Source organism: Streptomyces cavernae, from assembly GCF_004023625.1.
GTDB classification, from domain to species: Bacteria; Actinomycetota; Actinomycetes; order Streptomycetales; family Streptomycetaceae; genus Streptomyces; species Streptomyces cavernae.
In genome coordinates this window covers 56,388-111,903 of sequence record NZ_ML137710.1, presented here as the reverse complement: position 1 = coordinate 111,903, position 55,516 = coordinate 56,388, and the positions used below count along the sequence as shown (strand labels likewise).

At 70.9% G+C, this 55,516-nt stretch carries 48 protein-coding genes and 1 pseudogene (1 of these 49 running past the window's edge); 16 read left to right on the top strand and 33 right to left on the bottom strand.

Translation table 11 applies throughout. The features are described from left to right. Positions 1-181: 181 nt before the first annotated feature. Positions 182-619, bottom strand: coding sequence for a winged helix-turn-helix transcriptional regulator (locus tag EF387_RS04080; protein WP_202918144.1), 438 nt, complete (start codon positions 617-619; stop codon positions 182-184). Positions 620-760: 141 nt separating this feature from the next. On the opposite strand from EF387_RS04080, the gene EF387_RS04075 reads away from it, so the two are divergent. After that, positions 761-1,633, top strand: coding sequence for an aldo/keto reductase family oxidoreductase (locus EF387_RS04075; RefSeq protein WP_128375083.1), 873 nt, complete (start codon positions 761-763; stop codon positions 1,631-1,633). Beyond that, complete coding sequence (locus EF387_RS04070) at positions 1,634-1,858, top strand: hypothetical protein (protein ID WP_128375082.1); 225 nt, start codon at positions 1,634-1,636, stop codon at positions 1,856-1,858. Positions 1,859-1,891: 33 nt separating this feature from the next. Here the strand turns inward: EF387_RS04070 and EF387_RS04065 are convergent, their stop codons facing one another. Both EF387_RS04065 and EF387_RS49930 read right to left on the bottom strand, forming a co-directional pair. Beyond that, entirely contained in the window at positions 1,892-2,086 is a 195-nt protein-coding gene (locus tag EF387_RS04065; protein WP_128375081.1) for a DUF397 domain-containing protein, read from the bottom strand. 87 nt (positions 2,087-2,173) lie between these two features. Beyond that, a pseudogene (locus EF387_RS49930) lies at positions 2,174-2,311 on the bottom strand (DUF6183 family protein); the annotation flags it as partial. Between the two features lie 399 nt (positions 2,312-2,710). Between EF387_RS49930 and EF387_RS04060 the strand changes: the two are divergent. The 3 genes from EF387_RS04060 to EF387_RS04050 all read left to right on the top strand — a co-directional run bounded on the left by EF387_RS04060 (position 2,711) and on the right by EF387_RS04050 (position 6,595). Beyond that, positions 2,711-4,936 carry an acetate--CoA ligase family protein gene (locus tag EF387_RS04060; protein ID WP_128375080.1) on the top strand — a complete coding sequence of 742 codons (2,226 nt, stop codon included), beginning with the start codon at positions 2,711-2,713 and terminating at the stop codon, positions 4,934-4,936. 72 nt (positions 4,937-5,008) lie between these two features. After that, on the top strand, positions 5,009-5,833 hold the full coding sequence (locus EF387_RS04055) for an enoyl-CoA hydratase/isomerase family protein (protein ID WP_128375079.1): 825 nt from the start codon (positions 5,009-5,011) through the stop codon (positions 5,831-5,833). Positions 5,834-5,989: 156 nt separating this feature from the next. After that, positions 5,990-6,595, top strand: a complete 606-nt coding sequence (locus EF387_RS04050) for a flavin reductase family protein (RefSeq protein WP_128375078.1) — start codon at positions 5,990-5,992, stop codon at positions 6,593-6,595. Between the two features lie 19 nt (positions 6,596-6,614). On the opposite strand, the gene EF387_RS04045 is transcribed toward EF387_RS04050, so the two are convergent. Continuing rightward, positions 6,615-7,964: an MFS transporter gene (locus EF387_RS04045; RefSeq protein ID WP_128375077.1), complete on the bottom strand. Its 1,350-nt coding sequence runs from the start codon at positions 7,962-7,964 to the stop codon at positions 6,615-6,617. Between the two features lie 71 nt (positions 7,965-8,035). Here EF387_RS04045 and EF387_RS04040 point away from each other — a divergent pair, with 71 nt between their 5' ends. Further along, the gene (locus EF387_RS04040) at positions 8,036-9,076 is read left to right on the top strand and encodes a GlxA family transcriptional regulator (RefSeq protein WP_128375076.1); all 1,041 of its coding nucleotides are present in this window, start codon (positions 8,036-8,038) and stop codon (positions 9,074-9,076) included. A gap of 36 nt (positions 9,077-9,112) precedes the next feature. Here the strand turns inward: EF387_RS04040 and EF387_RS04035 are convergent, their stop codons facing one another. From EF387_RS04035 to EF387_RS04025, 3 genes are read right to left on the bottom strand one after another with little or no spacing between them, the layout of a single operon-like run. Further along, positions 9,113-10,162 carry a Zn-dependent alcohol dehydrogenase gene (locus EF387_RS04035; protein ID WP_128375075.1) on the bottom strand — a complete coding sequence of 350 codons (1,050 nt, stop codon included), beginning with the start codon at positions 10,160-10,162 and terminating at the stop codon, positions 9,113-9,115. A 33-nt stretch (positions 10,163-10,195) separates the two neighbouring features. Then, on the bottom strand, positions 10,196-11,479 hold the full coding sequence (locus EF387_RS04030; protein ID WP_128375074.1) for an acyl-CoA dehydrogenase family protein: 1,284 nt from the start codon (positions 11,477-11,479) through the stop codon (positions 10,196-10,198). A gap of 16 nt (positions 11,480-11,495) precedes the next feature. After that, entirely contained in the window at positions 11,496-12,401 is a 906-nt protein-coding gene (locus EF387_RS04025) for an SDR family oxidoreductase (RefSeq protein WP_128375073.1), read from the bottom strand. Between the two features lie 122 nt (positions 12,402-12,523). Between EF387_RS04025 and EF387_RS04020 the strand changes: the two genes are divergently transcribed. Further along, on the top strand, positions 12,524-13,459 hold the full coding sequence (locus tag EF387_RS04020; protein ID WP_128375072.1) for a cyclase family protein: 936 nt from the start codon (positions 12,524-12,526) through the stop codon (positions 13,457-13,459). Between the two features lie 585 nt (positions 13,460-14,044). Here EF387_RS04020 and EF387_RS04015 read toward each other — a convergent pair. The 4 genes from EF387_RS04015 to EF387_RS03995 form a co-directional block, all read right to left on the bottom strand. Next, positions 14,045-14,587, bottom strand: coding sequence for an ATP-binding protein (locus tag EF387_RS04015; protein WP_128375071.1), 543 nt, complete (start codon positions 14,585-14,587; stop codon positions 14,045-14,047). Positions 14,588-15,024: 437 nt separating this feature from the next. Further along, positions 15,025-15,972, bottom strand: a complete 948-nt coding sequence (locus EF387_RS04005) for an acyl-CoA dehydrogenase family protein (RefSeq protein ID WP_128375070.1) — start codon at positions 15,970-15,972, stop codon at positions 15,025-15,027. Positions 15,973-15,974: 2 nt separating this feature from the next. After that, the gene (locus tag EF387_RS04000) at positions 15,975-17,129 is read right to left on the bottom strand and encodes an acyl-CoA dehydrogenase (RefSeq protein WP_128375069.1); all 1,155 of its coding nucleotides are present in this window, start codon (positions 17,127-17,129) and stop codon (positions 15,975-15,977) included. After that, positions 17,129-18,328, bottom strand: a complete 1,200-nt coding sequence (locus EF387_RS03995) for an amidohydrolase family protein (RefSeq protein WP_128375068.1) — start codon at positions 18,326-18,328, stop codon at positions 17,129-17,131. Before EF387_RS03995 ends, EF387_RS04000 begins: the two co-directional genes overlap by 1 nt. 185 nt (positions 18,329-18,513) lie before the next feature. Between EF387_RS03995 and EF387_RS03990 the strand changes: the two genes are divergently transcribed. Beyond that, positions 18,514-20,049 (top strand): class I adenylate-forming enzyme family protein, encoded by a 1,536-nt coding sequence (locus EF387_RS03990; protein WP_128375067.1) that lies wholly within the window; start codon positions 18,514-18,516, stop codon positions 20,047-20,049. A gap of 293 nt (positions 20,050-20,342) precedes the next feature. Here the strand turns inward: EF387_RS03990 and EF387_RS03985 are convergent, their stop codons facing one another. Both EF387_RS03985 and EF387_RS03980 read right to left on the bottom strand, forming a co-directional pair. Beyond that, positions 20,343-20,855, bottom strand: a complete 513-nt coding sequence (locus tag EF387_RS03985) for an EF-hand domain-containing protein (RefSeq protein WP_128375066.1) — start codon at positions 20,853-20,855, stop codon at positions 20,343-20,345. Between the two features lie 160 nt (positions 20,856-21,015). Continuing rightward, positions 21,016-21,381, bottom strand: coding sequence for an STAS domain-containing protein (locus tag EF387_RS03980; protein WP_202918143.1), 366 nt, complete (start codon positions 21,379-21,381; stop codon positions 21,016-21,018). Between the two features lie 556 nt (positions 21,382-21,937). Here EF387_RS03980 and EF387_RS03975 point away from each other — a divergent pair. Together EF387_RS03975 and EF387_RS03970 are read left to right on the top strand one after the other, a co-directional pair. After that, positions 21,938-22,510, top strand: coding sequence for a sigma-70 family RNA polymerase sigma factor (locus EF387_RS03975; RefSeq protein WP_128375064.1), 573 nt, complete (start codon positions 21,938-21,940; stop codon positions 22,508-22,510). Then, entirely contained in the window at positions 22,507-23,913 is a 1,407-nt protein-coding gene (locus tag EF387_RS03970; protein ID WP_202918138.1) for a zf-HC2 domain-containing protein, read from the top strand. The genes EF387_RS03975 and EF387_RS03970 overlap by 4 nt, the downstream gene beginning before the upstream one ends. A 323-nt stretch (positions 23,914-24,236) precedes the next feature. Here EF387_RS03970 and purU read toward each other — a convergent pair whose 3' ends face one another. Both purU and EF387_RS03960 read right to left on the bottom strand, forming a co-directional pair. Further along, a complete protein-coding gene (gene purU, locus EF387_RS03965) occupies positions 24,237-25,115 on the bottom strand; it encodes a formyltetrahydrofolate deformylase (protein WP_128375062.1) in 879 nt (292 codons plus the stop codon). A gap of 121 nt (positions 25,116-25,236) precedes the next feature. Further along, positions 25,237-25,737, bottom strand: coding sequence for an SCO4402 family protein (locus tag EF387_RS03960; protein WP_128375061.1), 501 nt, complete (start codon positions 25,735-25,737; stop codon positions 25,237-25,239). Positions 25,738-25,854: 117 nt separating this feature from the next. On the opposite strand from EF387_RS03960, the gene EF387_RS03955 reads away from it, so the two are divergent. Beyond that, positions 25,855-27,153 (top strand): ABC transporter substrate-binding protein, encoded by a 1,299-nt coding sequence (locus EF387_RS03955; RefSeq protein WP_128375060.1) that lies wholly within the window; start codon positions 25,855-25,857, stop codon positions 27,151-27,153. Between the two features lie 187 nt (positions 27,154-27,340). Here EF387_RS03955 and EF387_RS03950 read toward each other — a convergent pair whose 3' ends face one another. Next, positions 27,341-29,101: a hypothetical protein gene (locus EF387_RS03950; protein WP_128375059.1), complete on the bottom strand. Its 1,761-nt coding sequence runs from the start codon at positions 29,099-29,101 to the stop codon at positions 27,341-27,343. 310 nt (positions 29,102-29,411) lie between these two features. Further along, on the bottom strand, positions 29,412-30,797 hold the full coding sequence (locus EF387_RS03945; protein ID WP_128375058.1) for an NsdA family TPR-like regulatory protein: 1,386 nt from the start codon (positions 30,795-30,797) through the stop codon (positions 29,412-29,414). 352 nt (positions 30,798-31,149) lie between these two features. Here EF387_RS03945 and EF387_RS03940 point away from each other — a divergent pair, with 352 nt between their 5' ends. From EF387_RS03940 to EF387_RS03930, 3 genes are all read left to right on the top strand, one after another. Then, a complete protein-coding gene (locus tag EF387_RS03940) occupies positions 31,150-31,809 on the top strand; it encodes a bifunctional DNA primase/polymerase (RefSeq protein WP_128375057.1) in 660 nt (219 codons plus the stop codon). 288 nt (positions 31,810-32,097) lie between these two features. Further along, entirely contained in the window at positions 32,098-32,871 is a 774-nt protein-coding gene (locus EF387_RS03935) for an ABC transporter ATP-binding protein (RefSeq protein WP_128375056.1), read from the top strand. Then, positions 32,868-34,490, top strand: a complete 1,623-nt coding sequence (locus tag EF387_RS03930; protein WP_128375055.1) for a transporter — start codon at positions 32,868-32,870, stop codon at positions 34,488-34,490. Before EF387_RS03935 ends, EF387_RS03930 begins: the two co-directional genes overlap by 4 nt. Before the next feature lie 429 nt (positions 34,491-34,919). On the opposite strand, the gene EF387_RS03925 is transcribed toward EF387_RS03930, so the two are convergent. From EF387_RS03925 to EF387_RS47370, 3 genes are all read right to left on the bottom strand, one after another. Beyond that, complete coding sequence (locus EF387_RS03925) at positions 34,920-35,936, bottom strand: alpha/beta fold hydrolase (protein ID WP_128375054.1); 1,017 nt, start codon at positions 35,934-35,936, stop codon at positions 34,920-34,922. Between the two features lie 542 nt (positions 35,937-36,478). Then, a complete protein-coding gene (locus EF387_RS03920) occupies positions 36,479-37,171 on the bottom strand; it encodes an iron-dependent transcriptional repressor DtxR (protein WP_128375053.1) in 693 nt (230 codons plus the stop codon). Between the two features lie 519 nt (positions 37,172-37,690). Continuing rightward, positions 37,691-37,870, bottom strand: coding sequence for a hypothetical protein (locus EF387_RS47370; RefSeq protein ID WP_202918137.1), 180 nt, complete (start codon positions 37,868-37,870; stop codon positions 37,691-37,693). 507 nt (positions 37,871-38,377) lie between these two features. On the opposite strand from EF387_RS47370, the gene EF387_RS03905 reads away from it, so the two are divergent. Then, on the top strand, positions 38,378-39,802 hold the full coding sequence (locus tag EF387_RS03905) for a PAS domain-containing protein (protein ID WP_128375052.1): 1,425 nt from the start codon (positions 38,378-38,380) through the stop codon (positions 39,800-39,802). A 118-nt stretch (positions 39,803-39,920) separates the two neighbouring features. On the opposite strand, the gene EF387_RS03900 is transcribed toward EF387_RS03905, so the two are convergent. Together EF387_RS03900 and EF387_RS03895 are read right to left on the bottom strand one after the other, a co-directional pair. After that, entirely contained in the window at positions 39,921-40,676 is a 756-nt protein-coding gene (locus EF387_RS03900; RefSeq protein WP_128375051.1) for an SIS domain-containing protein, read from the bottom strand. A 134-nt stretch (positions 40,677-40,810) separates the two neighbouring features. Further along, positions 40,811-41,911 (bottom strand): citrate synthase 2, encoded by a 1,101-nt coding sequence (locus EF387_RS03895; RefSeq protein WP_128375050.1) that lies wholly within the window; start codon positions 41,909-41,911, stop codon positions 40,811-40,813. A 429-nt stretch (positions 41,912-42,340) separates the two neighbouring features. Here EF387_RS03895 and pdxH point away from each other — a divergent pair, with 429 nt between their 5' ends. Further along, positions 42,341-42,979: a pyridoxamine 5'-phosphate oxidase gene (pdxH, locus tag EF387_RS03890; protein WP_128375244.1), complete on the top strand. Its 639-nt coding sequence runs from the start codon at positions 42,341-42,343 to the stop codon at positions 42,977-42,979. A 152-nt stretch (positions 42,980-43,131) separates the two neighbouring features. Here pdxH and EF387_RS03885 read toward each other — a convergent pair whose 3' ends face one another. From EF387_RS03885 to EF387_RS03830, 11 genes are all read right to left on the bottom strand, one after another. Then, positions 43,132-43,704 (bottom strand): TetR/AcrR family transcriptional regulator, encoded by a 573-nt coding sequence (locus EF387_RS03885; protein WP_128375049.1) that lies wholly within the window; start codon positions 43,702-43,704, stop codon positions 43,132-43,134. 362 nt (positions 43,705-44,066) lie between these two features. Next, positions 44,067-44,801: an enoyl-CoA hydratase family protein gene (locus tag EF387_RS03875; RefSeq protein WP_128375048.1), complete on the bottom strand. Its 735-nt coding sequence runs from the start codon at positions 44,799-44,801 to the stop codon at positions 44,067-44,069. Continuing rightward, on the bottom strand, positions 44,798-46,387 hold the full coding sequence (locus tag EF387_RS03870) for a 4-coumarate--CoA ligase family protein (protein WP_128375047.1): 1,590 nt from the start codon (positions 46,385-46,387) through the stop codon (positions 44,798-44,800). The genes EF387_RS03875 and EF387_RS03870 overlap by 4 nt, the downstream gene beginning before the upstream one ends. An 80-nt stretch (positions 46,388-46,467) precedes the next feature. Then, the gene (locus EF387_RS03865) at positions 46,468-47,628 is read right to left on the bottom strand and encodes an acyl-CoA dehydrogenase family protein (RefSeq protein ID WP_128375046.1); all 1,161 of its coding nucleotides are present in this window, start codon (positions 47,626-47,628) and stop codon (positions 46,468-46,470) included. Continuing rightward, positions 47,625-49,487 (bottom strand): acetyl/propionyl/methylcrotonyl-CoA carboxylase subunit alpha, encoded by a 1,863-nt coding sequence (locus EF387_RS03860; protein ID WP_128375045.1) that lies wholly within the window; start codon positions 49,485-49,487, stop codon positions 47,625-47,627. Before EF387_RS03860 ends, EF387_RS03865 begins: the two co-directional genes overlap by 4 nt. A gap of 10 nt (positions 49,488-49,497) precedes the next feature. Then, complete coding sequence (locus EF387_RS03855) at positions 49,498-51,096, bottom strand: acyl-CoA carboxylase subunit beta (protein ID WP_128375044.1); 1,599 nt, start codon at positions 51,094-51,096, stop codon at positions 49,498-49,500. A gap of 31 nt (positions 51,097-51,127) precedes the next feature. Then, on the bottom strand, positions 51,128-52,837 hold the full coding sequence (locus tag EF387_RS03850) for an acyclic terpene utilization AtuA family protein (protein ID WP_420802522.1): 1,710 nt from the start codon (positions 52,835-52,837) through the stop codon (positions 51,128-51,130). A gap of 40 nt (positions 52,838-52,877) precedes the next feature. Continuing rightward, positions 52,878-53,675 carry a TIGR03084 family metal-binding protein gene (locus tag EF387_RS03845; protein WP_128375042.1) on the bottom strand — a complete coding sequence of 266 codons (798 nt, stop codon included), beginning with the start codon at positions 53,673-53,675 and terminating at the stop codon, positions 52,878-52,880. Positions 53,676-53,954: 279 nt separating this feature from the next. Continuing rightward, positions 53,955-54,500, bottom strand: a complete 546-nt coding sequence (locus EF387_RS03840) for a TetR/AcrR family transcriptional regulator (protein ID WP_128375041.1) — start codon at positions 54,498-54,500, stop codon at positions 53,955-53,957. A gap of 126 nt (positions 54,501-54,626) precedes the next feature. Further along, positions 54,627-55,100, bottom strand: a complete 474-nt coding sequence (locus tag EF387_RS03835) for a nuclear transport factor 2 family protein (RefSeq protein WP_128375040.1) — start codon at positions 55,098-55,100, stop codon at positions 54,627-54,629. 309 nt (positions 55,101-55,409) lie between these two features. Next, positions 55,410-55,516, bottom strand: the end of a protein-coding gene (locus EF387_RS03830; RefSeq protein WP_128375039.1) for a LysR family transcriptional regulator. 790 nt of this gene lie beyond the right edge of the window; 107 of the gene's 897 nt are visible here — the last part of the coding sequence; its start codon lies off the right edge, out of view; the stop codon is at positions 55,410-55,412.

Here is a 55,516-nt window from a genome sequence, read left to right as displayed (position 1 = left end):
GAGCTCTTCGGCCACTCCGGCGGGGGCCGGGTTGGGCGGCGAACCGCCCTCCCGCGCCCCACTCGGAGCGGCGGAAGGCGAGTCGGGCGCGGGCGGGGTTCTTGGGACGTGGACGGTTCAATGCGTCTCAAGGCTGCTCATGTGTGGCCCTCTCTGCCGGCCCAGACGACGATGTGAGTCGTCAGGAGGTGCGAGCGTCGTAGTTCTCGCGGTTTGCGAGGACCTCGGCCATGTGCGTCTGCGCCCAGCTTCTGAGCCCGCGTGTCATGTCGTGGAGCGAGAGACCGAGGTCGGTCAGCTCGTAGGAGACGGTGACAGGGACGGTTGGCGTCACGGTACGGGTGAGCAGACCATCGCGCTCCAGCGACCGTAGCGTCTGGGTCAGCATCTTCTGGCTGACCCCAGCCAGAAGACGAGCAATCTCGGAGTAACGCATCGCCGTCGGAGCGTCCGCGTGTGCTGCACCCGGCCGGCGAGGGCTGGTGTCGCCGCCCAGCGCACACAGGATCAGGACGACCCACTTGTCCGAGATTCGGTCCAGCAACTGCCGGCTGGGACATGCTGCCAGGAACGCGTTGTACTCCACCTTGGTCTGAGCTCTCTGCTGGGCCGCCTTCATCGTCGTCACTGATCGCACCTCTCACCGATGGGTGGGTTACGCACTCCAAAGTGCCTACTTCCCGACAGGAAGTTCCTCTCCAATGCTGATGCACGGACGCAGCAGGAGCCACCCCTCAAGTGCACGACGAAAGGCAACAAGATGAGCACACCCCCCTCCTCTCTACCCGGCGGCACCTGGACTCTGGGTGACCTGACCGTCACCCGGTTCGGCTACGGCGCCATGCAACTGGCCGGCCCGTGGGTCATGGGGCCGCCTGCTGATCGCGAGGGTGCTCTGGCCGTTCTGCGTGAAGCGGTCGACCTCGGTATCACCCACATCGACACCAGCGACGCCTACGGGCCGCGCGTCACCAACGAGCTGATCCGCGAGGCACTGCACCCCTATGCCGAGTCACTGCACATCGTGACCAAGGTGGGCGCGATCCGCGACGAACAGGGTGGCTGGCCTCCGGCCCGACGACCCGAAGATCTGCGCCGCCAGGTTTACGACAACCTCAAGTCCCTCCAGCTCGACGTACTCGACCTGGTCAACCTCCGACTCGGCAACGCCGAAGGTCCCCAGCCCGGTTCGCTCGCCGAGGCGTTCGAGACGCTCGTCGAACTCCAGCAGCAGGGCCTGATCCGCCACCTAGGGGTCAGCAACGCCACCGCGGAGCAGGTCAACGAGGCACAGAGCATCGCGCCGATCGTGTGCGTGCAGAACATGTACAACCTCGCCCACCGCCACGACGACAAGCTCATCGACCGGCTCGCCACCGACGGCGTCGCGTACGTGCCCTTCTTCCCCCTCGGGGGCTTTACCCCGCTTCAGTCCTCGGCGCTCTCGGCGGTCGCCGCTCGACGGGAGGCGACACCGATGTCCGTCGCACTGGCCTGGCTGCTGCAGCGATCACCGAACACCCTGCTCATCCCCGGCACATCATCGACGGCACACCTGCGCGAGAACATCGCCGGCGCGGGACTCATCCTCTCTCATGAGGACTTGACCGAGCTGGACGACATCAGCCGCTGAATGCCCGGCGCGCCTGCCCTGAACCCGCCGGATCAGGCCCTCGGACTGATCGTGCTGCCGCTGGGTGTACGGGCCCGCACGCGCCCAGCGGCAGCACACGACGTCGCACAGGCCCTGGTTCTGTCATCCGGGAGGGAGCGGGCAGGCAAGGTTCGATCACAGCGGCGTATCGGCCTCGCCCAGCCCGGCTCCTACTGGACCCAGGACTTCGGCACGGCCCGTTAGGACCTCCGCGACACCTTGACGAACCGGAGCGGGTCAGCGTCCGGCGGCGTACCGCACGAACGCGACCCACTCCGCGCGCCGGAAGGCGAGTCGGGCGCCGGCGGGGTTCTTGGAGTCGCGGACATGGACGGTGTCGGGGGTTGCGGCCAGCTCGAGGCATTCGCCGCCTTCGTTGCCGCTGTAGCTGCTTTTGAACCAGCTGAGCGGTGTGGGTTCCGCTGTGCTCATCGTTCCCCCAGCAAGTCCTCGATCAAGGCCAGGGACTCCCGCATGGTGAGCGGCTGCCGGGCGGGAGCCACGTGCCGTGGACTCGTCCTCCGGCCAAGGAGTCAGCGGCAGCCGCTCGAAGACAGCCGGGAAGTCGTCCGGCGTGACCGGATCCGGCGACCAGAACTCCTGTGCCGCTACCACCCCATTGGACTCGGAGCACCAGTGCTGCACCGCGGCCCCCATGACACTACGGGGCCTTGCGGCGGCGCTGGAGCAGGTCGTCATTCAAGTCTGCGCGGACCTTGGCTGCCGGCTGCCCCTGCGCGCCGGCAAGGCCTGCTCCGTGAAGATCAACGAGAGCGTCCACGCCGCGTTTCACCGCGCTCGGAGAACGGTTCGGCTACCCCGTTCCTCCGCTGGTGAGGGTTTTGGACATTCAGAGTGACCTGCGCTCTGCCGACCGATCCCGTGTCACCACACCACCAACTCCCCCACCGAGGGTTCCGGTGATGCCCTCTGCGGGTACCAACCTCGCACTCGCCGCTCTTCCTTTGCCTGCAGACCGGTTCCTGACACAGCGTCAGTTCAGTAATCTGACACTGTGTCAGTTACTTGTCCGTAAACTCAGGAGCGGGCGGACCGATGCTTGGATCAACCCACGGCACCCTCACCACCGACTCCCGCCGGGCCCGGGTCATCGCCTGCGGTGAGCAGCCATCGCCCGTCGTGCACGGCAGGCCTGCCGCCACCGACGACCTGGACGTCAGCGGGCGTCCGCTGTACGCCGACGTACCCGATCTCGACCGCTTCTTCCGTCCCGAGTCCGTGGCCGTCATCGGCGCCTCGGACACCGAGGGCCGGCCGAACACCGGAATCACGCGGCAGTTGATCGGCTGGGCCGAACGCGTCGGCGCCCGGCTGCACCCGGTGCACCCCACCCGTCAGTCCGTCTTCGGCATTCCCTGCTCCGCTTCCGTCGCGGACCTGCCGGAACAGGTCGACCTGGCCGTGCTGTTGGTCGGCGACCCCCTTCCCCTGATCGCGGAACTCTCCGAAGGGAAGGTGAAGTTCGCCGTTGCCTTCGCATCCGGGTTCGCCGAGACCGGGGCCGAGGGCGCCGCCGCGCAGGAGCGGCTGGCCGCCGCCGTCGAGCGTTCCGGGGTCCGGCTGCTCGGCCCGAACACCAACCTCAACGCCTTCGAGCGCTTCCGTGACGACCTCGACGGCCCGGCCATAGCCCTGATCACCCAGTCCGGCCACCAGGGCCGGCCCGTCTTCACCCTCCAGGAGCTCGGCGTACGGCTCTCGCACTGGGCGCCCACCGGCAACGAGGCCGACCTCGAGACCGCCGACTTCATCTCCTACTTCGCCGAACAGCCCGAGGTAGGGGCGATCGCCGCCTACGTCGAGGGGCTCAAGGACGGGCGCTCCTTCCTGCTCGCCGCCGACCGGGCCGCCCGGCGGGGGGTGCCGGTCGTCGCCGTCAAGGTCGGGCGGACCGAGACCGGCGCCCGTACCGCCGCCTCACACACCGGCAAGCTGACCGGAGCGGACACGGTGGTGGACGCGGCCATGCGGCAGTTCGGCGTGATCCGCGTCGACGGCCTCGACGAGCTCCAGGACACCGCCACTCTGCTGGCGCGCGCCCGGCCCCCGCGTGCCGACGGTGTGGTCGTCTATTCGATCTCGGGCGGCACGGGCGCGCACTTCGCGGACCTGGCGACGGAGGCCGGGTTGCGTCTGCCCACGCTGTCCGCCGCCAAGCAGGCCGAGCTGCACGAGTGGATACCCGAGTACCTCAACGTCTCCAATCCCGTCGACAACGGCGGGCATCCCGTGGGCGACTGGCGTGGCCGGAAGATCATCGACGCGATCCTCGACGATCCTTCCGTGGGCGTGCTGATCTGCCCCATCACCGGCCCGTTCCCGCCCATGAGCGACAAGCTCGCGCAGGACCTCGTGGACGCGGCGGAGCAGACGGACAAGCTGGTGTGCGTGGTGTGGGGTTCTCCGGTCGGCACCGAGGCCGCCTACCGCGAGACGCTGCTCGGCTCCTCCCGGGTGGCCACCTTCCGCACCTTCGCCAACTGCATCACGGCCGTACGCGCCTACCTCGACCACCACCACTTCGTCAGCGGCTACCGCTCCCCCTTCGACGAGGCACCGCGCATCCCGTCCCCCTCCTACCGCAAGGCGCAGGCGCTGATGATGCCCGGGCGGCAGCTGAGCGAGCACGCGGCGAAGCAACTGCTGCGGGCGTACGGCATCCGCGTACCGCGCGAGCAGCTGGTGACCAGCGCGGCGGCGGCCGTGCGCGCGGCGAGCCTGGTCGGCTACCCGGTGGTGATGAAGGCGTCCGGGGCGCAGATCGCGCACAAGACCGAGCTGGGTCTGGTGAAGGTGGGGCTGACCTCCGCCAGCCAGGTCCGCGACGCCTACCGGGAGTTGACCGACATCGCACGCTACGAGGACATCTCGCTGGACGGCGTGCTGGTGTGCCAGATGGTCGAGCGGGGCGTCGAGATGGTCGTCGGGGTCACGCACGACCAGCTGTTCGGGCCGACGGTCACCGTGGGTCTCGGCGGTGTGCTGGTCGAGGTGCTGCGGGACGCGGCGGTGCGCGTGCCGCCCTTCGGCGAGGACCAGGCGCTGGCGATGCTCTCGGAGTTGCGCGGCAGGGCGCTGCTCGACGGTGTGCGCGGGGGCCCGCCGGTGGACGTCGACGCCCTGATCGAGGTCGTCATGCGGGTGCAGCGCATGGCGCTTGAGCTCGGGGACCAGATCGCCGAACTGGACATCAACCCGCTGATGGTGCTGCCCCGGGGGCAGGGGGCCGTGGCGCTGGACGCGATGGCCGTGTGCCGCTGATGCCGCTGACGGCACTGACGGCGACACCACCGCAAAAGCGACACGACAGCCTGCATGAAAGGGAATGCCCCCATGTCAGAATCCCCCCGCGAATCACCGGAAAAGTCCCTGGACTCATTGGTACTGCACACCACTGACAACGCGGTCTCGTGGATCACCCTCAACCGGCCCGAAACCCTCAACGCCATCACCCCTGACCAGCGGGAACGCCTCATCCAGCTTTTTTCCGAGGCCTCCGCCGACCCCGCCGTCCGGGCCGTCGTCCTCACCGCGACCGGGCGGGGCTTCTGCGCGGGCGCCGATCTGCGTGGCACGGCCGTCCAGGCGGAACGCGTCGCCGGCGACGTGGCCCGCACCATCCGCCTCGGCGCCCAGCGGCTCGTGGCCGCCGTGCTCGACTGCGAGAAACCGGTCGTCGCCGCGGTGAACGGCACCGCCGCCGGTATCGGCGCGCACCTCGCCCTCGCCTGCGATCTCGTCATCGCCGCGGAAGAGGCCAGGTTCATCGAGGTGTTCGTGCGCCGCGGCCTGGTCCCGGACGGCGGCGGCGCCTACCTCCTGCCCCGGCTGGTCGGCCCGCAGCGGGCGAAAGAGCTGATGTTCTTCGGGGACGCTCTGAGCGCGGCCGACGCGGAGCGGCTCGGACTGGTCAACCGGGTCGTGCCCGCAGGGGAGCTGGAAAAGACGGCCCGCGCCTGGGCGGAGCGTCTCGCGGCCGGCCCGACGCGCACCCTCGCCCTCACCAAGCAGTTGGTGAACGCGTCCCTGGACGGGGACCGCACCGCCGCGTTCGCCGCCGAGGCCGCCGCGCAGGAGATCAACATGACGACGGCGGACGCCAGGGAGGGCGTGACGAGTTTCGTGGAGCGGCGGAGTCCCGAATACAAGGGGAAGTGAACCGACAAGCAAGCCGACATGAGGGCCAACACGTAAGCCGACATGAGGGCCGACAAGCAAGCCGACGCGAGGGCCGACACGTAAGCCGGAATGTGGGCCGTCAAGTAGGTCGTGAGGCTTCTAATCTGACGAGCCGTCAGCTTCAATGGAGGTGTGATGGGACACGCAGGAATGGCGGCCACCGCCGTCCGCTACCTCAGGTCGGTCGGCGCCCCGACCGCCGCGGAACCGGTCGAGGTGCTGCCTCGCCCCGACCTCCGCGCGGTGGCCGAGGACGAACGCGCACCCGTCGACGCGGCCGAGTTCCGCCGCGTCCTGGGCAACTTCGCGTCCGGTGTGACCGTGGTGACCGCACCGGCGGCCGACCCCGCCGACGGCCCCGCCGGCTTCGCCTGCCAGTCCTTCTCCTCGCTCTCCCTCGACCCCCCGCTGGTCGTGTTCATGGTCGCCCGTACGTCCACCACCTGGCCCCGGATCGCCCGCGCGGGCGTCTTCTGCGTCAACGTCCTGGGCGCCGGGCAGGGCAAGCTCTGCCGGGCCTTCGCGGTGAGCGGCGCGGACAAGTTCTCGGGAGTCTCCTACGGCGAGGCCCCGTACAGCTCCGCCCCGCGCCTGGCCGGCGCCACCGCGTGGATCGACTGCTCGATCCACGCGGTGCACACGGGCGGGGACCATCTGATCGTGGTGGGGCGGGTGCACGCCCTGGGCACTTCCGACGGCGACGACACCCCGTTGCTCTTCCACAAGGGCCGGTTCATCTGACCACCCGAGGTCGGCGCTCTCACACGGCCACGGCGGGTGCCACCGGACGCCTGCGGATCACCAGCGCCATCAGCGCGGCCGCCGCGCACAGTGCCCCCGAGGCGTACCACATGACGTCGTACGACCCGAAGGTGTCCCGGGCCACTCCGCCGAGGAAGGCCACCACCGCGGCGCCCACCTGGTGGGACGCCAATACCCAGCCGAAGACGATCGCGCTGTCGTCACCGTACTGCTCACGGCACAGGGCGAGGGTGGGCGGCACGGTGGCGACCCAGTCGAGGCCGTAGAACACGATGAAGAACAGCATCGAGGGGCGCACGGACGGATACAGGAGCAGCGGCAGGAAGAGCAGCGAGACGCCACGCAGCGCGTAGTACACCGCGAGCAGCCGGCGCGCGTCGAAGCGGTCCGTGAACCAGCCGGAGGCGATGGTTCCGACCACGTCGAAGACCCCGATGACGGCCAGCAGCGAGGCCGCCGCGGTGATCGGCATCCGCTCGTCGTGCGCCGCGGGCACGAAGTGGGTCTGGATCAGCCCGTTGGTGGAGGCGCCGCAGATCGCGAAGGTACCCGCGAGCAGCCAGAAGGGGCCGGTGCGGACCGCGGAGAGGAGGACCCTGACCGCGCGGGTCGCGGCGCCCGGCGTCGGTGCGGGCTTCTCGACGAACTCCTCAGCCCCGTACGGCTTGAGCCCGACGTCCGCCGGATGGTCCCGCAGCAGCAGCCATACGAAGGGGACGACCGCGAGCGCCGCGAGGGCCACCGTCACCGCGGCGGGGCGCCAGTCGTGGTTCTGCACGATCCAGGACAGCAGTGGCAGGAAGATCAACTGGCCGGAGGCAGACGCCGCGGTCAGGATGCCGGTGACCAGGCCCCGCCGCTCGACGAACCAGCGGTTGGTGACCGTCGCCGCGAACGCCAGCGCCATGGAGCCGGACCCCAGACCGACCAACAGCCCCCAACACAGCAGCAGTTGCCACGCCGCGGTCATCCACACCGTCGCACCCGAGCCGACCGCGATCACGGTCAGCGCCGCCGCGACCACCCGCCGGATCCCGAACCGGTCCATCAGCGCGGCGGCGAAGGGGGCCGTGAGTCCGTAGAGCACGAGGTTGACGGAGACCGCGAGCCCGATCGTTCCCCGCGTCCAGTGGAACTCCTCGTGCAGGGGGTCGATGAGCAGCCCCGGGAGGGAACGGAAGGCGGCGGCTCCGGTGATCGTCACGAAGGTGACGGCGGCGACGAACCAGGCCCAGTGGGGACGGCGGGCGCGGAACCGGGAGCGGCGGGTTCGGAGGGGTCGTGGCCCGTCGGCACCGGACTTTTCGGCGGCGGGCCCAGGCATGGTCGCATCGGTTGGCTGGGTCACGCCGTAGAGCTTCTGTCCTGAGAGATCCCCGATCGAGTGGCCCGAGGGACAGCATTCATTAGGATCGGGCCATGAGCCAGGCCCCCGAACCAGTCACGGACCGACGGCACCGCGTCGTCGTCCTCGCCCTCGACGGTCTCCTCCCCTTCGAACTCGGCATCCCCCAGCGCGTCTTCGGCCGCGCCAGGTCGCAGGTCGACGGCCGTGCGCTGTACGACGTGGTGACCTGCTCCATCCGCCCACCCGGTCCCGTCGAGGCGGAAGCCGACTTCTCGATCCTCGTCGAGAACGGTCCGGAGGCGCTGGCCACCGCCGACACCGTCGTCGTCCCCGCCTCGCACGAGCTCGGTCCGGTGTACGAGGAGGGCGTGCTCACCGGCGAGCTGGCCGCCGCGCTCGCGCACATCCGGCCCGGCACCCGGCTCGTCGCCATCTGCACCGGCGGCTACGTCCTCGCCGCCGCCGGGCACCTCGACGGCCGCCCGGCCGCCACGCACTGGGCCCACGCCGAGCACTTCCAGCGGCTGTTCCCCAGGATCAAGGTCGACGCGGACGTCCTGTTCGTCGACGACGGGGACGTCCTGACCTCGGCCGGTGTCGCCGCCGGCATCGACCTGTGCATCCACATCGTGCGCCGCGACCACGGCACCGCCGTCGCCAACGACGTGGCCCGCCGCACCGTCGTACCGCCCCACCGGGACGGCGGTCAGGCGCAGTACATCCAGCGGCCGGTGCCCGAGCCGCAGCAGGCGACCACGACCGCCGCCCGCGCGTGGGCCCTCGGCCGGCTGCACGAGTCGATCCAGCTGCGGGACATGGCCGAGGTGGAGGCCATGTCCGTACGCACCTTCACGCGCCGGTTCCGCGAGGAGGTCGGCGTCAGCCCCGGCCAGTGGCTCACCCAGCAGCGCGTGGAACGCGCCCGGCACCTACTGGAGTCCAGCGACCTGTCGATCGACCAGGTGGCGCGGGACGCCGGGTTCGGCACCGCCCAGTCGATGCGGCAACACCTGCAGACGGCGCTCGGCGTCACCCCGACCGCGTACCGGCGCACGTTCCGGACCGGCACCACAGCCGCCCAGCCGAACGGGACCGCCCTGAACCGCGACTGACCGGGATCTCACCCGGCCATCCCGCACCGCACCGCCCTAGAACGTCAGCACCCCCCGCGCCACCCGCCCCTCCCGGGCGTCCTCCGCCGCCTTGGTGAAGTCCTCCACCGCATACGTCTGCGTCACCAGTTCGTCGAGCAGCAGTCGTCCGGACCGGTACAGCTCCGCGTACAGCGCGATGTCCCGCTGCGGGCGCGCGGAGCCGTAGCGGCAGCCGAGGATCGACTTGTCCAGGTACATCGAGGAGACGCGGAAGGACGCCTCCGCCGTCGCGGGCGGTACGCCGAGGAGGATCGCCTGGCCGTGGCGGTCGAGCAGATCGATGGCCTGGCGGATCAGTTCGACCCGGCCCACGCACTCGAAGGCGTGGTCGGCGCCGGTCGGCAGGATGTCCTTCACTCCGTCGGTGGAGGTGAGGAAGTGCGTCGCACCGAACTGCCGGGCCACGCTCTCCTTCGCCGGATTGGCGTCCACGGCGACGATCGTCGACGCGCCGGCGATCCGCGCGCCCTGAAGAACGTTGAGGCCGATCCCGCCGGTGCCGATCACCAGGACACTCTCGCCTCGGTCCACCCGGGCCCGGTTGAGCACCGCGCCGACGCCGGTCAGGACACCGCAGCCGATCAGCGCGGCGGATTCCGGCGGGACGTCGTCGGGGATCCGTACCGCCTGTACGGCCTTCACCACGGTCCGTTCCGCGAAGGCCGAGTTGGACGCGAACTGGAACAGCGGCTCGCCGCCCCGCGAGAACGGCCGCTGCGGCATCCCGATCGCCTTGCGGCACATCGTCGGCCGCCCCCGGTCGCAGTCCGCGCAGGCCCCGCAGTTGGCGAGCGTGGACAGCGAGACGTGGTCGCCGGGCGCGACATGGGTGACGCCCGCCCCCACCGCCTCCACCACGCCCGCGCCCTCGTGGCCCAGCACCACCGGCACGGGAAAGGGGATCGTCCCGTCGACCACGGAGAGGTCGCTGTGGCAGAGCCCGGCCGCGGTGACCGCGACCCGTACCTCGCCCGGCCCCGGGTCCCGTACCTCCAGGTCGTCCACGACCCGGGTCTGCGTACCGTCGAAGATCACACCGCGCATCGGGGCTCCTTCACCTCGGGCATCTCGGGTCCCTCATCTGGGCCCCCTGGGCAGACCGAGCACCCGCTCGGCGATGATGGTGCGCTGGATCTCGTCCGAGCCGCCGTAGATGGTGTCGGCCCGGCTGAAGAGGAACAGGCGTTGCAGCGCGTCCAGTTCGTACGGCGCGTCCGGCGACCAGTCCGCCGCGCCGACCGCGCCGGCCGCGCCCCGCACCCGTATGGCCAGCTCGCCCAGCCGCTGGTGCCAGCGCCCCCACAGCAGCTTGGCGACGCTGGGGGCGCCCGGGTCGCCGCCCGCGTGCGGGTCGGCGCCCGAACCACCCAGCGTGCGCAGGGCGTTGAAACGCATGGTGCGCAACTCGGCCCACTGGCGTACGAGCAGCTCGCGGACGACGGGGTCGTCGACCGCCCCGGAGGAGACGGCCAAGTCCACCACGCGCCCCAGTTCCTCGGCGAACCCGATCTGCTGGGCCAGCGTGGACACCCCCCGCTCGAAGCCGAGCAGTGCCATCGCGACCCGCCAGCCGTTGCCCTCGCCGCCCACCACCTCGGGGGCGACGGCGCCGTCGAAGAACACCTCGTTGAACTCGCTGGTCCCGGTCAGCTGCCGGATGGGGCGCACCTCGATACGGCCGGGCTGGTCCATCGGCACGAGGAGGAAGGACAGTCCGCGGTGGCGGTGGGAGCCGGGTTCCGTGCGGGCGAGCACGAAGCACCAGTCGGCCTCGTGCGCCAGGGAGGTCCAGATCTTCTGTCCGGTGACGCGGTGCGATGCGCCGTCGCGTCCGGCGGTGGTGCGCACTCCCGCGAGGTCGGAGCCCGCGTCGGGTTCGCTGTAGCCCTGGCACCACAGTTCCTCGCCGCGGGCGATGGCCGGCAGGAAGCGCGCCCGCTGTTCGTCCGAGCCGTGGGCGATGAGGGTGGGGGCGAGGAGGTTCTCGCCGATGTGGCCGCAGCGCCCGGGGGCACGGGCGCGGGCGTACTCCTCGGCCCAGACGACCTGTTGGGTGAGCGTGGCCCGCCGGTTGCCGTAGCCGGGCGTGTTCCCGCTGTTCCCGGTGCTCGCGGTGCTCCCGGTACTCCCGGTACTCCCGGTACTCCCGCTGTTCCCGGCGGCCGCCGTGTCCCAGCCGATGCCGATCCAGCCGCCGCGTCCGAGTTCCCGCTCCCAGCCCCGGCGGACGGCCGCGGCTTGGTGCTCACTGCCGGGGCCGCCGCTGCCCACGGCCTCCTGGTAGGAGGCGAGGTGCGTGGCGAGCCACTCCCGCGCCTCGCTGCGGAACGCCTCGTCCTCCGGTCCGAACCCGAACTCCACGGTGTCCTCCCGGACGTCAGGCGTTGGGCCGCTCTTTCGCCTTCGCCGCCCGTGCCATGGCCTGAAGCTGGGCGAGCATGGGCATGGGGTCGACGCCGACCGTCCCGGGCAGGAAGTCCGCGATCTTCTCCGGGGTCCAGGAGCCGTCGGCGTACGCGGCGCGCAGTTCGCGGGGCTGGGCCCAGACCGCGATCTTCGGACCGGCGATGGTGTACACCTGCCCGGTGATCTCCCGGGCCCGGTCGCTCAGCAGGTAGACCACCAGGGCCGCCACGTCCTCGGGTTCGCCGATCTCCTTCAGTTCCATGGGCACGTTCGCCGACATCCGGGTGCGCGCCACGGGGGCGACCGCGTTGGCCGTCACCCCGTACTTGTGCAGTCCGAGGGCCGCGCTGCGCACCAGCGAGATGATGCCGCCCTTGGCCGCGCTGTAGTTGGCCTGGGCGACGGAGCCCTGGTGGTTGCCGCTGGTGAAGCCGAGGAGGGTGCCGGAGCCCTGCTTCCGCATCACCGCGGAGGCGGCGCGGAAGACGGTGAAGGTGCCCTTGAGATGGGTGGCGAGGACCGGGTCCCACTCCTCCTCGGACATGTTGAACAGCATCCGCTCGCGCAGGATCCCGGCGACGCACACCACCCCGTCCAGGCGTCCGTACTCGCCTAGCGCCGTGTCCACGACCCGCTGTCCGCCGGACATGGTGGAGATGTCGTCGGCGACGGCGACCGCCGAGCCACCGGCCTCGGTGATCTCCTTGACCACGCCGAGCGCCACGTCGCTCGTGGGCTCCGCGCCCTCGATCGAGACCCCGTAGTCGTTGACGACGACACTCGCGCCCTCGGCCGCCGCCGCCAGCGCCACCGCCCGCCCGATCCCGCGGCCCGCTCCGGTCACCGCGATCACCTTGTCTGCCAAGAAGTTCCCCACACCGGCCCCTTCCGACCCGAGTGCTCTCCGCCTCTTCCCGCGGTTTCTGACGGACCGTTAGATTTGCGATGGGTTGATTTTATGACCCGTCAGCTGCGTGAAGACAAGCCCCGGGAGGACTCATGTCGCCGCCGGCACTCCATCCTGCGTTCCACGACATCGCCAGGCGCGTGAACAACTGGGGCCGTTGGGGCGCCGACGACGAGATCGGGACGCTCAACCTGATCACCGACGACGTCGTGCGCGAGGCCGCCGCGACCGTCCGCACCGGGCGCCGGATCCCGCTGGCGCTTCCCCTGAAGCAGGACGGCGTCCAGACGGGGATGATCCCCGGCCGGGTCAACCCCCTGCACACGATGGTGCAGATCAATCAGGAGATCTTCGGCGCGGGCACCGTAGCGACCAGCGACGACGCGGTGACCATGGGCCTGCAGGCGGCCACCCACTGGGACGCGCTCACCCATGTCTCGCACTCGGGGAAGCTCTACAACGGGCGCCCGGCCGACTCCATCACCGCGCACGGCGGTGCCGAGTTCAGCGGTATCGACAAACCCCGCCACCTCGTCTCACGCGGTGTCCTGCTGGACGTGGCCCGCGCTCGGGGCCGGGACAGCCTGGACGGCGGCCACGCGGTGACACCGGAGGACCTGGACGCAGCGGAGGAGTTGGCGGGCACGCGGGTGCGCTCCGGTGACATCGTCCTGGTGCGCACCGGGCAGATGCGGGTCTACCTCGCGGGCGACAAGCACGCGTACGCGTACCCGTCGCCGGGCCTGTCCCTGCGCACCCCCGAGTGGTTCCACGCGCGCGATGTGGCGGCCGTCGCCAATGACACCCTGACCTTCGAGATCTTCCCGCCGGAGATCGAGGACCTGTGGCTGCCGGTGCACGCGCTGGATCTGGTCGAGATGGGCATGCTCCAGGGCCAGAACTGGAATCTCGAAGAGTTGTCCACAACCTGTGGAGAAACCGGCCGCTACGCCTTCCTGCTGTCGGCGACCCCGGAGCCCTTCATCGGCGGTACGGGCAGTCCGGTCGCACCGGTCGCGATCCTCTGACCGCGACACCGGAAGGGAGAGAGGGGCCGGACACGGGGCACCCGGACATCGAGGAGAGAGACCGCCGGCTGGCGACGCGCACTGCCCGCCCCGAGCACGGCATGCGCGCCACCATCCGGCTCCGGCGTTCCCGCCCTGCTCCTCGCGGCCCAAGGGACCGATCCCCGGTCCCGAGTGGCCGTCCCGACCCTGAAGGAGCCGACGCCGAACGCGACCCACACTCGCCGAGGGCTCCCGTCACCGAAACCCTCGTCGTCCCCTCACGGCGAATCGCTGCCCACAAGCGTGATCAAACGGACACCTCGCGTCAACACCCGATCGGTGATTTATCGCATACACCCCATTTGTGAGGGCGCGTGCGGGAGCATCTTCCGGCGCGTTCGGCTGCGCGTACCGCTCAGCGCCGACCGGGTCCTTCACGGTCGGCGCGCGCACGGCATGACCGAAGGCGCGATCCCTCCCCCGTGCCATTCGCAATTCCGCGTGCCGTCCGCGCTTCCGCGGGTCATCCGCAATTCCCGCAGACCACCACGCGGGCATCCGTGGACATCCGCAGGTGTCCGCGGACGCGCCTGAGCCGGGCGGCTAGACGGCCGCGCGGGCGAAATCGTCGTACTCCCGTGCGCCCACCTCGTACGCGTTCGCACCGTTCTGGTACGCCGCGGGGCCCGCCGACGCCTCGTACGTGGCGGTCGCCACCGTGGACGCGGGCCGACAGCGGTCCAGTTCGCACCAGATGCGCTTGCCGGTGCCGTCCGGGTCCCAGCCCCAGCGGTCGGCGAGGCCGTCGACCAACTCCAGGCCCCGGCCGCCCGTGTCGTCACCCTCGGCATGCCGGGGAGCGGGGGGCTTGGCGCTGGCGTCGGCGACCTCCAGCCGCACCGTGCCGGACACCGCGCCCGCCGCCGCGCCGGAGACACCCGGCAGCAGCAGCCGCAGGACGGCCGGACAGCCGGTGTGCACCACGGCGTTGGTGACCAGCTCCGAGACGAGCAGGATCAGCGTCTCGGCGAGTGGTTCGTCGTCTCCTATCCCGGATCCCGCGAGCCGCGAACGGGCCCATCTCCGGGCCCGCCCCACCTCCGCGGGGTCGGGCCGGATCTCCAGCTGCACTTGAAGCACCTGCACCGCTCACACCATCCGAACCGGCGGACACATCGCCTCGCGCCTCACCAAGGCCACGATCGTGGCCATGACCAACATGGCCAGAACTGGGGTCACGGAACGTGACTCCCCTGCGAGACAGCATGGTTGACGTACAGTCACCCCAACAAGCGCTTCGGGCATATTCCAGCGCGAAGGAGTACGCGTACGGCATACTGTGCGACGCTTGCGGCGGGGAGTCGAACAGGCGGCTACGCAGGGGTGTGCCGCCCGGCCAGCTGTGGGCGTCGCCCGTTCCGGAGCCGCCTCATGGGCAACACCGTGACGGCTCGACCTCGGAACCACTCGCACCCCACACAAGGTACCGGTTCGTGGCGCCGACTCCACACCGTGACGACCCCTCGAGCGACACGACCCGATATCAACGCTCCGTAATTTCGGTATGCCACGATCTGTGACATTCACAGCATGTGACCGCCGGAGGTGCCCCGGGCGGTGAGCAGATCGGCCGCCAGGGCCTCCTCCGCCCCGGCCGCGGACCCCCCTCTGCGCGACCGCACCCACGCACGCTTCAGATGCAGATGCACGTCTGCTTCCCAGGTGAAGCCCATTCCGCCGTGCACCTGAAGGCAGTCACGGGCCCCCTGCAGGGCCGCCTCGTCGGCGAGCAGCCGGGCCGCCGCGATGTCGAGCGGATCGGCGGTCACCGCCGCCGCGTACACCGCGGCGCGGGCCAGTTCCGTCCGCACGAGCATCTCCGCGCACAGGTGTTTCACCGCCTGGAAGGCCCCGATCGGCTGCCCGAACTGCTCACGCGCCCGGGCGTGTTGCACGGCCAGTTCGCAGGTGCGGGCGGCGGTGCCGAGCTGCTCGGCGGCGGTGAGCAGGGCGGCCGCCGCGACCACGTCGTGTGCGCCGTCGCGTGCGCCGTGGAGGGCGCTGTCGGGCGCCGTCCGGTGCAACGGCGTCAGCGGATCCAGCGACCGCAGGGGTACGGCGGCCAGGGCGTCCTTCTCCACGGTGCGGGCATCACCCACGCGTACGACATCGGCCGCGTCCAGCCACTCCACCAGCGAGCCGTCCACAGACGTGACCACGGTCTCCCCGGTAGCCGCCCCCTCCACCACCCCGGCGGCCAGGTGGGTGGCGACCAGGGGCCCGGGCAGCAGCACCCGCCCGGCCTCCTCGAACAGCAACACCGCCTCCGGCAGCCCGAGTCCGACGCCTCCCTCGTCCTCCGGCAGCCGCAGCGCGAAGAACCCGGCCGCCCCCAGGGCACGCCACAGCGCACGGTCCAGCCCGGGGGTGTCCACCGCGGCCCGCAGCGCTTCCCGGTCGAAGCGCGCCGCCAGTAGCTCTCGTACGCCCGCGCGCAAGGCCCGCTGGTCCTCAGTGAGTTGGAAACGCATACTCACCGCCCCTTGGGGAGGCCGAGGAGGCGCTCGGCCACGATGTTCCGCTGGATCTGCGATGTCCCGGCCGCGATGGTGTAGGAGAGCGACGACAGCCGGTCGATGACCCACTCCCGGCCAAGGTCGAGCGCCTCGGGACCGAGCACCTCGGCCGCCGTGTCGTAGAGGTCCTGCCGGGCCTGCGAATACCTCAGCTTGAAGACCGAACCCCCGGTCCCGGGGACCCCGCCGGTGCCCTCAGCCTCGCTCACGTTCCACTGGGTGAGCCGCCACAGCGCCCGGAACTCGGCGCTCAGCCGGCCGAGGCGGCGGCGCAGGACGGGATCGTCCCAGCGGCCGTTTCGCCGGGCCTCCCCTGCCACCTCGGCGAGCACCCGGCGGCAGGCGACGACCTCGCCGACGAAGGCCGTGCCGCGCTCGAAGGACAGCGTCACCATGGTCACGCGCCAGCCGTCGTTCTCGGCGCCCACCCGGTTCGCGACCGGCACCCGCACCTCGTCGAGGAAGACCTCGGCGAACTCGGTGGAGCCGGCGAGGGTCCGCAGCGGCCGTACGGTGACGCCCGGGGCGTCCATGGGCATCGCCAGCCAGGAGATCCCCCGGTGCTTGGGAGCCGTCGGGTCGGTGCGGACCAACAGTTCGCACCAGTCGGCGGCTTCCGCGTGGGAGGTCCAGATCTTGGACCCGCTCACCACGTAGTCGTCGCCGTCGCGCCACGCGCGCGTTCGCAGCGCCGCGAGGTCCGAGCCGGCGTCCGGTTCGCTGAAGCCCTGGCACCAGACCTCCTCGCCGCGCAGGATGGGCGGCAGCCAGCGGGCCCGCTGCGCGGCCGTCCCCTCGGCGGCGATCGTGGGCCCCGCGTGCAGCAGCCCGACGAAGCCGGCCCCCACGTAGGGCGCGCCGGCGTTCTCGGTCTCCTCCAGGAAGATGAGGTGCTGGGTGGGGGTCGCGCCCTGGCCGCCGGCGTCGACCGGCCAGTGCAGTCCGGCGTACCCGGCGTCGTACAGCATCCGCTGCCAGCCGAGGTCGTACGCGCGTCGGCCCGGCCAGTCGTCCGGTGACGGCTTCGGCGGCAGCGTCGGCAGCACCTTGGCCAGCCACTCCTTCAGCCGTGCCCGGAACTCCTCCTCTTCGGGGGTGTACGAGAGGTCCACTAGCGGTCCCGGTCGAAGTCCAGGTCCAGCATGCGGATGGCGTTGCCGCGCATCAGCTTGTAGACGGTCTCGTCGTCGAGTCCCTTCACATGGTCGAGGGCGACCTCCTTGGTGTGCGGGAAGGTCGAGTCGACGTGCGGGTAGTCGGTCTCGAAGGTCGCGTTGTCGCGGCCGACCACGTCCAGCGAGGCGACGCCGTGCTTGTCGCGGAAGAAGCAGCAGAAGATCTGCCGGTAGTAGTACGACGACGGCGGTTCGGGGATCAGGTCCCTGACCCCGCCCCACGCCCGGTGCTCCTCCCAGACGTCGTCGGCGCGCTCCAGGGCGTACGGGATCCAGCCCATCTGGCCCTCGGAGTAGGCGAGTTTGAGCCGGGGGAACTTCACCAGGACCCCGCTGAACAGGAAGTCCATCATCGAGGCCATGGCGTTGTTGAAGGACAGCGAGGCCTGCACGGCAGGCGGGGCGTCCGGGGAGGCGGCCGGCATCTGGGAGCTGCTGCCGATGTGCATGTTCACGACCGTGCCGGTCTCCTGGCACACCGCGAAGAACGGGTCCCAGTAGCCGGAGTGGATGGACGGCAGCCCCAGGTAGGTGGGGATCTCGGAGAAGGTCACCGCCTTCACCCCGCGGGCGGCGTTGCGCCGGATCTCGGCGACGGCCAGCTCGATGTCCCACAGCGGGATCAGACACAGCGGGATCAGCCGGCCGCCGCTGTCGCCGCACCACTCCTCGACCATCCAGTCGTTGTAGGCGCGGACGCAGGCCAGGGCCACCTCCTTGTCGTGCGCCTCGGCGAAGGTCTGGCCGCAGAAGCGCGGGAAGGTGGGGAAGCAGAGGCTGGCCTCGACGTGGTTGAGGTCCATGTCCTTCAGCCGCTCGACCGGGTCCCAGCAGCCGCGCCGCATCTCCTGGCGGGTGATGCCCTCCAGGGTCATCTCGTCCCGGTCGAAGCCGACGGCGGCGATATTGCGTTTGTAGGGGAACTTCAGGTCCTCGTAGATCCACCAGTCGGTGGGCGGGCCGTCGGGGTCCATGGTGATCTGGTACTTCCCGCCGACGTAGGCGAGTTCCCCGATTCCCGCGGTGAGCGGCCTGGGGCCCCGGTCCTGGTACTTCTTCGGCAGCCAGGTCTCGAAGAGGTGCGCGGGTTCGATGACGTGGTCGTCGACGCTGATGATGCGGGGCAGTTCGCTCATGGGTCCCCTCCGCCTGGCGGGCGCCGTTCGGGCCCCGCCTGGCGGGCGCCGCTCCCGGCCCGTTTCTGATGATCCGTCAGATACTCCTCGACAAGCAGGCTAGCCCCGCACCCCTGGACCGACAAGGCGCCTGGCCCTACGCTCTGGGCACGATCTGACATACCGTCAGCTAGAGGGGGTCAGCCTTGAACGACACCGCTCACGCGTTGGGGGCCTCGCGGACGCTCTGGGAACTGGTGACGCGCCGCGCCGGCCTCACCCCCGACCGTCCCGTCCTCCTCCAGGACGACCGCACCCTGACCTTCGGCGAGCTCGGCGAACGCGCCGAGCGGGTGGCGGCCGGGCTGTACGGGATGGGTGTACGCCCGGGCACGGTGGTCGCCTGGCAGCTGCCCACCCGGATCGAGACCGCGCTGCTCTCCTTCGCGCTGGCCCGCCTCGGTGCCGTGCAGTCCCCGGTGATCCCCTTCTACCGCGACCGCGAGGTCGGCTTCGCACTGCGCGAGTCGAAGGCCGAGTTCTTCGGGGTACCGGGCACATGGCGCGGCTTCGACCACACCGCGATGGCGCGGCGGCTGGGCGCGCGGGGGATCTTCGAGGCGTACGACGCCCTGCCCGACGGCGACCCGTCCGTCCTTCCTCCGCCGCCCGCCGACGGCACCGCGGTCCGCTGGATCTACTGGACCTCGGGCACCACCTCCGACCCCAAGGGCGTGCTGCACACGGACCGTTCGCTGATCGCGGGCGGCTCCTGCCTCGCCCACGCGCTCAGGCTGTCGGCGGACGACGTGGGCTCGATGGCCTTCCCCTACGCGCACATCGCCGGGCCCGACTACACGGTGATGCTGCTGCTGTACGGGTTCCCGGCGGTGATGTTCGAGCAGTTCGCCCTGCCGGACGCGCTGGAGGGCTACCGCAAGCACGGTGTGACGGTGGCGGGCGGTTCGACGGCCTTCTACTCGATGTTCCTCGCGGAGCAGCGCAAACAGCCGGACCAGAAGCTGATCCCCAGTCTGCGGCTGCTCGCGGGCGGCGGGGCCCCGAAGCCGCCCGAGCTGTACCACTCCGTCGTGCGGGAGATGGGGGTGCAGCTCACCCACGGCTACGGCATGACCGAGGTGCCGATGATCACCATGGGGGCGCCGGACGACACGGCGGAGAACCTGGCGACGACGGAGGGGAAGCCGCCGGAGGGCATGGAGATACGGATCACGGGTCCGGACGGGAGGCAGGTGCCGGCCGGGGTCGACGGGGAGGTGCGGCTGCGCGGGGAGGCCGTGTGCCAGGGGTATCTGGACCCCGCCCAGACCGCCGAGGCCTTCGACGCCGACGGGTTCCTCATCACCGGCGACCTCGGACACGTCCTGGACAGCGGCCATCTCGTCCTCACCGGACGACTCAAGGACGTCATCATCCGCAAGGGCGAGAACATCTCCGCGAAGGAGATCGAGGACTTGCTGCACCGGCATCCGGCGGTCGGGGACGTCGCCGTGATCGGGCTGCCGGACGCGGACCGCGGTGAGCGGGTGTGCGCCGTGGTGGAAGCGCGGCCCGGGGCTCCGGCGTTGACGCTGGACGCCGTCGTCGCCCATCTGCGCGCGGAAGGGCTGTCGGTCCACAAGCTGCCGGAACAGCTGGAGGTGGTGGACGCCCTTCCACGCAACGAGACCCTGCGCAAGGTGCTCAAGTACAAGCTGCGGGAACGCTACTCGGACACCTGAGGCGGTGAGTGCCACTCGGGCCTGCGGGTGCGCTACTCGGGCCCGGTGACGTGCGGGTGCGCTACTCGGGCCCGGTGACGTGCGGGTGCGCTACTCGGGCCCGGTGACGTGCGGGTGCGCTACTCGGGCCCGGTGACGTGCGGGTGCGCTACTCGGGCCCGGTGACGTGCGGGTGCGCTACTCGGGCCCGGTGACGTGCGGGTGCGCTACTCGGGCCCGGTGACGTGCGGGTGCGCTACTCGGGCCCGGTGACGTGCGGGTGCGCTACTCGGGCCCGGTGACGTGCGGGTGCGCTACTCGGGCACGGTGAAGTAGCGGGCGAAGGAGTCGACGATGTCCGGTTCGGCGATCCGGCCGTCCTGGTCCGCGTCGAGCGCGCCGACCGCCAGCCGTGCGATGTCCTCGGGCACCCGGAACGCCCTCAGGACCCGGACGGTCTCCTCGGCGGTCGCCGCGCCGTCCCCGTCGCCGTCCGCCGCGGCCAGTACGGCGTGCAGGAAGGGACGAGCGATCTCGGCGAACCGGTCGGGGTTGTCGCGCAGCCGCTTGACGGCGCCGCCCACGAACTCGTCCCGGGAGATGCGCTGGTCACCGTCCCGGTCCGCTATCCCGGCCATACCCTGCCAGAAGGCCTCCGCGCCCGCGTACAGTGCCTGCCCCTTGTCGCAGCGGGCGGCCAGGCCGAACTCGGCGAGCACGGCCTTGGCCGCGGCGCTGAAGTCCTCCCGGTCGATATAGCCGTTGCCGTCCTGGTCGAAAGTGGCGAACCGGGCGGCGATCCGGCGCTCGTAATCACTGCTGGCCATCTGTATCTCGGACCGCCTCACTTCTCGGAGCTCGTGGAGTCGAACTGCGTGTGCACCTGCCCCGGGAGCGTACGACGCCGGACCCCCACCGTGAGCAGGAAAACGACGCTTGTGCCAAGAACGGAGAAATTCCGCGACAACGGCGTGGCCTCGGGCCGTCTCAAGCGGACAGCGGACTGGCCCCTTCGTCCAGAGCCGCGGCGGCGTCGGGATACACGTCGAACAGACGACGGACGCCGAGCGCGGCCATCACGCGGTTGACGTGGGACCCCTCCTCGGCTCCGTGGGCCGGCAGGACCAGCCGCAGCCGGCCCTGGCAGGACCGGATCAGCCGGCGCGTGGCGATCAGCACACCGACGCCGCTGGAGTCGCAGAACCGCACCTGTGAGAGGTCGAGTATCAGGCTGCGGTGGCCGTCGGCGACCGCGTCGTGCACCCGCTGGCGCAACTCGGGCGATGTCACCAGGTCCATCTCGCCCGACACCTCGAGCACGGTCCAGTCGCCGCGCTCGACGCCGGTCACCATGAGTCCCACCGACAATGCCCCTTGTCCGCCGATCCGTCCGCCCTGAAGCTCCGGGGATTCCCCCTGGAACCCCATAAAAAACGGAAGCCTTCCTTACGCTTCCAGTGCTGCTGCCCAAGCCTTGTTCCATGAAACACCGGCCAGCGGTCGGTGATGCACCTCATATCGGACTCGTTCAGGCAGATTTGGTCGACTTCACGCAACACGTCGATCAACTTTGCTCAACAAGCCGGGCGGCGTCATGGGGGTCCGCCCTGCTCATGGGGGTCCCCCCTGCTCATGGGGGTCTCCCCGCTCGAGCGCAGCCGAGAGTGGGGGAGAAGTCGAGAGCTTGGGGAAGCGTGCTCTGGGGGTACCCCCTGCTCGAAGAGCTTGGGGGAGCGTGCCGGGCGTCGCGACGGGGCGAACGTTGCCTGTTGGGGCACTAGCATCCACGCCTCGGCGACGGGCGCACATTGCCGCAAAGGGGCGTGCGTCTTCATCGGTGCCGACTACATTCGTGGTGACGGTGGCAACAGGAACCGGCGCCGGCACGACCAGGTGTGAGGGGGGCAGCATGGCGACGAAGGACGCACCGCCCCGCTGGGACCGCAGGATGCAGCAGCGGCTGGCCCGTGGGGAGGCCGCCGCGCTCGGCGAACTGTACGACCGCTTCGCCTCCTTGGTGCACGGCCTGGCACACCGCGTCCTCTGCGACGAGGAGGCCGCCGACGGCATCACCCGTGAAGTCTTCGTCCACGTCTGGGAGAACCCGGACGCCTACGACCCCAAGCAGGGCCCGCTGCGCTCCTGGGTGGCCACCCTCACCCACCGGCTAGCCGTGCAGCGGCTGCGCGCGACCGAGACGGAGGCGCTCGAGCGCGCCGGACAGGGCTCCAGCGAGGAGTTGGAGCGCAGGGTGCACCGCGCCTCTGTGGCAGCCCGCGCCGACTACATCGTCACCTCCATGCCGACCCCGCTGCGACTCGCCCTGGAGCGGGCCTACTTCCAGCGCCGCGACTACCGCCAGACCGCCGCCGACCTCGGCATCACCGAGGACGAGGCCCGCCGCCGACTCCGCCTCGGCCTGCAACTGCTGTCCACCGCCCACGAGCCCGGCCCGCCGCCCGAATACGGAGGCACCCGATGAGCAGGCCGGAGCGCTTCGACGCGTACGACGGTTCGCACGGCCCGGGCGGTCCACACGGCCCGGGCGGTCCACACGGTTCGGGTGGCGCGCACGGTTCCGGTGGCCGGCACGGTTCGGGCGGTCCATACGGTTCCGCTGGCTCGCACGGTCCTGGTGGCGCGCACGGTTCCGGTGGCTCACACGGTTCGGGCGGTCCCCACGGTTCGGGCGCCGCTCACGAGCCGCGCATACCGATGCCTCGCACCTCCGTGGAGGACGGCGGGCGCCCTCTGCCCGAGCCCGGACTCGTGCTGGAGCACCGCGTCCTGAAGTCACTGCTCGGCGCCTGGGCACTCACGGCCTGCTCGCCGGAGGAGACCGCAGCCGTCGAGGAGCACCTCGGCTCCTGCGGCCCCTGTGCGGACGAGGCCCGCAGGCTGCGCGAGGCCGTCGGGCTGCTGCACACGGAGGAGACGCTCGACCTGGACCCCGCCCTGCGCACCCGCGTCCTGGAGGGCTGCCTCGACCGCCGCCCGCCGCGTATCCCCGTCCCCGAGTGGGCGAGGCCGTACGACGCGGAGACCGCCCGCCTCGACGCCCTGCTGCAGGACTTCGGCGAGGCGGAGTGGCACGCGCCGGTGCGGCTGCGCTGGTTCGAGGCCGACGTCCCGGCGAGCCGGCGCACCACCGTCGCCGGTGTCATCGCTCATCTGCTCACGGTGGACGGCCTGGTGGGAGTCGCCCTCGGCCTGGAGGACCCGCTGGGCGACATCCCGTCCGACGCCCCCACCCCGGCGGGCCGCACCGAGTCGTACTGGCGTGCCGCCCACTTCCCGCCCACCCGCTCCATCCGCCGGCCCTGGCGCGAGCAGAGCCACAACCTCATCCGCACGGCGTCGTTCGCGGGCGGGACGTCCGGGGACCTGACCGTGCGGTACGGCGGCTTCGAACTGCCCCTGCGGGACTCCATGCTGGACCGCGCCTTCGAGTGCTGGGTGCACGCCGACGACATCGCGGAGGCGGTGGACTACCCGTACGAGCCGCCCGCCCCGCGCCATCTCCACCAGATGCTCGACCTGGCGGCCCGCATGCTGCCCACCGTGCTGGCCGCCCGCCGCCGGGCCGGCCTGTCAGGCCTGTCGGCACCCCCGCGCCGCCACCTCGTACCCGCCGGTGCCCCCGGCCGCAGCATCCGCCTGGAGATCGAGGGATCCGGCGGCGGCGAGTGGTTCGTCCCCCTGGACTCCCCCGGCGCGCTGGGCTCCGCCGACCACGAGGTCGCCCACGTGGCCCTGGACGGCGTCGAGTTCTGCCGCCTGGCCGCGGGCCATGTCTCCCCGGAGGACGCGGCCGCGGGCCAGGTCGGCGACCGGGAAGCAATCCGCGAGGTGCTGCTCGCGGCGGCGTCGCTGAGCCGTATGTAGGGAGCGGGCCCGGCGGCATAGGGGACGGGGCCGGCCGTAGGGAGATACGGGACGGGATCCGGCTGTAGGGCCCCGTCCGCGGATCGGGCCCGTCGGCCGGGACCCCGGAGGCCCGGAGGCCCGGAGGCCCGGGGGCCCGGGGGCTCGGGGTGCGACCGTAGGCGCCGCACTCCGGGATCGGGGCCGGAAGGCCGGGACGCCGGGACGCCGGAAGGCAGGAATCGGGGCCGGAAGGCCGGGACGCCGGAATCGGGGCCGCGGTGCGCGCCGTAAGGGCCGGGGCCGGGGTGCAGTCCGGAGGCGCCGGGGTGCGGCCGTGCGGTCTAGGCGAAGACCACCGTCCGCCGCCCGTTCAGCAGGATCCGCCGCTCCGCATGCCACTTCACGGCCCGCGCCAGCGCCTGGCACTCCACGTCACGACCGATCGCCACCAACTGCTCGGGCGTGACCTCGTGCCCCACCCGCTCGACCTCCTGCTCGATGATCGGTCCCTCGTCGAGATCGGCGGTGACGTAGTGCGCGGTGGCACCGATCAGCTTCACGCCCCGAGCGTGCGCCTGGTGATACGGCTTCGCGCCCTTGAAGCTCGGCAGGAACGAGTGGTGGATGTTGATGATCCGCCCACTGAGCTGCTTGCACAGATCGTCGGAGAGGACCTGCATGTAACGCGCCAGCACCACCAGCTCCACGCCCTCCTCCCGCACGATCTGCAGCAGCTGCGCCTCGGCGTCCCCCTTGTTCTCCCTGGAGACCGGGATGTGGTGGAAGGGGATGTCGTACGAGGCCACCAGCTCCGCGAAGTCCGTGTGGTTGGACACCACGGCCGCGATCTCCACCGGCAGCGCCCCGATCCGCGTACGGAAGAGCAGGTCGTTCAGGCAGTGCCCGAACTTGCTCACCATGAGCACGACCCGCATCTTGTCCTCGGCCCGGTGGATCTGCCAGTCCATCTGGAAGGAGTCCCCGACCGCGGCGAAGCTGGCGCGCAGCTTCTCCACAGTCACCGGAGGGTCGGCGGAGAAGTGCACACGCATGAAGAACAGGCCCGTGTCGTGGTCGCCGAACTGCTGGCTGTCCTCGATGTTGCACCCGGTCATGAAGAGATAGCTGGACACGGCGTGCACGATGCCCCGCTTGTCGGGGCAGGACAGGATGAGCACGTACTGATCGGCGCCGGTCGGGCGGGCGGGCTGTTCACTCATGCAGGTCAGGGTCCCACACAGACCTCACGGACGTAGCACCGTCCCGCGCACCGGACCGTGCCACCACCTGCTCGCCCACCACCATCCGACACCCGCCCCCTCAATCGGCGGCGGCGACCGGTCAAGCCGAGCGGGTCAGGATGCGCAGCACCTCGAGCGTCCGCGGCGGGGCGTCGGGGTCCTCGCCGTCCCCCACCGCCAGGCACACGTGCGCGTCACGGGCCGCCCGCAGCGCATCCGGCCACCCCGGGTGGTCCAGATACGCGGACACGGGGGCGTCCGGGCCGACCTGGTGCATGATCCGCAGTACCCGCAGCACCGCCGCATCGACCAGCGCGGCCTCCTGCGCGTCGCGGAAGATCGTGCCCACGTACTTCTCGGCGGACCAGTTGTCCAGCCAGGTGTCCTCGACCAGCCGGTACACGGCGTCGGTGACGTCGCCGTACCCTTCTATCCCGGCCAGCCAGACGTCCCGCTGGAACGCGGCGTCCGAGAGCATGTGCAGCGCGGAGCGCACATTGCTGCGCCAGCGCCACCATGGCATGTCATTGAGTGGCATAGCGCCCATGGTGTAGGAGCGGCGGCCACGACGGGAAGAGTTCTCCGGAGCTTGCACGGTCATCGATCGTACGATCCACGCCCGTCCTCCCGCGCCGCCCCCCGTAATTCACCCCAACGTCACCGTCTGTTGACCCGGGGTCATATGCAAGTTAGGGATGTGACGTAATCGTGCATGTCCATGACCGGCAGGCGTCACATTCCCACCTCCCGTCCCGTCCTCTCTCGCACCGCCAGGGTCTCGGCGCTGGCCGTCGGGGCGCTGGTCACCTGTGTGGCCCTCGTCGCCGGCTGTGGAGCCGTCCCCGGAGTCACAGGGGGATCCGGGGACGACTCCATCACCGTCATGACGCTGGCCCCCGAGAACACCGCCGCCACAAACAAGCCGGGCATGCCCGCGCTGGCGAAGGCGTACGCCCGCTGGGTCAACTCGCAGGGCGGCATCGCGGGCCGCCCGCTCAAGGTCCTCACCTGCAACGACCAGAACGACAGCGTGGCCGCCGCGCACTGCGCGGAACGGGCGGTCGAGGAGAAGGTGCTCGCGGTCGTCGGCTCCTACAGCCAGTACGGCCGGGACGTCCTCTCACCGCTGCAGGGCGCTGGGATCCCCTTCATAGGCGGGTACGGGGTCACCGACGCGGAGTTCAGCAGTCCGCTGTCGTACCCCATCAACGGCGGGCAGCCCGCGCTGCTGGCCGGCCTGGGCAGGCAGCTCGCCAAGCAGTGCGGACCCGTCACCCTCGTCCGGCCCGACACCGTCGCCGGCGACCAGCTCCCCGTGCTGATCGACGCCGGACTGAAGAAGGAACGCCATCCCGAGGCCGTCGACCTGCTCGCCGCGGAGGACGCGACCTCCTACTCGAATCAGGCGCAGCAGGCCCTCGTCAAGGCGTCGTCGAACCCGCAGCGGACCGGGTGCGTGGTCGCCGCGCTCGGCGACCGGACCGCCACCTTCATGGACTCCTTCCGGCGCACCCAGGAGGACTTCCCCAGTGTCCGCACGGCCTCGGTGCTGGGCAGCATCGACCAGTCGGTGATCGACGCGACGGGCGGGAAGTCGGGGCCGTACGAGGGGTCGTACGTCACCGGCTGGTACCCCGTCTCCAGCGACGCGCGCTGGGACCAGATGCGCGCCGTGATCAAGAAGGAAGCCTTCGGCGACAACCGGATCGACCCAACGGACGTCGGCGTGCAGACCACCTGGATCGCCTACACCGTGCTGAAGAAGACCATTGAGTCACTCGGCGACGGGGACGTGAGCTCCAGCGCGGTACGCCGAGTCCTGGACGACGGGCTGAAGATCAGCACGGGCGGTCTGACGCCGACCCTCAGGTGGCGCTTCGAGGACATGCTCGCCGACAGCGACTTCCCCCGCCTGATCAACGCCAAGGTGACGTTCCAGACGGTCCGCTCCGGCAAGCTGACGGCCCAGGGCCGCGGGTTCGTGGACATGGCGCCGACGCTGGAGCAGTCGGACTGAGAGCCCCCGCTCCGTTCCCGGACAGCAGGGCTCGGTCCGGGCCGACGCGTCTGTTCCCGGGCAGAGCGCGCCGGTTCCGGGCAGCGGCACCCGCTCCCGGGCAGCAGCACCCGCTCGCGAACATCGAGGCCCGGAACCGGCATCAGGCTCAGGGGCCTATGCCCGGACAGCGGCACCGGCTCCGGCGTCAGAGCTGTGTGGCCTGCCGCTGGGCCAGCCCGTACTTCGTCGCGATCACGTTCCACAGCCGCGCGGCCTTCACCTTCTCGGCACTGGCCACACCGCTCGCCACATTGCCCGCCTGCTGCTGACCGGTGGAACGGGCCTGACCCTTTCGGCAGCCCTTCTTGTCCGCGACCTGGTCGGCCCAGGCCGCGTAGTGGTTGTCGGCGGAGGCGGACGCCTGCCAGGCCTTGTTGAGCGCGGCGGTCAGCGCGACGTTGTCGGGCAACTTGTCGACGGACAGCCCGGCCAGCCGCTTCACCAGGTCGTTGCGCTGCTGTGCGGCGTTGCGCAGGTCGTTGGCGGCCTGACCGAGGTTGGCGCACACGCGGACGTCGGCGACGGCCCGGATCACCGTGTCACGGCTGTTGTTACTGTCCGCGAGGAGCTTGTCCAGCTCAACGGCCTGCGCCTTGGCCGGATCGCCGGCCGCCGCGGACGTCGTGTCCCCGGACGGCTCGGTGGTCGCCGCGACGGTCTTGTTGTCCTCCTGCTGGTCGTCCCCGCCCCCGCCGAGCAGCGCGCCGGCGCCGACACCGAGCACGGCGATACCGATGCCCACCGCGGCGATCAGCGGAACCTTGCCCCTGCCCCCGCCCCGGCCCCCGGCTCCGCCGCGCGACGCGGCACGCCCGCCTGGAGCCGACGCGCCGCCGGGCGGCTGGAACCGCGGGATCTGCTGGGTGGACCCAGGGGCCTCATTGCGGAAGAGGTTCTCGAACCCGGCGGGCGGCTGCCCTCCCCCGGCGGACGGCCCGGCGGGCACCGGGGGAAGGTACTGGGTGGCCTGCGCGTCCGGGTCGGCGACGGGCGGCAGCGGACCGGCCCCGGCTCCCGGCGCCCACCCCGGAGGCCGAGCGGTGCCGTCGGTGGGCACCTCCGGGGGCAGCGCGCCCGGAACCACCGGCGGAATGTACTGCGTGGCGCCCTCGTCGACCGGCGTCGCGGGTACCGGCGGAATGTACTGCGTGGCACCCTCGTCGACCGGCGCCGCGGGTACCGGCGGAATGTACTGCGTGGCACCCTCGTCGACCGGCGCCGCGGGTACCGGCGGAATGTACTGCGTGGCACCCTCGTCGACCGGCGCCGCCGGTACCGGCGGAATGTACTGCGTGGCGGCCTCCTGCGCCGCCGGGGCAGGACCGTACCCGGCGACGGCTGCGTCCGCCGGTGCGGCGGGCGGCAGCGGGGCGCCCTGGCCGGGGTACTGTCCGGCGCTTCCGTACGCCCCGGCGTCCCCGTAGGGCATCGAGGAGCCGATGGCAGCGTTCCCGTAACCGGGGGCCGCCGCGCCCTCCGGCGGCAGCGGCCCGGCACCGACGGTCGGCTGCTGGAACTGGGGCTGCGGTGCCTGGGGCTGCGCGGTGGACGGCTCCTGGGCGGGCGGCACGCCCCAGGTCTGGTCCTGCGCGGCCCACTCGGGCGCGCCCGGCACCACGGGAGTTCCCTGCGCTCCGGGCATTCCAGGCGTTCCAGGCACCCCGAATGTTCCCGATGCTCCCGATGTTCCAGCTGTTCCTTGTGTTCCGTGTGCTTCAGATGCTCCCGGTGAACCCGAGCCGCCCGGAGCGCCCGCCTCCGGGCCCCAGGCCCGGCCCCACACCTGGCCCTCGGCGGGAGCCGACCGGTCGCCCGTGGTGCCGGGCAACAAGGGCTCGCCGCCGTCCGAGGGCAGCACGATGCCCTCGCGGGCGGGCCGCGACTCGCCCTGTCCGCTCTGCGTCACCGGGACTCCTACACATGGGGGACCTACGGAACCGTCGGTTAACGCTACCGGTTACCCCGGAGCCCTTGAAAAGCAGCTCAGGGCCCCACGGACCGCAGTGACAAAACCCACCTGCGGGACGCTGTTCACGGCTCACCGCACACCCCGCCGCACATCCAACGCACCGGACAGCCGCAGCCAACCTCCCGTTCACTTTCTCCTCCATACCCTCACACCGGCGGCTTCGCCCCCTCACAAGGCAGCCTTGCACCGGCACGAGGCCGCTGCGCACCGGCACGAGGCGCTTCGTAAGCCGACACCGGCGACGCACTCACGCCGCGGCCTGCAGTTCCAGCCGCGCCCCGAACTCCCGTACCACCGCCTCGTCCCGGTAGGGCTCGAGCCGCTGCTGGAAGTCCTCCAGGTACTCCGCGCCACGGTTGGAGCGCAGGGTGCCGAGCAGTTCCACGGCGCGCAGCCCGGTGTGGCACGCCTGCTCCACCTCCCGCTGCTGGACCTGTGCGGCCGCCAGCAGTACGTAGCCGATCGCGCGGCGGCGGGCCCGCGACTCCGGGTGTCCGGCCAGGGACTCCTCGGCGCGGCGCGCGGCGGCCTCGGCCTGGCCCAGGTCCCGGTGGCAGTGCGCCAACTCGTCCGCGAGATAGGCCTCGTCGAAGTGCGCGATCCACGGCGGGTCGTCTCCCGAGTCGGAGTCGGCCTGCTCCAGTGCGCTCACCGCGCGCCCCGACGCGATCTGGGCGGAGCGCGCGTCACCCATCAGCGCGTGCCCGCGGGCCTCGGCGGCGTGGAACATCGCCTCCGCGCGCGGGGTCACCCGCCCGCGGGCGCCCTCCTGCGCGGCCCGGGCCAGCTGGGCGATTTCGCGCGGATTGCCGAGTTGTGCGGCCAGGTGGCTCATGGAGGCGGCCAGGACATACCCGCCGTAGCCGCGGTCACCGGCAGCCTGGGCGAGCCGGAGCGCCTGGATGTAGTAGCGCTGGGCGAGTCCGGGCTGGCCGGTGTCGACGGCCATGTATCCCGCGAGCTCCGTCAACCGGGCGACGGAGGCGAAGAGGTCGCGGCCGACCGCCTCCCGGTAGGAGCCCGCGAGCAGCCCGGACACGACGCTGTTGAGGTAGTGCACGACCACCGGCCGCACATGCCCGCTGCCGTACTGGTGGTCGAGGTCCACCAGCGCCTGGGTCATCGCCTGGACCGCCGTCACGTCGGACCTCCCGACCCTCGGCCCGGCGGCCCGTGCGACCTGCGGATCCGGTGCCGAGATCAACCAGTCGCGGCTCGGCTCGACCAGCGCGGACGCGGCGACCGACGATCCGGACAGGAAGTCCCGGCGCCCCACGTCGCTGCGCCACAGCTCACACACCTGCTCGATGGCGCCGAGGACGGTCGGCGAGAACTGCAGGCCCACCCCCGAGGCGAGGTTCTTGCCGTTGGCCATGCCGATCTCGTCGATCGTGACCGTACGGCCCAGTTTGCGGCCGAGTGCCTCGGCGATGATGGCCGGGGCCCGGCCGCGGGGCTGCTGCCCGCGCAGCCAACGGGCCACGGACGTCTTGTCGTAGCGCAGATCGAGGCCGTGCTCCGCCCCGCACATGTTGACCCGGCGGGCCAGCCCGGCGTTCGAGCACCCCGCTTCCTGGATGAGCGCCTGCAGCCGTTCGTTCGGCTGCCGAGCGACAAGCGGCCTAGCGGCCATGACCTACCCCCTGTTTCACGGCTCGCTCGCCGTGTGATTCCAGTGCCTGCCCACGCACCGAGTTGACGGTTCCTCGCTGAACAATCCGGGTGCTCCGCCGGTCCCTCGCAGGTGGCCGATACGGCGCCCTCGAAGATCGATGCCCGCCGGACATACCGAAGATGCGAGACATACGAGGATTGCCGGGGTAAAGGCGGATGCCCGACCCTTCACCTGGCTACCCAGCGCCCGCTGCCGTTTCCCCTGCGCGCCCCCGACTGTGCACCCATGCGCCCCAGTTGCCGGAACGGTGCTCCTACCCAGCGCGTGAGAACCGCGTAACTCAGGGTGGTGGGGGAAGTTAGAGTGGAGCGTGGAAGAGACGATCGTGGCTGCCGAAGCCCCCCAAATCCCCCAGCAGCGCGGCGAAGCGCTGCTGGACACCGCCGTGCGCTATGCCGAAGAGCGCCACTGGGACGTTTTCCCCGGAACATGGCTCGAAGCCGCGAACGGGGTGCAGCGCTGCTCCTGCGGCGACGCGGCGTGCGCCCTCCCCGGCGCACACCCGGCACGTGAGGACTGGGCGACGCAGGCGACGGGCAGTGCGACGGTCGCGCGCCGTATGTGGTCCAAGCAGCCGACGGCCTCGATCCTGCTGCCCACCGGGCGCACCTTCGACGCGATCGACGTCCCCGAGACGGCCGGCTTCCTCGCGCTGGCCCGCATGGAGCGCATGGAGCTGACGCTGGGTCCGGTGACCCGCTCCCCCGACCGCCGGATGCAGTTCTTCGTACTGCCCGGCGCCGCCACGAAGGTCCCGGAGCTGGTACGGAACCTGGGCTGGTTCCTGGGCTCCCTCGACCTCGTCACCCTCGGCGAGGGCGCGTACGTGGCGGCCCCGCCGACCCGTTACGGCTCGCACGGCGCCGTCCAGTGGGCCTGCCGCCCCACGCCCGCCAACCGCTGGCTGCCCGACGCCGAGGAGCTGATCTCGCCGCTGGCGTACGCCTGCGGACGGGAGGCACGCCGCTGAGCCGGGCGGTCCCCAGGCACCGAGCCAAGGCTCGTGGCGCCGGGCGGACCGAAGCCAGGCGACCAGGGTTCGACGCGGACAGAGTTCAACGCGGACACAGTTGGATGCGGACAGTAGGGCTCGGGGCACTTTCCCCGAGCCCTCAGCATGTTCCTAGACGTTCATAGGCTCGTCATACCGACGGTGTCCGTCTGTGGATATAGCGGGCGGCCTGGAGGCACCCGACCCGTATGGTGCTCGCTGAACGGGGTATGACCGGCCCCGACAACGGGGACAGCGGGAGGCAGTGTGGGCACGAGTGCCGTACGAGTGCAGGGGCTCTGGAAGCGGTTCGGCGAGCAGATCGCGGTCGCAGGCATCGATCTGGAGCTGCCCGCAGGCCAGTTCATCGGCCTCGTCGGACCCAATGGCGCCGGGAAGACCACCACCCTGTCCATGGTCACCGGCCTGCTGCGCCCCGACCAGGGCACCGTCGAAGTCGTCGGGCACGACGTGTGGCGCGACCCGGCCGAAGTCAAGGCCCGCATCGGCGTACTCCCGGAAGGCCTCCGACTCTTCGAACGCCTCTCCGGCCGCGAACTCCTCGCCTACACCGGCAGACTGCGCGGCCTGCCCGGCAGCGAGGTCGACAAGCGCGCCACCCAACTCCTCGACGTCCTGGACCTCGCCGGCGCCCAGCACAAACTCGTCGTCGACTACTCCACCGGCATGCGCAAGAAGATCGGGCTCGCCGCAGCACTCCTGCACAACCCCGAAGTCCTCTTCCTCGACGAGCCCTTCGAAGGAGTCGACCCCGTCTCCGCGCAGACCATCCGCCGCGTCCTGGAGCGCTACACCGGATCCGGCGCCACCGTGGTCTTCTCCTCCCACGTCATGGAACTGGTCGAGTCACTCTGCGACTGGGTCGCCGTGATGGCCGCCGGACGGATCCGCGCCCACGGCCCGCTCACCGAAGTACGCGGCACCGCACCCTCCCTCCAGGAGGCCTTCCTCGAACTGGTCGGCGCGGGCGGCCGCGACACCGGCTCCGACCTGGACTGGCTGGGAGGCGGAGCCCGTTGACCACCACCACCGCCACCACCACGCCCCGGGGCCCCGCACTCACCCCCGTCGTCGTCCGGCTGAAACTGTCGCTCCTGCGCAACGGCCTGCGCCGGTCCGCCGGCCGACGAGCCGCGTACATCGCCTCGATGGTCGTCGTACTCCTTTTCACCGCGCTCCAGTTCCTCGGACTGATCGCGTTGCGCGGCAACTCCCACGCGGGCACGGTCTGCGTGCTGCTGATCGCCCTGCTGGCGCTCGGCTGGGCCGTGATGCCGCTGTTCTTCCCCAGCGGCGACGAAACGCTCGACCCCACCCGCCTCGTGATGCTCCCCCTGCGCCCCCAGCCCCTCGTCAGGGCCCTGCTCACGGCCTCCCTGGTGGGCATAGGGCCCCTGTTCACCCTGTGCATACTGACCGGCTCGGTGATCGCCGTTGCGCACGGCGCGGCGGCGTACGTCATCGCGGCGCCCGCCATCGCGCTCGGACTGCTGGTGTGCGTCGCCCTCGCCCGAGCCGTTGCCGCGGGCAACGTACGCCTGCTCACCAGCCGCAAGGGCCGCGACCTGGCGGTACTCAGCGGACTGGTCATCGCGATCGGCGCACAACTGGTCAACTTCGGCGCCCAACGCCTGGGTTCGTCCGGGCTGGCCACCCTCGACCCGGCGGCCGACGTGGTCCGCTGGATCCCGCCCGCGTCCGCGATCGGCGCGGTCGACTCGATGAGCGACGGGTCATACGGCACCGGCACCGCCCAACTCCTCCTCACCGCGGTGGCGCTGGCCGGACTGCTCAGCTTCTGGTCGCGCAGTCTGACCCGGTTGATGACCTCACCCGACGGATCGACGCTGCAGGCCGCCGAACCGGCGCGGGACAGGGCCGGGCGCTCCTCCGGCCTCGCCCGTCTGCTGCCCGCCGGCCGCACCGGACCCGTCATGGAACGCACCCTGCGCTACGTGTGGCGCGACCCCAAGACCAAGGCCGCCTGGATCACCTCGCTCGCCATCGGACTGATCGTGCCCCTGTTCAACGCCTTCCAGGGCACCGGCTCCATCTACTTCGCCTGCTTCGCGGCCGGGATGCTCGGCATCCAGATGTACAACCAGTTCGGCCAGGACACCTCGGCGTTCTGGATGGTCGCGATGACCATCTCGTCCACCCGGGAGGCCTACGAGGAACTGCGCGCACGGGCACTGGCCCTGCTGGTGATCACTCTTCCCTACGCGACACTGGTGACACTCCTCACGACCGCGGTCCTCGGCGACTGGGACGCACTGGCCGAGGTCCTCGGCCTGTCCTTCGCACTCCTCGGCGCGATGCTGGCGACCGGAGCATGGCTGTCGGCACGCTTCCCGTACTCCATCCCACAAGAGGGCCACAAGAACGTGGCACCCGGCCAGGCCGGGCTGGCCTGGATAGCGATCGTGGGCGGCATGGTCTCGGCCGCCCTGCTGTGCGCCCCGGTCCTGGCCGTCGCGATCTGGCTCCACGTCTCGGCCCACGGCGAGGACTGGACCTGGGTCCTGCTCCCCCTCGGCACGGCCTACGGCGTACTGATCACCTGGGCCGGCCTACACCTCGCGGCCCCCAGGACGGCTTCCCGGCTTCCGGAGATCCTGGCGGCGGTGAGCAAGGGGTAGCCGCCGTTCCGGGGCGGGTGCCGGGGCCGGGTGCAGGTGTGCGGGGGCGACGGGTGCGGGGCCGGGCTGTTCCGGTGCGAGGGCCGACGGGTGCGATCGCCGGGTGCCGACGTGAAGGCCGACGGGTGCGGGCGCCGTTGTGCCGACGTGAAGGCCGACGGATGCGATCGCCGGGTGCCGGCGTGAGAGCCCGGTTCCGGTGTGGAGCCCGGGGCGGCAGGCCCCGGAGTCCTGCAACAGGGGCCGGCACCGGGCTTGAGCGCCAGGTTCAAGGCGCCGGGGCTCAGGCACCGGGGGGCAAGACGCCCGAGGCCGAGACACCGGGTCAAGGCACCGAGGTCAGGCACCGAGGTCAAGGCACTGGGTCAAGGCACCGAGGTCAAGGCGCTGGGGGAACCCGGGCGCTGGGAGACCCCGATGCCCATGCGATCAAGCCGTCAGCACGCCCTCCAGGAACGGCTCGATCGCCGCGCGCCAGGCATCCGGCTGGTCGTAGTGGACCAAATGTCCCGCGTCCGCCACCTCCGCGTACTGGCCGTGCGGCAGCACCCGCACCATCTCCTGAGACTCGGCCCGCCCCAGCTCCCCGTCCAGCCCCCGCACCACCAGGGCCGGGCAGCGGACCTGCGCCAGTTCCTCCCAGTGCGCCTCGTACACCCAGGTCTCCCGGGACTTCAGCATCTGCTCCGGATCGAAGACCGGACGCCAGCCATCGGCAGACTCGGCCATCACCTCGGCGAAGAACTCACCCCGTGCCGGGTTCGGCCGGTCCACCCACGGATCGTCCTCGCCGAACCACTTCCGTACGTCGGCCAGCGTGGCGAACGGAACCGGCCACGACTTGAACCAGTCCTCCCACTCCCGCTGCGACGCGGCACCCAGCGCGGAGGCCCGCATATCGCAGATCACCAGAGCCCGCACCAGGTCCGGACGCTTGGCGGCGAGCTGCCACGCGGTCAGCGCGCCCATGGAATGCCCGATCAGCACGGCCGGAGCGAGACCGAGCTGCTCGAGGGCCGCTTCGGCATCCTCCACATACGCCTCACGGTTGTACGGCCCCCCGGGCGGTTTGTCGCTGCGGCCGTGACCACGCTGGTCGAGCGCGACCGCGCGATGGCGTTCGGCGAGCCAGCGGGCCGTGGAGGCCCAGTGCGAGGCACGGCCCATCAGGCCGTGCAATAACAGGACACCGGGCGTCCGGTCGTCCGGCTCCCCGAACGACCGCGGCCCGTTCCCGGAAGGGCCGCCCGAAGCCCCGTCTCCGCGGCCCCGGTCCGAACCACCCGCGCTTCCGTCACGACCCGGCGCCCCGTCCGCCACGGCGGGAACTCCCCGACCCCGGCCCACCAGGCCACTGCCGGCCGGATCCGTCTTGGGAGGATCGGCGAATTCCCAGGCGGCAAGGCGTACGCCCCCTGCTCCGGTCACGTCGATGCGCCGCGCCATAGGTTCCGGCACCCCCCTGGTTTCGCTCGGACCGCGCTGCTGGGCCGGTCCACTCGTCCTGTCCGTCGTACCGCTGCTCCTGCTCGATGATGACCATCACGCTATCGAACATAGTTTCGGAATCGATGTTTCGGACGGCAACACCCCTCGTTCGAGTGACCACTCCGAGGGATTGGCCGCCCGCACCGCGGGGAGATCTTCAGCGGGAGGCGGGCCGCTCGGGGAAACCGGTCCGCGGGGAATGACCCTGAGAGCTCGGGGCTCCGGGTCAGAACAGGGGGAGGACAGGCCCCGGCGCCACACGGCGCCGGGGCCGTCCCCACGACTGCGGCACATCTTCCCGCCCCCTCCCCAAACCCGACGACACGGGTGTCGCACACGGTCAAGAGCCCTCAGGTCATATGCCTCACGCGACAGCCTCGCACGCAAACGGTCCGAGCGCTGCGATTCCGCACACTGAATCTTTGTTTGCACTTGAACCAATAAGTGGGGCCCAAGAGGCCGGAGTTGTGGCAGTGAGGCCGACGGGAGAGGGAGGAAGGCTAACGCTTCGCCACGAAGACGTGCGACGCCACTCCCGACTCCAACTCGGCAGCCTCACCACCGCTGCCCACCAGCACACCACCCGCGGCCTCGGTGACACTCACCACCGAACCGGGCTGAACCCCCGCACGACGCAGCGTGTACATCAACTGGGCATCCGTCTGGATCGGCTCACCGATACGGCGCACGACGACCGTCTTACCGTCCGTGCCCGGGTCCAGATCGGCCAGCGAGACCATGCCCTCGTCCAGGAACGGATCCGCACCGTCCTTCTCCCCCAGCTCCTCCAGGCCAGGGATCGGGTTCCCGTACGGCGACTCCGTGGGGTGCCGCAGCAACTCGAGCACACGCCGCTCCACGGCCTCGCTCATCACGTGCTCCCAGCGACACGCCTCCGCGTGCACCTGCTCCCACTCCAGACCGATCACGTCGACGAGCAGACACTCGGCGAGACGGTGCTTGCGCATCACACGCGTGGCCAGGCGACGCCCCTCGTCCGTAAGCTCCAGATGACGGTCACTCGCCACGGACACCAGTCCGTCGCGCTCCATCCTCGCGACCGTCTGGCTGACCGTCGGCCCGCTCTGATCGAGCCGCTCGGCGATCCGGGCGCGCATGGGGACCACACCTTCCTCCTCCAGCTCGAGGATGGTGCGGAGATACATCTCCGTGGTGTCGATCAGTCCGGACATACGTGCCCCTCGATGAATTCTGCCGAAGGCTTCGCGGCCTAAGGCGAGTGCGCTGGCCCTGTCCCCAATTCTTACGCATCCCACTGACAACCGTGCCGCGCCGGTGGAACAGTACGGTTTCGTCGGACCCGGCGGTGGGGGGCACCGGACGGAGCGCGGGTACCGGGCGGGAGAACTCGCGCGCCCGTACGCGACCGGGGCCGCGCAGCCGAACCCTACCGGGAGGCGCCGCCGGAGGGACCGGATGTGCGCAAACGCAGACGACCCGCGGGCTCTGGTCCCCTCCGAGGAGGGAGCCGGCCGGACGTACCGGCGAGCCCGCGGGTCGGGTGACTGCGTGGAATTTCGGCCGGCTGCACGCTGAGCTCGCGCGCTGGTCCGGCACCGCACTGCGTGGGGTGGCGGGCCGCTAGCCCGCAGTCACCTCTTCTGTCCGGTTTGAATACATCTGCCGAACCACCTCCCTTCCGAAGTGAGCCCCACACTAGGAAGCGATCGCGCGTGGCTCAACCGGTTTTTTCAGACGGGCACGACCTCCAGCTGGGTGGAGTACCCGTATCCGTCACCGCGCTGCAGAAGCCGCAGGTTCCAGTAGGAGACGTTGATGCGGCCGCTCGGTGTCGCAAGGCTGTGCTGTCCCCGGGCACGAACCGAGATACGTCCGGTCCAGGTACCGGCCCACTTTCCGGTCGGGACCACGGCCCGTACAAGATCTCCTGTGCCGAACCCGAAGTGCTGCTCGGCGCGGGACCGCCGCAGTCGGGGGAATCCGTAGCGGTCCGGGGTGGTGCGGGCGTACGAGCCACGTCAATGACTTGGGCTGGTCACTCTGTGACTGACCGCTGTGCGGCTCAGGCTCCGGTTTGTGGCCGGGGAGCGAGTGACCTCCCTTCTCAGCGGGCGGAAACGACTTCCAGGGACAGGCAAGCGATCATTTCGGCCAGTCTCGGCGGGGGCAGTGAGGGGGCTTCGGGGGGTGTGCCCCTGCGGTTGTGCGGGTGGGCTGTGGCGGGGGTGGGTGGGGCGGCTGCCGGGCTCTTGCGGGATGTTGGTGTTTGTCCTGGTGACTGGGGTGGGCTTGCGGTGGGCAACCTTTTCTTTTGAAGTTGCTGGAACTCGATGTGGCCCTCGTCACGTTCGAGTTGAATGATTTGTAGTGGATGACAAGCGCGCGGTATGTGCGTACGCAGCCTGCAGGGGGTCCAGGTGAGTGCTTCCCGGCGTAGTGGGACCACTGATGAGCTGGGGCCCGGCGAGCCCGAGCGGGATGGTGCCGATTTGCTGGCGGCTCTGCTCGACGGGATGGACGCCGCGTTGTGCGCGTTCGACGCCGACGGGGTCGTCACGCACTGGAACCGGGAGGCGGAGCGGATCCTGGGCTGGAGTGCCGCCGAGGCGGTCGGGCGGCGTGGCTTCGCGGGGTGGGCGGTGCGGACGGCGGACGCCGAGGAGGTCGAGGGGCGGCTGATGTCCGCGATGCATGCGCCCGGACGTCAGGTGCACGAGTTCGCGTTGCTGACCAAGGACGGGGGGCGGGTTTTGGTGCGGACGCAGTCCGCCGCCGTCCGGGGGGCCGATGGGAAGCCCGCGGGTCTGTACTGCGCGTTCAGTGAGGTGCACGCCCAGATAGATCTGGAGCGGTCGATCGCGTTGAGTGAGGCGTTGTTCGAGGATGCCTCGTGGGGTGTGGTGCTCGTCGACGCGGATCTTCGGCCCGCGGTGGTCAACGCTCATGCGGCGCGTGACTTCGGTATGACGCGGACGGCGGTTCTCGGACGTCCGCTGGGGGAGTTGTTGTCCCAGGGTGTGGAGGAGTTGGAGAACGCGCTGGTGCACGTTCTGGCGGAGGGTGCGCCGCCGGCCCCGGCGGAGTTGTGGGTGACGGTGCGGACGCCGGAGGGTGAGAGGCGCCGTTGCTGGCGGAGCGGTTTTCTGCGGTTGGCTTCCCCGTTGGCGGAGGAGCCGGTGCCGTTGGGTGTGGGCTGGCTCTTCCAGGACGTCACGGAGGCCAAGCAGACGGAGCAGGAGGCGGCTCAGTTGCGCTTCCGTTCGAACCAGTTGCATCGGGCGGGTCGTGCGGCCGCGGAATGTGAGGACCCGTATGAGGCGGCGACCGTCCATCTGGACTTCGCGCTCGCGGGTTTCGCCGACCACGCGCTGATCGATCTGGTGGCGGGTGGTGCGGCGGTCGACGGTGAGGGTCCGGTGCGGCTGGTGCGGGCGGCGGCGACGCCGTCCGGTGCGCCGGGGCCGAGTGTGCCGGCGGGTCGGGCGGCGGGGATTCCCGTGCGGTACGAGGAGGGGCATCCGGCGCTGCAGTGCGTGGAGCGTGCGGGGTCGGTGCGGGCCGGTGCGGGTGCGTCGTCTCCGGAGGCCGCTCGTGAGTGGGCGCTGGCCCGGCAGTGGTCGGCCGACAGTGTTCACGCGCTGTGCGCGGTGCTGCGCAGCCGGGGGCGGACGCTGGGTGTCGTGACGTTTCTCAGGGGTGCGAGTCGTACGCAGTTCGAGCGTTCGGACGCTGTCTACGCGGAGGACGTGGCGGTACGGATCGCTTCCGCGCTGGATCTGGCGGGTGTGGGAGCGAGGGCGGCGAGCGGGCCGGGGCGGGGGCAGGGGGCGGCGGCCGGGTAACGCGCGCGGCGATGGGCGCGGTGATGTGCGCGATCGCCGTCGACGTCCGTGCTGGCTTGGCTGCCGGCGGTACCTCGCGTGGTTCTCCGGTCGGTGGGGCGCTGCCGCCCAAAGGCTTCTACCTGCGGTAGAAGATGCGGTCCGCGTACTCCGTGAAGACCCGACCGTTCCACTCGTGTCCTCCGTCGACGTTGCCCGAGCGGAGCATGGGGGGTTCGATGCCGCGTTCGGCGAGGCTGCCCGCGGCCGTGGCCATGACGGACTGGAGCAGGGCGGACGTCACCACCGTGGAGGCGGGGGCGAAGGGGGCGGGGATGGTGTCGAGGGAGAGTTCCGCGTCGCCGATGCCGATCTTCGAGTCGAGCACGACGTCGCAGTGGTCCTTGAGGTAGGTGCCGGATGCGTGGCGTGACTTGGTCTGCGTCGCGTAGGCCACCGAGGTGACGCCGATGACCTTGAGGCCGAGGGCGCGGGCGTTGACGGCCATCTCCACGGGGAGGGCGTTGCGGCCGGAGAGGGAGATGATGACGAGGAGATCGCCGGACCGGGCGGGCGAGGTGTCCAGGACGGCGCCGGCGAGGCCTTCGACGCGCTCCAGGGCGGAGCCCAGTGTGGCGGGCATGACGTCCACGCCCACCGCGCCGGGGACGGCGAGCAGGTTCATCAGGGCGAGGCCGCCCGCGCGGTAGACGATGTCCTGTGCGGCGAGGGAGGAGTGGCCGGCGCCGAAGGCGAAGAGCCGGCCTCCGTCGGCGACGGTGTCCGCGACGAGTGCGCCGGCGGCGGCGATGTTCTCGGCCTCCTCGTCCCGTACGCGTTCCAGCAGTCGGATCGCGGCCCCGAAGAACTCCTCGGCCAGCCCGCCGTCACCCATCCCCGAAGCCCCTTCGTCGCAGTCGGCGCATGGTCCGCTCCGCGGTGTGCGGAAGTGTGCGGATCACGTTGCGGTCTAAACCACTGTGATGTCAATACGGGGGCGGGGGTTGGGCGACGGGGCGGTCGCCGGGGTCAGTGTGCGATGTCCTCGTAGCCCTCGATTTCCTGCGGGTTGCGTGAGCCGGGGCCGATGTAGCGGGCCGAGGGGCGGACGAGGCGGCCGGTGCGCTTCTGTTCGAGGATGTGGGCCGACCAGCCGGCGGTGCGGGCGCAGGTGAACATCGAGGTGAACATGTGCGCCGGGACGTCGGCGAAGTCCAGGACGATGGCGGCCCAGAACTCGACGTTGGTGGCGAGGACGCGGTCCGGTCGGCGGTTGTGGAGTTCTTCCAGGGCCGCCTTCTCCAGTGCTTCGGCGATCTCGAAGCGGGGCGCGCCCAGTTCGCGGGCGGTGCGGCGCAGGACGCGGGCGCGTGGGTCTTCGGCGCGGTAGACGCGGTGGCCGAAGCCCATGAGGCGTTCGCCTCGGTCGAGGGCTTGTTTGACGTAGGCCTCGGCGTCGCCCGTGCGCTCGATCTCCTCGATCATGCCGAGGACCCGGGAGGGGGCGCCGCCGTGCAGCGGGCCGGACATCGCGCCGACGGCGCCGGAGAGGGCGGCGGCGACGTCCGCGCCGGTGGAGGCGATCACGCGGGCGGTGAAGGTGGAGGCGTTCATGCCGTGTTCCGCGGCGGACGTCCAGTAGGCGTCCACGGCCTTGACGTGCTTGGGGTCGGGTTCGCCCCGCCAGCGGATCATGAAGCGTTCGGTGATCGAGTGGGCCTTGTCGATCTCGCGTTGGGGCACCATGGGCAGGCCCTGGCCGCGGGCGGACTGGGCGACGTAGGAGAGGGCCATGACGGCGGCGCGGGCGAGGTCGTCGCGGGCCTGGGCCTCGTCGATGTCGAGGAGTGGTTGGAGGCCCCAGACGGGGGCCAGCATGGCGAGCGCCGACTGGACGTCCACGCGGATGTCGCCGGAGTGCACGGGGATCGGGAAGGGCTCGGCGGGCGGCAGGCCGGGGTTGAAGGCGCCGTCGACGAGCAGCCCCCAGACGTTGCCGAACGAGACGTGGCCGACGAGATCCTCGATGTCGACGCCCCTGTAGCGGAGTGCGCCGCCTTCCTTGTCGGGTTCGGCGATCTCCGTCTCGAACGCGATGACTCCTTCGAGTCCGGGTACGAAGTCGGACATCAGGCGGCTCCTCATGATGTGTACGACAGGTAGGTCGTTCGGGTGATGCGGCGCTGGATCTTGGAGCAGTTCGGATCGGATGTGTGAGGTTTCCGATCGGTTCCACGGCCACTTCGAAGGACTCGTGATCCGATTCGGTCACTCCGGTGATGCCCCGTGCGGCCGGGGGTCACCCAACCGGGACGGCAGCAGCACGATATCCCTGAGTGCCACCTTTGGGGAGAGGTCGCGGCACTGAGTGCCATGCAGTGACGAAGCCCACGCTACCCGGGAGTACGCCGTGGCACCCGGGGGGAGTGCGGCGCGGGCGGAGGGCGCGGATCCTGGGGAGCGCGCCGCGTGACCGCGTGGATACGGCAAGATGACCGCGTGACCGACCGCCTCCCCCCTGATACCGCAGCCACCGCCGCACAGCTGGACCCCGCCGAGATGCGCAAGGCGTATCGCGCGGAGGGCCTGGACGAGTCGAGTCTGGCTCCGGAACCCATGGAGCAGTTCGCACGGTGGTTCGACCAGGCGGCGCTGGCCGCCGCACACGGCTTCGTCCACGAACCGAACGCCATGGTCGTCTCCACGGCCGACGCGGAGGGGCGCCCCAGCTCCCGTACGGTGCTGATGAAGGCGTACGACGCCCAGGGCTTCGTCTTCTACACGAACTACGACTCCCGCAAGGCTCGGGACCTGGCCCGCAACCCGTTCGTCTCGCTGCTCTTCCCCTGGCACGCGATGGCCCGCCAGGTGATCGTGACGGGTACGGCACGGCGCACCGGGCGGGACGAGACGGCCGCGTACTTCCGCACCCGGCCGCATGGCTCCCAGCTCGGCGCCTGGGCCAGCGCACAGTCCTCCGTGATTGCCTCCCGGGCGGAGCTCGACGCCGCGTACGAGGAGCTGAGCACCCGCTACCCGGAGGGGGAACAGGTGCCGGTGCCCCCGAACTGGGGCGGTTTCCGGATCGTTCCCCGGACGATGGAGTTCTGGCAGGGGCGTGCGAACCGGCTCCATGACCGGCTGCTGTACGTGGCGGAGCCGGACGGGTCGTGGCGGGTGGAGCGGCTCAGTCCCTGAGGGGCCGCGTCCATGGGCTCCCGTGGGCTCCCCCGCACAAGGGTGCCCGAAGCAGCACAAACCGCCCTCGGCCCATGGTCCCGTCGCTCGCAGAACCCCGGCCCGTCAGACCCCAGGTCCCGTCACTCTCAGAGCCTCAGGTGCCGTTGCTCTCAGCTCAGGGTCCCGTCCAGGATCCTGGCCCACTGGTCCAACACGCTCTTCCGGCGGGCCGCGTCGTCCGTGAGCAGGTTGGCCAGACCCAGCCCGCGGGCCATGTCCAGCAGACCCTGGACGGTCTCGCGCACGCCGGGGCGGGACTCGTCCGCGCCCAGCAGGTCGACCGCCATACGGTGCGTCTCGCGGCCGAGCCGGGCCTCCAGCTCGGTCACCCGGGACCGCAGCTGCTCCTCGTTCGACGCGGCCACCCACAGCTGGAGCGCGGCCCGGAAGAGCGGTCCGGTGTAGAGGTCGACCAGGGCGGCCACCACCGCCCGGCGGTCCCCCGCGCCCTGCGGGAAGAGCGCGCGGATCGCGGTCGAGCGCTGTTCGGCGACGTACTCGACGGCCGCCGTGAAGAGGTCCTCCCGGGTCGGGAAGTGGTGCTGGGCGGCGCCCCGCGAGACCCCGGCCCGTTCGGCGACCACCGAGACCGTGGAGCCCGCCCAGCCGTGTTCGGCGAGGCAGCACACGGCGGCCTGCAGGAGCCGCTGCCGGGTGGCCCGGCTGCGGTCCTGCTTGGGCACACGATCGCCGGGAGCGCGGTCTGCGGGAGCGCCCCCTGCGGAAGCACGATCGCCGGGAGCACCGGGAGCGCCCTCTGCGGAAGCACCGCCTCCCGAAGCACCGCCTCCCGAAGCACCGTCTCCGGAAGCACCGTCTCCCGAAGCACCGCCTGCGGGAGCGCGGTCTGCGGGAGCGCCCCCTGCGGAAGCACGATCGCCGGGAGCACCGGGAGCGCCCCCTGCGGAAGCACCGCCTCCCGGAGCACCGCCTCCCGAAGCACCGTCTCCGGAAGCACCGCCTGCGGGAGCGTGGTCTCCGGGAGCACCGCCTGCGGCAGTGCGTTCGCCGGAAACACGGTCGACCGCTTTCGTAGCGGCCGTGTTCACTCCGCCCATGGGGGATCCCGTCGTTCGAGGAAGGCTGCCATCCCCTCGCGCGCCTGATCGGATGCGAACAACCGCGCCGACAGTTCGGTCAGGGTCGCCGCGTCGCGGTCGAAGGACTCCAGCACCCTAGCCGTGAGCAGCCGTTTCGTCTCGGCCAGGCCCTGCGGGGAGGAGCGGCGCAGACCGTCCAGGACGGGTGCGAGCGTCGCGTCGGCGTAGTCGCCGGCCTCGGTGAGCAGGCCGACCCGGACCGCCTCCGCCGCGTCGAACTTCTCCCCGGTGAGGTAGTAGCGGGCCAGGGCGCGGGGGTCGGTGCGGGCCAGCAGGGGTAGGGAGATCACCGCGGGGGCGACTCCGATGCGCACCTCCGTGAAGGCGAAGGTGGCCTCGGCGGAGGCGACCGCGATGTCGCAGGCGCCCAGCAGGCCGAGCCCTCCGGCCCGCACATGCCCGGTCACCCGGGCCACCACGGGCTTGGGCAGTTCCACGATCTGCCGCAGCAGCGCCACCAGCGCGTCCGGGTGCGGGGGGTCGCGCAGATCGGCTCCCGCGCAGAACGTGTTGCCGGTGTGGGTGAGGACCACGGCGCGGACGTCGGCGTCCTTGCCGCATCCGGTCAGCGCCTCGGCCAGTTCGGTGACGAGCGGGGCGGAGAGGGCGTTGCGGTTTGCCGGCGAGTCCAGGGTGAGGGTGGTGATGCCCCGTTCGTGTTCGCTGTGCACGAGGGTCACGAGGCGCCCTCCCTCTGCTGCGCCGCGTCCGCCCGCAGTTCGCGGCGGAGGATCTTCCCGGAGGCGGCCCGTGGTACGCCGTCGATGAAGTGGACGGCCCGGACGCGCTTGTAGGGGGCGACGTGTTCGGCTACGTACATAAGGATCTCGTTCTCGGTGAGGTCCGGCGCGGTGGGCTGGCGCACCACGTAGGCGTGGGGCACCTCGTTGTTGGCGTCGTCGTAGACGCCGATCACGGCGGCGTCCGCGATGCCGGGGTGGGTGAGCAGGAGTGCCTCCAGTTCGGCGGGGGCCACCTGGAAGCCCTTGTACTTGATCAGTTCCTTGACGCGGTCGACGACGAACAGCCAGCCGTCGGCGTCGACGTGGCCGACGTCGCCGGTGTGCAGCCAGCCGTTCTCGTCGATCATCGCGGCGGTGGCGTCGGGGCGGCCGAGGTAGCCCTTCATCACCTGCGGGCCGCGGATGGCGATCTCGCCGGACTCGCCGACGCCGACGTCCTTGGCGGGGTCGTCGAGGGACAGGATCCGCATCTCGGTGCGGGGGATCAGCTTGCCGACCGTCCCCGGTGGCGGGTCGACGGCGTCCCGCGGGACGACGTGCGTGCCCGGCGACAGCTCCGTCATCCCGTACGCCTGGCCCACCGGCGGCAGTTGGAGCCGCCGGGAGCAGGCCTCGGCGGTGGCCGCGTCCAGTGGGGCGGCGGCGCTGATGATGTACTTCAGGGAGGACAGGTCGTACTGGGCCACCTTGGGGTGCTTGGCGAGGGCGAGCACAATCGGCGGGGCCACGAACAGGCCGGTGATGCGGTGCTCCTCGATCGCGGCGAGGAAGATGTCGAGGTCGAAGCGGGGCAGCACGACGACCGTGGCGCCCTGCCTGAGCGGCCCGTTCATCAGGGCGGTCAGACCGTAGATGTGGAAGAACGGCAGCACGGCGAGGATGCGGTCGCCGGGATGGAACGGCATCAGCGGCTGGAGCTGTGCGAGGTTGGTGGCGATCGAGCGGTGGGTGAGCATCACGCCCTTGGGGGTGCCGGTGGTGCCTGAGGAGTAAGGAAGGGCGGCGACGTCCTCGGCCGGGTCGATGGCGATCCGGGGTTCGGGGGCGGCGGAGGCCAGCATGTCGATCAGCGAGCGGTGGCCGGGTGCGCTGTCGCAGACGAAGATCTCCTTGATGCCGCCCGCGAGCTCGGCCGCCGCGCGGGCCGTCTGCAGGAGCGGTGAGACGGTGACGACCCAGCGGGCGGCACAGTCGCGCAACTGCTTGCCTAGTTCCTCCGCCGTGGCGAGCGGATGCACGGTGGTGACGGTCGCCCCGGCGCGCGTGGCCGCGTAGAACGCCGTGGGGAAGGCGATGGTGTTGGGGCTGTGCAGGGCGAGGACGTCGCCCTTGCGTACGCCCGCGTCGGCGAACGCGGCGGCCAGCCGCCGGTGGAACCGGTCCAGTTGCTCGTAGGTGACGGTGGTCCCGTCCACCGCGTCGATCAGGGCGGGGGCGTCACCGAACTCGGCGGCCCGGCCCAGGACCGCGTCGTGGATGGGGAGTTCGATCGCCGGGACATCTGCGTACTCGCTGCGGAACACGGTTCCTCCTGGCACGACGTTGTGCTGGGGTGCTTGCGGTGGTTGGGATGTGTGGGGTGCGTGAGGTGGGTGGGAACGACTCAGTACGACTTGGGCAGACCCAGGGTCTGGTGGGAGACGTAGTTGAGGATCATCTCCCGGCTGACCGGCGCGATACGGGACACACGGGACGCCGTGACGAGCGAGGCGAGGCCGAACTCGCGGGTGAGGCCGTTGCCGCCGAGCGTGTGCACGGCCTGGTCGACTGCCTTCACGCACGCCTCTCCTGCCGCGTACTTGGCCATGTTGGCGGCCTCTCCGGCGGCGGCGTCGTCACCCGCGTCGTAGAGGTGGGCGGCCTTCTGCATCATCAGGCGGGCGAGTTCCAGCTCGATGTGCGCCTGGGCCAGCGGGTGCGCGATGGCCTGGTGGGTGCCGATGGGCTCCTTCCAGACGGTGCGCTGCTTCGCGTACTCCACCGCGACGGACAGGGCGTAGCGGCCCATGCCGATCGCGAACGCGGCTGTCATCACCCGTTCCGGGTTGAGGCCGGCGAAGAGCTGGAGCAGGCCGGCGTCCTCGTCGCCGACGAGTGCGTCGGCGGGCAGCCGGACGTCGTCGAGGACCAGCTCGAACTGCTTCTCGGCGCCGCGGAGTTCCATGTCGATGAGGTGGTGCTGGAAGCCGTCGGCGTCGCGGGGGACGATGAACAGGCAGGGCTTGAGGCGGCCGGTGCGGGCGTCCTCGGTGCGGCCGACGATCAGGGTCGCGTCGGCGGTGTCGACGCCGGAGATGAACACCTTGCGGCCGGTGAGCACCCAGTCGCTGCCGTCCCTGCGCGCCGTGGTGGTGATCCGGTGGGAGTTCGATCCGGCGTCGGGTTCGGTGATGCCGAAGGCCATGGTCCGGGTGCCGTCGGCGAGGGAGGGCAGCCACTCCCGTTTCTGGTCCTCGGTGCCGAAGCGGGAGATGACCGTGCCGCAGATCGCCGGGGACACCACCAGCATCAGCAGGGGGCAGCCCGCTGCGCCCAACTCCTCGAGCACGATGGAGAGTTCGGCGATGCCGCCGCCTCCGCCTCCGTGTTCCTCGGGGAGGTTGACCCCGAGGTAGCCGAGTTTGGCTGCCTCCGCCCAGAGTTCGTCGGGGTGGCGGCCCTCGTCGATGACCCGGGTGAGGTAGGCGCGGCCGTAGCGTTTGCCGAGGGCGGCCACCGCCGAACGAAGGGCCTTGTGCTCCTCGGTTTCCAGGGTGGGGTTCATGGCTGTGGTTCCTCCTCGTGTACGACGGCGAGCAGGGCGCCGACCTCGACCTGTTGGCCGGGTACGGCGTGCAGGGCGGTGAGCGTGCCGGAGGCGGGGGCGGCCACGCGGTGTTCCATCTTCATCGCCTCCAGCCACAGCAAGGGTTGCCCCGCCTCGACTTTGGCGCCCTCCGCCAGGCCCTCGGCGACGCGTACGACCGTGCCCGGCATCGGGGCCAGCAGGGAGCCGGGGGCGCGGTCCGCGGTGGGGTCGGGGAAGCGGGGCAGGGCGGTGAGCGTAGTGGTGTTCACGTACACCTGGTCGCCGTGGCGGCTGATCTCGAACGTCCGGCGTACGCCCGCGATTTCGAGAACCACCCGGCCGGTGTCCGCGTGCACCACGGTCACGTCCTCGGCCTCGGCGGTCAGGCCGTCGCGCGTGTGCCGGTAGCGGACCTCGTGTTCCTCGCCTGCCATGAGGTAGCGCTTGGTCCCCGGCTGCGAGGGCAGGTTGCGCCAGCCCCCGCCGAACCGCGAGCGGCCGTGTGCGTCCGCGAGGGCGGCCGCCAGGGGTGCGTACGGGTCGGTGACGGGCGCCGTGAGCTCGTCCAGGTGCCGTTCGTAGAAACCCGTGTCCATCCGGGCCTCGGTGAACTCCGGGTGGCGCAGGGAGCGGACGAGGAGGTCCCGGTTGGTGACGGGGCCGTGGATCGCCGCGCGTTCCAGGGCGCCCGCCAGTTTGCGTACCGCTTCCGCGCGGGTGGGGGCGTGGGCGACGGCCTTGGCGAGCATCGGGTCGTAGTGCACGCCGATCGGGTCGCCGTCCGTGTACCCGGTGTCGAGGCGGACACCGTTCGGTACGGACAGGCGGTGCAGGGTGCCCGTCTGGGGCGCCCAACCCCGCGCGGGGTCCTCCGCGTAGAGGCGGGCCTCAACGGCGTGGCCGTGGGCGCGGGGCGGGTCGGTGTCCAGAGCCGCGCCCTCGGCGACCCGGATCTGCAGTGCCACCAGGTCCACACCGAACACGGCTTCGGTGACGGGGTGTTCGACCTGGAGGCGGGTGTTCATCTCCAGGAAGTGGGCCGTGCCGCCGGCGACCAGGAACTCCACTGTTCCGGCGCCGACGTAGTCGACGGCGCGGGCGGCCCGTACGGACAACTCGTCCAGTGAGGCGCGCAGTTCGGCGCCGAGGCCGGGGGCCGGGGCCTCTTCCATGACCTTCTGGTGGCGGCGCTGCAGGGAGCAGTCGCGGGTTCCCAGTGTCCACACCGTGCCGTGTGTGTCGGCGAGGATCTGCACCTCAACGTGGCGGCCGCCCTCCACATAGGGCTCGACGAACACCTCGTCGTCGCCGAAGGCACCGCGCGCCTCGGCCCGCGCGGCCGTCAACTCGGCTTCCAATTGGTCGAGTTCGCGTACGATCCGCATGCCGCGTCCGCCGCCGCCCGCCGCGGCCTTCACCAGAACCGGCATGTCGTCCGCCGTGACCTGTGCCAGGGGTTCCAGGCCCATCAGTTTCTTGGCGCGCGTCTTGGACGCCATCGCCTCGATGGCCTCCGGTGGCGGGCCGATCCAGGTCAGGCCCGCGTCGAGGACCGAACGTGCGAAGTCGGCGTTCTCGGAGAGGAATCCGTATCCGGGATGGACGGCGTCGGCGTCCGCCGCGAGCGCGGCCTTCACGATCAGTTCGCCGCGCAGATAGGTCTGGGAGGGTGCCCCGCCGGGCAGCCGCACGGCCGCGTCGGCCGTGCGGGTGTGGAGGGCGTTCTCGTCGGGGTCGGAGTGCACGGCGACAGTACGGATGCCCAGTTCACGGCAGGTGCGGAAGATGCGGCAGGCGATCTCGCCGCGGTTGGCGACGAGGACAGAAGTGATCACTTGTGGTCCCTCACATCCGGAAGACGCCGAAGCCACCGCGCGCGCCCTCGTAGGGTGCGGTGTGGATCGCGGACAGGCACAGGCCGAGGACGGTGCGGGTGTCGCGGGGGTCGATGACCCCGTCGTCGTACAGCCGCCCGGACAGGAACATCGGCAGTGACTCGGACTCGATCTGCTGCTCCACCATGGCGCGCAGGGCCGCGTCCGCCTCCTCGTCGTACGGCTGCCCTTTCGCGGCCGCCGACTGCCGGGCGACGATGGAGAGGACGCCCGCGAGCTGTTGTGGGCCCATGACGGCCGACTTGGCGCTCGGCCAGGCGAACAGGAACCGCGGGTCGTAGGCGCGACCGCACATGCCGTAGTGCCCGGCGCCGTACGACGCCCCCATGAGCACGGACAGATGGGGCACCCGGCTGTTGGACACCGCGTTGATCATCATCGCGCCGTGTTTGATGATGCCGCCCTGCTCGTACTCCCGGCCGACCATGTAGCCGGTGGTGTTGTGCAGGAACAGCAGCGGGATGTCGCGCTGGTTGGCCAACTGGATGAACTGGGCGGCCTTCTGGGACTCGGCGCTGAACAGGACACCCTGGGCGTTGGCGAGGATGCCGACCGGGTAGCCGTGCAGCCGCGCCCAGCCCGTGCACAGGCTGGTCCCGTACAGCGGTTTGAACTCGTCGAAGTCGGAGGCGTCGACGATCCGGGCGATGACCTCGCGCGGGTCGAAGGGCACCTTCAGGTCGCCGGGGACGATGCCGAGAAGTTCGTCCGCTTCGTACTTGGGGGGTTCCGCGATGGCCGGATCGGCGTACGCCTTGCGGTGGTTGAGGCGGGCGACGACGCGCCGTGCCTGCCGGATCGCGTCCCGTTCGTCGACGGCGTGGTAGTCCGCGAGGCCCGACACGCGCGCGTGCATGGTGGCGCCGCCCAGCGACTCGTCGTCGCTCTCCTCGCCGGTGGCCATCTTCACCAGCGGCGGCCCGCCGAGGAACACCTTGGCCCGCTCCTTGACCATGATGACGTGGTCGGACATACCGGGGACGTAGGCGCCGCCGGCGGTGGAGTTGCCGAAGACGACGGCGATCGTGGGGATCCCGGCCGCGGACAGCCGGGTGAGGTCGCGGAAGATCGCCCCGCCGGGGATGAAGATCTCCTTCTGGGAGGGCAGGTCCGCGCCGCCCGACTCCACCAGGTTGATGCAGGGCAGCCGGTTGGCGTACGCGATGTCGTTGGCGCGCAGGGCCTTCTTCAGGCTCCAGGGGTTGCTGGCACCGCCGCGGACCGTGGGGTCGTTGGCGGTGATCAGGCATTCCACGCCCTCGACGACGCCGATGCCGGTGACGAGGGAGGCGCCGACGGTGTAGTCGCTGCCCCAGGCGGCCAGCGGCGACAGCTCCAGGAACGGGGTGTCGGGGTCGAGCAGCAGCTCGATCCGCTCGCGCGCGAGCAGCTTGCCGCGCCCCCGGTGCCGGGCGACGTACTTCTCGCCGCCGCCCGCGAGCGCCTTGGCGTGCTCGGCCTCCAGTTCGGCCAGCTTGCCGAGCATCGCGGCGCGGTTGTCGGTGTATTCGTCGCTCGTGGTGTCGAGCGCGGTCGCGAGGACGGTCACAGCAACTCCTCGGTGGTGTCGAGCAGGACCGTCACAGCAGCTCCTCCGGGATGTCGAGGTGACGCGAGCGCAGCCATTCGCCGAGGCCCTTGGCCTGCGGGTCGAAGCGGGGTTGAGCTGCCACGCCCTGGCCGAGGATTCCCCCGACGACGAAGTTCAGGGCGCGCAGCCGCGGCAGCACATGGCGTTCGACGGTCAAGTCAGCCGTCTCCGGGAGGAGTTCGCGGAACTTGTCGACGGTGAGGGTGTGGGCGAGCCAGGGCCAGGCGGCGTCGTCCCGCACCCACACGCCCACGTTGGCGTCCCCGCCCTTGTCCCCGCTGCGGGCGCCCGCGACGAGCCCGAGGGCGGCGCGGCGGGTGGGGCCCTCGGCGGACGGGGGCTCGGGCAGCGGTGGTTCGGCCGCTTCCTCCAGTACGAGGGTGTCCTCGCCGAACGGAACGTCCACGCGCCGGCCGTCGGGCAGCACGGCCGTGTGCCGTACGGTGTCCCGGTCGACGTGGGCGGCCTCGAACACCCCGTAGGGACTGCCCTTTCCGGGCGGGGTGGTGACATGGAAGCCCGGGTAGCTGGCCAGCGCCAGTTCGACGGCGGCCGCGCTGAGGGCGCGGCCGACCGGCTCCTGTTCCCGGTCGCGGACGACGAGCCGGAGCAGCGCGCTCGCGGTCTCCTCGGTGCCGGCGTCCTCGCGGTCGGTGCGGGCGAGTTCCCAGCGCACCTCGGCGGGGCGGGACTTGGCCTCGTCGAAGGCCAGTTCCATCTGCCCCTTGACCAGTTGGGCCTTGGCGTCGATGTCGAGTCCGGTGAGCACGAACACGACCTCGTTGCGGAAGCCGCCGAGCCGGTTGATGCCCACCTTGAGTGTCGGCGGCGGGGCCTCGCCGCGGACGCCGTCGATCCGCACCCGGTCGGGGCCGTCCTGGGTGAGCCGCACCGTGTCCAGGCGGGCGACGGCGTCCGGGCCCGGATAGCGGGCGCCGGACGTCTCGTACAGCAGCTGCGCGGTGACCGTGCCGACGTCGACGACGCCGCCGGTGCCGTCGTGCTTGGTGATGACGCTGGAGCCGTCCTCGTGGATCTCGGCGAGCGGGAAGCCGGGGCGGTGCAGAGCGGCGAGGTCGTGGTCGGTGAAGAAGGCGTAGTTGCCGCCGGTGGCCTGAGTGCCGCACTCCAGCACGTGTCCGGCGACGACGGCGCCCGCGAGGCGGTCGAAGTCGTCCGGGGCCCAGTCGAAGTGGGCGGCGGCGGGGCCGGTGACGAGGGCGGCGTCGGTCACCCGGCCGGTGACCACGATGTCGGCGCCCGCGCGCAGACACTCCGCGATGCCCGCGCCCCCGAGGTAGGCGTGGGCGGTGAGACTGCCCGGGTACCGGCGGGCGAGGTCGTCGCTCTCGACGTGGGCGACCTTGGCTTCGAGGCCGAGCCTGGTGGTCAACTCCCTTACAGCGGCGGCGAGTCCGGCGGGGTTGAGCCCGCCCGCGTTGGTGACGATCCGCACCCCCCTGTCGAGGGCGGTCCCGAGGGACTCCTCCAACTGCCGCAGGAACGTGCGGGCGTAGCCGGCGCTCGGGTCCTTGGCCCGGTCCCGGCCGAGGATGAGCATGGTCAGTTCGGCGAGGTAGTCCCCGGTGAGGACGTCCAGCGGACCGCCGGTGAGCATCTCGCGCATCGCGTCGAAGCGGTCGCCGTAGAAACCGGAGGCATTTCCGATACGGAGGGGGGGACGGCGCTTCGCGGTCACGGGGCGGCTCCTTCGCGCAGGGGGTGGATCACTCGACGGATCACTCGGCACCTTGAACGTGTCGCTGCGGGCGACCCGTTCCCGGAGGCCCCGCGAAGGCCTGCGCGATGTCCAGCCAGCGGTCGGCGTCCCGGCCCTCGGCCCGTACAGCGAGGTCGGCGCGGTGGGCGCGCCGGGTCACCAGGAGACAGAAGTCGAGCGCGGGACCCGTGACCCGCTGAGCGGCGTCCTCGGGCCCGTACGTCCACAGCTGACCGCCGGGCCCTTCGACCTCCACGCGGAACTCCTCGGCGGGGGCGGGCAGTCCGTGCACCGCGTAGGCGAAGTCGCGGGCGCGGACGCCGATCCGTACGACGTGCCGGAGCCGGTCGGTGGGGGCGCGCACCACGTGCAGCGCGTCGGCGACGTCCTGGCCGTGCGCCCAGGTCTCCATGAGCCGGCCGGTTGCCATGGACGCGGTGGACATGGGCGGCCCGTACCAGGGGAAGCGGGTGCCCGGCGGGGCGGCGCGCAGGGCCTCGTCGAGCTTGTGCCGTCCGGTCCGCCACTCCGCGAGCAGCCGAGCGGGCGGCAGCGCGGCGCCTTCGCGGGCGCCCTCGTCGACCCAGCTGTCGGGGGCCGCCAGCGCCTTGGCCACTTCGGCTGCGAAGGCGTCCGCGTCGGTGACCGCGAGGAAGGCGGCCCGGTCGGTCCAGGCGAGGTGGGCGATCTGGTGCGCGATGGTCCACCCGGCGGCGGGCGTGTCGAGTGCCCACTGCGCGTCGGTCAACTCGCTTACCAGGGAGTCGAGTTCCTCGCTCTCCCGCTGCAGATCGCCGATCACGTCCACGGTGTCCACGGTGACGCTCCCCTGGGGACGACGGTGTTTGGTGGTGTGTGTGCTGGTGCGTGCCGGAGAGCATGCCAGCGCCCGCCGCAGGAAACAAGCAAGCGTGCTTGATTTGATGACGGAGAAGTGGGCGCGGTCGGCGAAGTCGGCTCAGTCAGCGAAGTCGGCGGGTCAGCGAAGTCCCATCGAGATGACCTCTCCATGAAGAGGTTGACCGCTTACATACGGGGCGCGGCCCGGGCCTGGCGTGGGTGCGACGCCGCGGAGATTCATCAGAAGGCCCTGGCGCTAGGCACGCAGTGTGCGCGCCCAGGGTGCGTCGACGGCGGCGGCGTCGATCGCCACCACCACATTGCTGAGCAGGCCGTCCGCGAAGTAGCGGCGGATCTGTTCGTCGGAGGCGCCGGAGACGGCGCGGATGTACTCGACCTGTTTGGCGAAGCAGACGCGAACCGCCTCGCCGATGACCGGCTCACGCGCGCTGCACTGGGCGTGCATGAGGATCATCAGCACGTCCCGGTCGGCGATGACCTCGTCGTACGACGCCGTCAGCGCCCGCAGGACCGCTTCCGGATCGGTGCTCTGCGCCTCCGCCGCGGCGGCGGCCACGGACTCGCGAAGGCGGTCCGAGCAGTAGTCCACCAGGGCCGCGAACAGCGTCTCCTTGTCCTTGAACAGCCTGTAGAGGTAGCCCTGCGAGATGCCCGCCGCCTTGGCCACGTCCATCGTCGAGGTCCCGTAGTACCCGCGCTCGGCGAACGTCTTGATCGCCGTGCGCATGACCGTGGCCCGGCGCTCGTCGGCGGTGGAACGCTGTCGTGTCCTGGTGTCCATGTAAGTAATCAACCAATCCCGCGAAACGGCGTCAAACTGTCCTGAGGCCCTTCGAGCGGCCGGCCGCCGGTCCGCACCGGGCGGGCAGGCGGCCCGGACGGAACCGGCGGACCGGCCGAACCGACATCAGTCGTTGCCGAAGGCCGACACCATGTCGTCAGCACTTCCGCCGAGGGCCTCGAAGGCCACCTGCGGGTTCCAGAAGTCGACGTAGCGGCTGATCTCGCCGTCCCTCGTCTCGACCACGGAGATGTAGGTCTGGTTGTAGGGCCGGTTGGTCGCCAGGGCGATTCCCTTGCTCTTGAACTCCGCGATGACCAGCGACGGGTCGGTGGTCTCGTGGAAGTGCAGATCGGTGAACTCCACGCGGAAGTGCTCGGGGAAGTTCTTCATGTACCCGAGCAGTTCCTCCTTGCCCGCGACCTGCGTCGGGTAGCCCTGCGGGGCGTAGGGGAACTCCAGCGCCCCGTCGTCGGTGAACAGGTCCACCCACTCGGGGATCCGCCCGGAGGACAGGTAGTCCAGATGGTTCCGGAACGCCTGCTGTGCGGCAGCCCGGACGGTGTCGGTGTCCTGGTGAGTGGAGACGGTTTCGCTCATAACTGGTCCTTCACTTTCTCTTGGGTCGATCCGTTGGAGCCGGTGAGTTACGGCAAAATTAAGCGGTTGACCACTTACTAAATGGTCCGGCACTTCGGTCAAGCGCTGGAGAAGCCGGCTCGCCCAGCAGTCACTGATGTGCTCTGACGTCGGATATCACCTCGCGGGGGCGGCATGGTTGCAGCGGTGCCGCCATGCGGTCCGCCTACCGCCCCTCCGTCAGATGTAAGTAATTAACCACTTTCATAAGAGGGCGTCAAGCGCCGCCGCTCGCCTCGCTCGACCGACCCGACGAGCAGGTCTCGAGGGCTAACGCTGAAAAGGCTCGGGCTTGTTGAACGCCCGTCGGCTGTGAACGAGCAACTCGCGCAGGGACGGGTTCTGGGTGCTCTTCCAGATCAGGGCGAGCAGCGCAG

Excerpts from the sequence above, each read along its gene's own strand:
- EF387_RS04080 (WP_202918144.1), bottom strand. The coding sequence starts at position 619 with ATGAAGGCGGCCCAGCAGAGAGCTCAGACCAAGGTGGAGTACAACGCG.
- EF387_RS04075 (WP_128375083.1), top strand. The coding sequence starts at position 761 with ATGAGCACACCCCCCTCCTCTCTACCCGGCGGCACCTGGACTCTGGGT.
- EF387_RS04070 (WP_128375082.1), top strand. The coding sequence starts at position 1,634 with ATGCCCGGCGCGCCTGCCCTGAACCCGCCGGATCAGGCCCTCGGACTG.
- EF387_RS04065 (WP_128375081.1), bottom strand. The coding sequence starts at position 2,086 with ATGAGCACAGCGGAACCCACACCGCTCAGCTGGTTCAAAAGCAGCTAC.
- EF387_RS04060 (WP_128375080.1), top strand. The coding sequence starts at position 2,711 with ATGCTTGGATCAACCCACGGCACCCTCACCACCGACTCCCGCCGGGCC.
- EF387_RS04055 (WP_128375079.1), top strand. The coding sequence starts at position 5,009 with ATGTCAGAATCCCCCCGCGAATCACCGGAAAAGTCCCTGGACTCATTG.
- EF387_RS04050 (WP_128375078.1), top strand. The coding sequence starts at position 5,990 with ATGGGACACGCAGGAATGGCGGCCACCGCCGTCCGCTACCTCAGGTCG.
- EF387_RS04040 (WP_128375076.1), top strand. The coding sequence starts at position 8,036 with ATGAGCCAGGCCCCCGAACCAGTCACGGACCGACGGCACCGCGTCGTC.
- EF387_RS04035 (WP_128375075.1), bottom strand. The coding sequence starts at position 10,162 with ATGCGCGGTGTGATCTTCGACGGTACGCAGACCCGGGTCGTGGACGAC.
- EF387_RS04020 (WP_128375072.1), top strand. The coding sequence starts at position 12,524 with ATGTCGCCGCCGGCACTCCATCCTGCGTTCCACGACATCGCCAGGCGC.
- EF387_RS04005 (WP_128375070.1), bottom strand. The coding sequence starts at position 15,972 with ATGCGTTTCCAACTCACTGAGGACCAGCGGGCCTTGCGCGCGGGCGTA.
- EF387_RS03995 (WP_128375068.1), bottom strand. The coding sequence starts at position 18,328 with ATGAGCGAACTGCCCCGCATCATCAGCGTCGACGACCACGTCATCGAA.
- EF387_RS03985 (WP_128375066.1), bottom strand. The coding sequence starts at position 20,855 with ATGGCCAGCAGTGATTACGAGCGCCGGATCGCCGCCCGGTTCGCCACT.
- EF387_RS03980 (WP_202918143.1), bottom strand. The coding sequence starts at position 21,381 with ATGGTGACCGGCGTCGAGCGCGGCGACTGGACCGTGCTCGAGGTGTCG.
- EF387_RS03975 (WP_128375064.1), top strand. The coding sequence starts at position 21,938 with ATGGCGACGAAGGACGCACCGCCCCGCTGGGACCGCAGGATGCAGCAG.
- EF387_RS03970 (WP_202918138.1), top strand. The coding sequence starts at position 22,507 with ATGAGCAGGCCGGAGCGCTTCGACGCGTACGACGGTTCGCACGGCCCG.
- purU (WP_128375062.1), bottom strand. The coding sequence starts at position 25,115 with ATGAGTGAACAGCCCGCCCGCCCGACCGGCGCCGATCAGTACGTGCTC.
- EF387_RS03960 (WP_128375061.1), bottom strand. The coding sequence starts at position 25,737 with ATGACCGTGCAAGCTCCGGAGAACTCTTCCCGTCGTGGCCGCCGCTCC.
- EF387_RS03955 (WP_128375060.1), top strand. The coding sequence starts at position 25,855 with ATGACCGGCAGGCGTCACATTCCCACCTCCCGTCCCGTCCTCTCTCGC.
- EF387_RS03945 (WP_128375058.1), bottom strand. The coding sequence starts at position 30,797 with ATGGCCGCTAGGCCGCTTGTCGCTCGGCAGCCGAACGAACGGCTGCAG.
- EF387_RS03925 (WP_128375054.1), bottom strand. The coding sequence starts at position 35,936 with ATGGCGCGGCGCATCGACGTGACCGGAGCAGGGGGCGTACGCCTTGCC.
- EF387_RS03920 (WP_128375053.1), bottom strand. The coding sequence starts at position 37,171 with ATGTCCGGACTGATCGACACCACGGAGATGTATCTCCGCACCATCCTC.
- EF387_RS03900 (WP_128375051.1), bottom strand. The coding sequence starts at position 40,676 with ATGGGTGACGGCGGGCTGGCCGAGGAGTTCTTCGGGGCCGCGATCCGA.
- EF387_RS03895 (WP_128375050.1), bottom strand. The coding sequence starts at position 41,911 with ATGTCCGACTTCGTACCCGGACTCGAAGGAGTCATCGCGTTCGAGACG.
- pdxH (WP_128375244.1), top strand. The coding sequence starts at position 42,341 with ATGCGCAAGGCGTATCGCGCGGAGGGCCTGGACGAGTCGAGTCTGGCT.
- EF387_RS03865 (WP_128375046.1), bottom strand. The coding sequence starts at position 47,628 with ATGAACCCCACCCTGGAAACCGAGGAGCACAAGGCCCTTCGTTCGGCG.
- EF387_RS03840 (WP_128375041.1), bottom strand. The coding sequence starts at position 54,500 with ATGGACACCAGGACACGACAGCGTTCCACCGCCGACGAGCGCCGGGCC.
- EF387_RS03835 (WP_128375040.1), bottom strand. The coding sequence starts at position 55,100 with ATGAGCGAAACCGTCTCCACTCACCAGGACACCGACACCGTCCGGGCT.